General features: G+C 70.4%; 51 protein-coding genes, 2 tRNA genes, 1 rRNA gene and 1 other RNA gene (1 of these 55 only partly in view). 19 read left to right on the top strand and 36 right to left on the bottom strand.

Translation table 11 applies throughout. The features are described from left to right. Positions 1-653 carry the 5' portion of an inorganic phosphate transporter gene (locus ACZ63J_RS33805; protein ID WP_465398818.1) on the bottom strand. The gene continues 475 nt to the left of window position 1, outside the view, so 653 of the gene's 1,128 nt are visible here — the first part of the coding sequence; its start codon is at positions 651-653; the stop codon falls past the left edge of the window. A gap of 229 nt (positions 654-882) precedes the next feature. Between ACZ63J_RS33805 and ACZ63J_RS33800 the strand changes: the two genes are divergently transcribed. Then, the gene (locus ACZ63J_RS33800) at positions 883-2,292 is read left to right on the top strand and encodes an acyltransferase (RefSeq protein WP_465398817.1); all 1,410 of its coding nucleotides are present in this window, start codon (positions 883-885) and stop codon (positions 2,290-2,292) included. Positions 2,293-2,500: 208 nt separating this feature from the next. Here the strand turns inward: ACZ63J_RS33800 and ACZ63J_RS33795 are convergent, their stop codons facing one another. Then, positions 2,501-3,301 (bottom strand): poly(ethylene terephthalate) hydrolase family protein, encoded by an 801-nt coding sequence (locus ACZ63J_RS33795; protein ID WP_465398816.1) that lies wholly within the window; start codon positions 3,299-3,301, stop codon positions 2,501-2,503. A 183-nt stretch (positions 3,302-3,484) separates the two neighbouring features. On the opposite strand from ACZ63J_RS33795, the gene ACZ63J_RS33790 reads away from it, so the two are divergent. Next, positions 3,485-4,351 carry a lipase family alpha/beta hydrolase gene (locus tag ACZ63J_RS33790; protein WP_465398815.1) on the top strand — a complete coding sequence of 289 codons (867 nt, stop codon included), beginning with the start codon at positions 3,485-3,487 and terminating at the stop codon, positions 4,349-4,351. Here ACZ63J_RS33790 and ACZ63J_RS33785 read toward each other — a convergent pair. The 6 genes from ACZ63J_RS33785 to hutH all read right to left on the bottom strand — a co-directional run bounded on the left by ACZ63J_RS33785 (position 4,335) and on the right by hutH (position 12,413). Next, a complete protein-coding gene (locus tag ACZ63J_RS33785) occupies positions 4,335-5,492 on the bottom strand; it encodes an FAD-dependent oxidoreductase (RefSeq protein WP_465398814.1) in 1,158 nt (385 codons plus the stop codon). The genes ACZ63J_RS33790 and ACZ63J_RS33785 overlap by 17 nt on opposite strands. Before the next feature lie 121 nt (positions 5,493-5,613). Then, entirely contained in the window at positions 5,614-6,759 is a 1,146-nt protein-coding gene (gene hutI, locus ACZ63J_RS33780) for an imidazolonepropionase (RefSeq protein ID WP_465398813.1), read from the bottom strand. Then, entirely contained in the window at positions 6,747-8,036 is a 1,290-nt protein-coding gene (locus ACZ63J_RS33775) for a formimidoylglutamate deiminase (RefSeq protein WP_465398812.1), read from the bottom strand. The genes hutI and ACZ63J_RS33775 overlap by 13 nt, the downstream gene beginning before the upstream one ends. Continuing rightward, entirely contained in the window at positions 8,033-9,229 is a 1,197-nt protein-coding gene (locus ACZ63J_RS33770; protein ID WP_465398811.1) for an allantoate amidohydrolase, read from the bottom strand. Before ACZ63J_RS33770 ends, ACZ63J_RS33775 begins: the two co-directional genes overlap by 4 nt. Further along, entirely contained in the window at positions 9,226-10,887 is a 1,662-nt protein-coding gene (hutU, locus tag ACZ63J_RS33765) for a urocanate hydratase (RefSeq protein ID WP_465398810.1), read from the bottom strand. The genes ACZ63J_RS33770 and hutU overlap by 4 nt, the downstream gene beginning before the upstream one ends. Further along, on the bottom strand, positions 10,887-12,413 hold the full coding sequence (gene hutH, locus ACZ63J_RS33760) for a histidine ammonia-lyase (RefSeq protein WP_465398809.1): 1,527 nt from the start codon (positions 12,411-12,413) through the stop codon (positions 10,887-10,889). Before hutH ends, hutU begins: the two co-directional genes overlap by 1 nt. 84 nt (positions 12,414-12,497) lie before the next feature. On the opposite strand from hutH, the gene ACZ63J_RS33755 reads away from it, so the two are divergent. Next, the gene (locus tag ACZ63J_RS33755; RefSeq protein WP_465398808.1) at positions 12,498-13,280 is read left to right on the top strand and encodes an IclR family transcriptional regulator; all 783 of its coding nucleotides are present in this window, start codon (positions 12,498-12,500) and stop codon (positions 13,278-13,280) included. Positions 13,281-13,357: 77 nt separating this feature from the next. Then, positions 13,358-14,599 (top strand): GGDEF domain-containing protein, encoded by a 1,242-nt coding sequence (locus ACZ63J_RS33750; protein ID WP_465398807.1) that lies wholly within the window; start codon positions 13,358-13,360, stop codon positions 14,597-14,599. 10 nt (positions 14,600-14,609) lie between these two features. Here the strand turns inward: ACZ63J_RS33750 and ACZ63J_RS33745 are convergent, their stop codons facing one another. After that, positions 14,610-14,822, bottom strand: coding sequence for a hypothetical protein (locus tag ACZ63J_RS33745; protein ID WP_465311718.1), 213 nt, complete (start codon positions 14,820-14,822; stop codon positions 14,610-14,612). A gap of 517 nt (positions 14,823-15,339) precedes the next feature. Between ACZ63J_RS33745 and ACZ63J_RS33740 the strand changes: the two genes are divergently transcribed. Next, positions 15,340-16,305, top strand: coding sequence for a hypothetical protein (locus ACZ63J_RS33740; protein WP_465398806.1), 966 nt, complete (start codon positions 15,340-15,342; stop codon positions 16,303-16,305). Positions 16,306-16,510: 205 nt separating this feature from the next. On the opposite strand, the gene ssrA is transcribed toward ACZ63J_RS33740, so the two are convergent. Next, positions 16,511-16,879: a transfer-messenger RNA gene (ssrA, locus tag ACZ63J_RS33735) on the bottom strand. Between the two features lie 159 nt (positions 16,880-17,038). Between ssrA and ACZ63J_RS33730 the strand changes: the two genes are divergently transcribed. The 3 genes from ACZ63J_RS33730 to ACZ63J_RS33720 are packed head-to-tail and all read left to right on the top strand — an operon-like array spanning position 17,039 to position 19,521. Further along, positions 17,039-17,713, top strand: coding sequence for a sensor domain-containing protein (locus ACZ63J_RS33730; protein WP_465398805.1), 675 nt, complete (start codon positions 17,039-17,041; stop codon positions 17,711-17,713). Continuing rightward, positions 17,710-18,840: a sensor histidine kinase gene (locus ACZ63J_RS33725; RefSeq protein WP_465338559.1), complete on the top strand. Its 1,131-nt coding sequence runs from the start codon at positions 17,710-17,712 to the stop codon at positions 18,838-18,840. Before ACZ63J_RS33730 ends, ACZ63J_RS33725 begins: the two co-directional genes overlap by 4 nt. Before the next feature lie 39 nt (positions 18,841-18,879). After that, positions 18,880-19,521 (top strand): response regulator transcription factor, encoded by a 642-nt coding sequence (locus ACZ63J_RS33720; protein ID WP_465398804.1) that lies wholly within the window; start codon positions 18,880-18,882, stop codon positions 19,519-19,521. A 130-nt stretch (positions 19,522-19,651) separates the two neighbouring features. On the opposite strand, the gene ACZ63J_RS33715 is transcribed toward ACZ63J_RS33720, so the two are convergent. Next, positions 19,652-20,107, bottom strand: coding sequence for a hypothetical protein (locus ACZ63J_RS33715; protein WP_465398803.1), 456 nt, complete (start codon positions 20,105-20,107; stop codon positions 19,652-19,654). 332 nt (positions 20,108-20,439) lie between these two features. Here ACZ63J_RS33715 and ACZ63J_RS33710 point away from each other — a divergent pair, with 332 nt between their 5' ends. Together ACZ63J_RS33710 and ACZ63J_RS33705 are read left to right on the top strand one after the other, a co-directional pair. Further along, positions 20,440-20,664: a hypothetical protein gene (locus ACZ63J_RS33710; protein WP_465311722.1), complete on the top strand. Its 225-nt coding sequence runs from the start codon at positions 20,440-20,442 to the stop codon at positions 20,662-20,664. 94 nt (positions 20,665-20,758) lie between these two features. Continuing rightward, positions 20,759-22,060 (top strand): acyltransferase family protein, encoded by a 1,302-nt coding sequence (locus ACZ63J_RS33705; protein WP_465398802.1) that lies wholly within the window; start codon positions 20,759-20,761, stop codon positions 22,058-22,060. Here the strand turns inward: ACZ63J_RS33705 and ACZ63J_RS33700 are convergent. The 8 genes from ACZ63J_RS33700 to ACZ63J_RS33665 all read right to left on the bottom strand — a co-directional run bounded on the left by ACZ63J_RS33700 (position 22,050) and on the right by ACZ63J_RS33665 (position 28,000). Continuing rightward, entirely contained in the window at positions 22,050-22,946 is an 897-nt protein-coding gene (locus ACZ63J_RS33700) for an amidohydrolase family protein (RefSeq protein WP_465398801.1), read from the bottom strand. The two genes, ACZ63J_RS33705 and ACZ63J_RS33700, sit on opposite strands and share 11 nt — an antisense overlap. Continuing rightward, positions 22,943-23,425, bottom strand: a complete 483-nt coding sequence (gene smpB / locus ACZ63J_RS33695) for an SsrA-binding protein SmpB (RefSeq protein ID WP_043776590.1) — start codon at positions 23,423-23,425, stop codon at positions 22,943-22,945. The genes ACZ63J_RS33700 and smpB overlap by 4 nt, the downstream gene beginning before the upstream one ends. Before the next feature lie 46 nt (positions 23,426-23,471). Continuing rightward, entirely contained in the window at positions 23,472-24,365 is an 894-nt protein-coding gene (ftsX, locus tag ACZ63J_RS33690; RefSeq protein WP_465311725.1) for a permease-like cell division protein FtsX, read from the bottom strand. 46 nt (positions 24,366-24,411) lie between these two features. After that, positions 24,412-25,101, bottom strand: a complete 690-nt coding sequence (ftsE, locus tag ACZ63J_RS33685; protein WP_155544587.1) for a cell division ATP-binding protein FtsE — start codon at positions 25,099-25,101, stop codon at positions 24,412-24,414. A 111-nt stretch (positions 25,102-25,212) separates the two neighbouring features. Beyond that, entirely contained in the window at positions 25,213-26,316 is a 1,104-nt protein-coding gene (gene prfB, locus ACZ63J_RS33680) for a peptide chain release factor 2 (protein ID WP_465398800.1), read from the bottom strand. A gap of 63 nt (positions 26,317-26,379) precedes the next feature. Then, positions 26,380-26,880: a PadR family transcriptional regulator gene (locus ACZ63J_RS33675; RefSeq protein ID WP_465311727.1), complete on the bottom strand. Its 501-nt coding sequence runs from the start codon at positions 26,878-26,880 to the stop codon at positions 26,380-26,382. Positions 26,881-27,261: 381 nt separating this feature from the next. After that, positions 27,262-27,338 (bottom strand) — tRNA-Met (locus ACZ63J_RS33670). A gap of 77 nt (positions 27,339-27,415) precedes the next feature. Next, positions 27,416-28,000 (bottom strand): TetR/AcrR family transcriptional regulator C-terminal domain-containing protein, encoded by a 585-nt coding sequence (locus ACZ63J_RS33665; protein ID WP_465398799.1) that lies wholly within the window; start codon positions 27,998-28,000, stop codon positions 27,416-27,418. Positions 28,001-28,094: 94 nt separating this feature from the next. On the opposite strand from ACZ63J_RS33665, the gene ACZ63J_RS33660 reads away from it, so the two are divergent. After that, entirely contained in the window at positions 28,095-29,516 is a 1,422-nt protein-coding gene (locus ACZ63J_RS33660) for an FAD-dependent monooxygenase (protein WP_465398798.1), read from the top strand. Positions 29,517-29,646: 130 nt separating this feature from the next. On the opposite strand, the gene ACZ63J_RS33655 is transcribed toward ACZ63J_RS33660, so the two are convergent. Together ACZ63J_RS33655 and ACZ63J_RS33650 are read right to left on the bottom strand one after the other, a co-directional pair. Next, a tRNA-Met gene (locus ACZ63J_RS33655) sits at positions 29,647-29,720 on the bottom strand. Positions 29,721-29,787: 67 nt separating this feature from the next. Continuing rightward, a complete protein-coding gene (locus ACZ63J_RS33650) occupies positions 29,788-32,787 on the bottom strand; it encodes a UPF0182 family protein (protein WP_465398797.1) in 3,000 nt (999 codons plus the stop codon). A gap of 150 nt (positions 32,788-32,937) precedes the next feature. On the opposite strand from ACZ63J_RS33650, the gene ACZ63J_RS33645 reads away from it, so the two are divergent. Beyond that, entirely contained in the window at positions 32,938-33,480 is a 543-nt protein-coding gene (locus ACZ63J_RS33645) for a PPA1309 family protein (RefSeq protein WP_465311731.1), read from the top strand. Here the strand turns inward: ACZ63J_RS33645 and ACZ63J_RS33640 are convergent. After that, positions 33,477-34,583, bottom strand: a complete 1,107-nt coding sequence (locus tag ACZ63J_RS33640; protein ID WP_465398796.1) for a YlbL family protein — start codon at positions 34,581-34,583, stop codon at positions 33,477-33,479. The genes ACZ63J_RS33645 and ACZ63J_RS33640 overlap by 4 nt on opposite strands. A 91-nt stretch (positions 34,584-34,674) precedes the next feature. Here ACZ63J_RS33640 and ACZ63J_RS33635 point away from each other — a divergent pair, with 91 nt between their 5' ends. Further along, positions 34,675-36,039 carry a zinc-dependent metalloprotease gene (locus ACZ63J_RS33635; protein WP_465398795.1) on the top strand — a complete coding sequence of 455 codons (1,365 nt, stop codon included), beginning with the start codon at positions 34,675-34,677 and terminating at the stop codon, positions 36,037-36,039. A gap of 630 nt (positions 36,040-36,669) precedes the next feature. Here the strand turns inward: ACZ63J_RS33635 and ACZ63J_RS33630 are convergent. After that, a complete protein-coding gene (locus ACZ63J_RS33630; RefSeq protein WP_465398794.1) occupies positions 36,670-37,179 on the bottom strand; it encodes a M48 metallopeptidase family protein in 510 nt (169 codons plus the stop codon). Positions 37,180-37,409: 230 nt separating this feature from the next. On the opposite strand from ACZ63J_RS33630, the gene ACZ63J_RS33625 reads away from it, so the two are divergent. From ACZ63J_RS33625 to ACZ63J_RS33615, 3 genes are all read left to right on the top strand, one after another. Continuing rightward, positions 37,410-38,456: a ThiF family adenylyltransferase gene (locus ACZ63J_RS33625; protein WP_465398793.1), complete on the top strand. Its 1,047-nt coding sequence runs from the start codon at positions 37,410-37,412 to the stop codon at positions 38,454-38,456. A 60-nt stretch (positions 38,457-38,516) separates the two neighbouring features. Then, positions 38,517-39,857, top strand: a complete 1,341-nt coding sequence (locus ACZ63J_RS33620; RefSeq protein WP_465398792.1) for an ABC1 kinase family protein — start codon at positions 38,517-38,519, stop codon at positions 39,855-39,857. 162 nt (positions 39,858-40,019) lie between these two features. Continuing rightward, positions 40,020-40,907, top strand: coding sequence for a hypothetical protein (locus ACZ63J_RS33615; protein WP_465399180.1), 888 nt, complete (start codon positions 40,020-40,022; stop codon positions 40,905-40,907). An 852-nt stretch (positions 40,908-41,759) separates the two neighbouring features. On the opposite strand, the gene ACZ63J_RS33610 is transcribed toward ACZ63J_RS33615, so the two are convergent. From ACZ63J_RS33610 to ACZ63J_RS33585, 6 genes are all read right to left on the bottom strand, one after another. Next, a complete protein-coding gene (locus ACZ63J_RS33610) occupies positions 41,760-41,945 on the bottom strand; it encodes a hypothetical protein (RefSeq protein WP_465399179.1) in 186 nt (61 codons plus the stop codon). Continuing rightward, complete coding sequence (locus tag ACZ63J_RS33605) at positions 41,942-42,814, bottom strand: class I SAM-dependent methyltransferase (protein WP_465398791.1); 873 nt, start codon at positions 42,812-42,814, stop codon at positions 41,942-41,944. The genes ACZ63J_RS33610 and ACZ63J_RS33605 overlap by 4 nt, the downstream gene beginning before the upstream one ends. Positions 42,815-42,902: 88 nt before the next feature. Beyond that, a complete protein-coding gene (locus ACZ63J_RS33600) occupies positions 42,903-43,157 on the bottom strand; it encodes a hypothetical protein (RefSeq protein ID WP_465338569.1) in 255 nt (84 codons plus the stop codon). Then, positions 43,154-43,504, bottom strand: coding sequence for a WhiB family transcriptional regulator (locus tag ACZ63J_RS33595; protein WP_465311739.1), 351 nt, complete (start codon positions 43,502-43,504; stop codon positions 43,154-43,156). Before ACZ63J_RS33595 ends, ACZ63J_RS33600 begins: the two co-directional genes overlap by 4 nt. 149 nt (positions 43,505-43,653) lie before the next feature. Further along, positions 43,654-43,908, bottom strand: coding sequence for a hypothetical protein (locus tag ACZ63J_RS33590; RefSeq protein WP_465311740.1), 255 nt, complete (start codon positions 43,906-43,908; stop codon positions 43,654-43,656). A 236-nt stretch (positions 43,909-44,144) separates the two neighbouring features. Next, complete coding sequence (locus ACZ63J_RS33585; protein ID WP_465398790.1) at positions 44,145-46,235, bottom strand: ATP-dependent DNA helicase UvrD2; 2,091 nt, start codon at positions 46,233-46,235, stop codon at positions 44,145-44,147. Positions 46,236-46,291: 56 nt separating this feature from the next. Between ACZ63J_RS33585 and ACZ63J_RS33580 the strand changes: the two genes are divergently transcribed. Continuing rightward, on the top strand, positions 46,292-47,020 hold the full coding sequence (locus ACZ63J_RS33580; protein WP_465311742.1) for a DUF4191 domain-containing protein: 729 nt from the start codon (positions 46,292-46,294) through the stop codon (positions 47,018-47,020). 59 nt (positions 47,021-47,079) lie between these two features. Here ACZ63J_RS33580 and ACZ63J_RS33575 read toward each other — a convergent pair whose 3' ends face one another. After that, the gene (locus ACZ63J_RS33575) at positions 47,080-47,469 is read right to left on the bottom strand and encodes an RDD family protein (protein WP_465399178.1); all 390 of its coding nucleotides are present in this window, start codon (positions 47,467-47,469) and stop codon (positions 47,080-47,082) included. A 270-nt stretch (positions 47,470-47,739) separates the two neighbouring features. On the opposite strand from ACZ63J_RS33575, the gene glnA reads away from it, so the two are divergent. Beyond that, the gene (gene glnA, locus ACZ63J_RS33570; protein WP_465311743.1) at positions 47,740-49,164 is read left to right on the top strand and encodes a type I glutamate--ammonia ligase; all 1,425 of its coding nucleotides are present in this window, start codon (positions 47,740-47,742) and stop codon (positions 49,162-49,164) included. A gap of 78 nt (positions 49,165-49,242) precedes the next feature. Here the strand turns inward: glnA and ACZ63J_RS33565 are convergent, their stop codons facing one another. From ACZ63J_RS33565 to ACZ63J_RS33545, 5 genes are all read right to left on the bottom strand, one after another. Then, entirely contained in the window at positions 49,243-49,674 is a 432-nt protein-coding gene (locus ACZ63J_RS33565; RefSeq protein ID WP_465398789.1) for an acyl-CoA thioesterase, read from the bottom strand. Positions 49,675-49,687: 13 nt separating this feature from the next. Continuing rightward, positions 49,688-52,663 carry a bifunctional [glutamine synthetase] adenylyltransferase/[glutamine synthetase]-adenylyl-L-tyrosine phosphorylase gene (locus ACZ63J_RS33560; RefSeq protein WP_465398788.1) on the bottom strand — a complete coding sequence of 992 codons (2,976 nt, stop codon included), beginning with the start codon at positions 52,661-52,663 and terminating at the stop codon, positions 49,688-49,690. A 29-nt stretch (positions 52,664-52,692) separates the two neighbouring features. Then, positions 52,693-53,826, bottom strand: a complete 1,134-nt coding sequence (locus ACZ63J_RS33555) for an inorganic phosphate transporter (protein ID WP_465398787.1) — start codon at positions 53,824-53,826, stop codon at positions 52,693-52,695. Positions 53,827-53,924: 98 nt separating this feature from the next. After that, entirely contained in the window at positions 53,925-54,674 is a 750-nt protein-coding gene (locus tag ACZ63J_RS33550) for a type 1 glutamine amidotransferase (RefSeq protein ID WP_465398786.1), read from the bottom strand. Between the two features lie 19 nt (positions 54,675-54,693). Next, complete coding sequence (locus ACZ63J_RS33545) at positions 54,694-55,158, bottom strand: rhodanese-like domain-containing protein (RefSeq protein ID WP_465398785.1); 465 nt, start codon at positions 55,156-55,158, stop codon at positions 54,694-54,696. Positions 55,159-55,269: 111 nt separating this feature from the next. On the opposite strand from ACZ63J_RS33545, the gene ACZ63J_RS33540 reads away from it, so the two are divergent. Continuing rightward, positions 55,270-55,722 (top strand): Lrp/AsnC family transcriptional regulator, encoded by a 453-nt coding sequence (locus tag ACZ63J_RS33540; protein ID WP_465311749.1) that lies wholly within the window; start codon positions 55,270-55,272, stop codon positions 55,720-55,722. Positions 55,723-56,224: 502 nt separating this feature from the next. On the opposite strand, the gene rrf is transcribed toward ACZ63J_RS33540, so the two are convergent. Further along, positions 56,225-56,341 (bottom strand): 5S ribosomal RNA (gene rrf, locus ACZ63J_RS33535). Positions 56,342-56,472: the final 131 nt, after the last annotated feature.

Here is a 56,472-nt window from a genome sequence, read left to right as displayed (position 1 = left end):
CAGATCGGCGGGCCCGAGCCGGCCGGGAGCGAGCCGGACGCGATCAGCGTCAGCGTGATGACACCCATGGTCTTCTGCGCGTCGTTCGTGCCGTGCGCGAGCGAGACCAGCGACGCCGAGGCGATCTGGCCGGCCTTGAAGGTGCGGCCGACGGTGCCTTCCTTGGCCCGGGCGGTGATCCGGTAGACGAGGAAGGTGCCCAGCGTCGCGACGATGCCCGCGACGATCGGCGAGGCGAGCGCCGGGATGAGGACCTTCTCGACGACCTTCCCGAAGTGGACGGCGTCGGAGCCCGAGGCGATCCAGGTGGCGCCGATCAGCCCGCCGAAGAGGGCGTGCGACGAGCTCGAGGGCAGCCCGATCAGCCAGGTCACCAGGTTCCAGATGATGGCCCCGACCAGCCCGGCGAAGATGATCACCGGTGTCACCTTCGTGTCGTCCACGATCCCGCCGGAGATCGTCTTCGCCACCTCGATCGAAAGGAACGCGCCGACGAGGTTCAGGACCGCGGAGACCGCGACCGCGATTCTCGGCTTGAGCGCGCCCGTGGCGATCGAGGTGGCCATCGCGTTGGCTGTGTCGTGGAAACCGTTGGTGAAGTCGAAGGCCAGGGCGGCCACGATCACCACCAGCACGATCAGCGAGAAGTCCATACAGGTCTCCCGTCCCGAAGTCGGTTACGACGCTACTTCCGGGGTGCCCGCGGCCCGATCCCGAGCGTGTGACGGCTGACTGAACTCTCAATGAACCGGGAAGCGCTTCCCTGACAAGCCCGACATTCCGGACAGGGTAGGGCCAGCCCGACCTCGGAAACGGGGGTTCGTCCCAGTGTTCCGGCGCCCGCAGGCTGCGACCGTCGGACCCGGACGAGAGGGGGCCGCGATGGGCAAGCCGGTCTGGGCGGCAGTCGCGACGGCGGCGTCGGCGGTGTTGTTCTTCTTCGGAGCCGGGATGGATCCCGTGCCCGAACTTGCGTGGCTGGCGCCACTGCCGGTCCTCCTGCTCGCACCCCGCGTGCCCGGCGCGGCCGCGATGGCCTGCGCGTTCGTCGCCCACCTCGCGGGCGGCTCCCGGGACTGGAGCTACTTCTGGCACTCGCTGTCGATCCCGCGCCCGGCCGCGGTCGCGATCCTCGGCGGCAGCGCGCTGCTGTTCGCGCTGGCGGTCGGGCTGTTCCGGCTGCTCGTCCGGCGGGGCCACGGTTTTCTCGCGGCGCTGGCCGCGCCCGCGTTGTGGACGGCGGGGCTCTGCGTCGTCTCGCTGCTCAACCCGACCGGGCTGATGGACACCCTGATGACCACCCAGGCCGACCGGCCGTCCGTGCTGCGGATCGCGGCGGTCACCGGCGGCTGGGGCGTCGAGTTCCTCGTCCTGTTCGTCCCGGCCGCGGTCGCCGCCGCGCTGGCCCCGCGGGTGGGCGGCCTTACCCGGCTCGCCGGCCTGGTCTTCGTCGCCGCCGGGCTGGCCGCCCTCGCGGTCTGGACCACGCCGCCGCTCACGGGCAAGACCACCCGCGTCGCGCTCGTCGCGCCGGGGCAGAGCCACTGGGCGGTCGACGTCACAACCGCCGAGGGCCGCGCGCTCGTCCAGTCCTATGTGGACCAGATCCGCCTGCTGCCGGACGGCGTCCAGGCCGTCGTGCTGCCCGAAGCCGCCTTCGCCGTCGACACGGCGAGCCGGCCGGGCCTGGTCGAAGCCTTCGCCGAGGTGGCCCGCGCGAAGAACCTCGACGTCGTCACCGGCGTCTACGACACCGCGCCCCAGGGCCGGTTCAACGCCGCCCTCGCCGTCCCGCCGACCGGCGCGCCCGTCGAATACCACAAGTGGCACAACGGGGACTCCAAGAACATCTTGTCCGGCACCGAAACCGCACACCTCGCCGGGATCGGGCTGATGGTGTGCATGGACGTCAACTTCGCCGACCCCAGCGGCGACTACGGCGACGCCGGCACCGGCCTGGTGCTCATCCCGGCGTCCGACGAGGACACCGACGGCTGGGCCCACAGCCGCACGGCGCTGATCCGCGGGGTCGAGAACGGCTTCTCGGTCGCGTGGAGCGCGGCCCGCGGCACACCGATGCTGGCCGACGCCCAGGGCCACGTCCTCGCGGACACCCACACCGGCGACCGGCCGTTCTCGGTGGTCGTCGCCGACGTCCCGCTCGGACCGGGCCACACGCCGTACACCCGCTTCGGCGACTGGTTCGCGTGGCTCTGCGGCCTGGTCGCACTGACCGGGCTCGCCGTCGGCGCCCGCAAGGCGTCAGACGTCGAGCGCGTGGGCGTTGCGTAGCACCTTCGACCACACCGGATCCGCGCAAAGCGCGCAACCCGGTCCGCGCGCCGGCCTCTGCGACCTCGTCACGCCGACCAGACTCGCCGCCGGCGCCCGCAAAGCGTTCGACCACACCGGATCCGCGCAAAACGCGCAACCCACCCCGCACGCCGGCCTCCGCGACCTCGTCGCGCCAACCAGACTCACCGTCGGCGCGCGCAAGGCGTCAGACGTCGAGCGCGTGGGCGTTGCGTAGCACCTTCGACCACGCCGGATCGGCGCAGAGCGTGCAACCCGGTCCGAAGAAAACCCCACGCGCCTGCTGGTCACCCGCCAGCCAGTACCGGAACCACGCGGTGATCGCGCCGCGGAAGCCGCCGCCGTCGCCGGCCGGGGTGAAGTGGGTGGCCCCGGCGAGCTCGCCGTAGATCGCGGGGACGTGCGAAGCCGCGTAGTAGCGCGGAATCACCAGCAGTCCCGGCAGCACGACGACGTCGAGCTGGCCGCCGAGGAAGAGCACCGGGCCGTGCAGCGCGGGCACCGATCCGAGCGGTCCGGGCTCGATCGGGACGGTGGTGGTGACGAGCGGGTCGGCGCCCGCGGCGATGGCCCCGCCGCCGCCCTGGGAGTGCCCGGTCGCGCCGATGTGCGCGGTGTCGATCCGGCCGAAGTACCGGCTGCCGGGCCGGGCGTTCTCGGCGACGAGCGTGCGGGCGCCGTCGAGCATTTCCCGGCCGGTTCCGGAGTTCACCGTGTCGGCGGCCGCCACGACGAAGCCGTAGGACGCGAGGTGGCGCAGCAGTCCCGCGTAGACGGCGGGGACCGCGCCGGTGCCGTTGCCCCAGACGATCACCGGGTGCTGGCCGCCGCCGAGGTCGGCCGGGCGGAAGACGGTGTGGGTGGCGTCGAGGGCTTCGCTGACGACGGCGAACGGACCCGGCTGGTCCCAGCTCACCGGCGCCGCCTGCGCGGCTTGCGGAACCACCAAAGCGGCCATCATGAGCGCCACGAGCCACAGCCGTCGCATGTCTTCTCCCTGTCACGCCGTCGGAACAGTCAAGTCCATGATCGGTCGTGCGGCCGGACAGCCTGACTGTGACCCGACACAAAGAATCACCACCATCTCTGAGCGTTGTCCCAGGTCGCTTCCCGCGCTCTGTGACCGATCATGAGCTGCGTCACGTACTGACGGGTAACTGGAGGTTACGGAATGCGGGTCACCAACGGCGGTGTCAAGCGAACCCTGGCCGTGCTCGCCGCGGCGCTCACCTTCGGCGCGGTCGCGCCGGCGGTCGCCGAAGCGGCGCCGAGCAGCGGCTGGAACAACTGGTCGTGCCGGCCCACGACCCAGCACCCGGAGCCCGTCGTGCTGGTGCACGGCCTCGGCGCGAACGACACGGTCAACTGGTTCTTCCACGCGCCGAAGATCGCCGCGCAGGGGTACTGCGTCTTCTCGCTGACCTACGGCACCGGCATCCTCGGCCCCACCGTCGGCGGGCTCGCGTCCATGCGGGACAGCGCCGCGCAGCTGGGCCGGTTCGTCGACCGCGTCCGCACCACCACCGGCGCGGCGAAGGTCGACATCGTCGGGCACTCCGAAGGCAGCACGATGCCCGCGTACTACCTCAAGTACGGCGGCGGCGCGGCCAAGGTCGCGCACTTCGTCGGCTTCGGCGCGAACTACCGCGGCACCACCCTGCAGGGCCTCGACGCGCTCGCCAAGGCCCTGCTGACGACGGTCCCGGGCCTCCAGTGGGTCCTGAACACGGCGTGCGGCGCGTGCAGCGAATACCTGGCGCCGTCGGCGTTCCTGAACGACCTCTCCCGCGGCGGGGTGCACGTGGCCGGGCCGACGTACACGAGCATCGTGAGCCGGTACGACGAGGTCGTCACGCCCTACACGAGCGGCATCCTGAACGAACCGGGCGCGACGGACATCGTCCTGCAGGACTTCTGCGCCGCGGACGCGTCCGGCCACCTGAGCCAGGCGATCGACCCGAACGTCACCGGGCTGATCCTGCACGCGCTCGACCCGGGCTACTCGCCGAAGTGCACGCCGTTCACGCTCCCGCTGTGAGCGGGTTCTGCCCGAGGTAACGGCGCCCGTTCTCGGCGGACTCCCGCACCGCGGCGAACCCGTAGTCCCGCATCGCGGATTCGTAGCCCGCCACGGCTTCGAGCAGCGAGGTCCCGGCCAGCGCGGACGCCAGCACCGCACCATCGCGCAACGCGGTGTTGGCGCCCGCGCCCGCGGCCGGGCTCATCGCGTGGATCGCGTCGCCGACCAGCGTCACCCGCGACGGCTCCCACGGCCCGATCGGCACGCTCGTGCGGATCGGCTGCGGGAACGTCGACGGGACATCCCAGTGCCCGACCATCGCCCGCGCGAGCGGGTGCCAGCCGTCGACCAGCCGCAGCGCGACCTTCTGCAGGTCACCGGGGGTCAGCTCCGCGAGCCCCGCTTCGTCGTGACCGACGGTTTCCCAGCGGGCCCCGACCGAGCAGGTCATGTACGGCTCGTCGTCGCGCAGCCGCAGGCCGGGCACCAGCCGCCGGCACGCGTCGGCGACCGGCTCCGGGTAGTCGACCGGCGCGAACCCGGCCATCGTCCGGTCCGGCCCGACCATCATCGAGAACACCGCGAACATCTCGGGCTCGAACAACGCGCGGGTCCCGGCGGTGAGCGGGATCCGGCCGTAGAGGTGCACCAGTCCGGCGTCGACGACCTCGGCGTGCGGCAGGTACTGCCGCCGCACCGGGGAGTTGACGCCGTCCGCGCCCACCAGCAGGCTGCCCCGGGCGGAAGTCCCGTCGGCGAAATGCGCTGTCACGCCGTCTTCGTCGGTTTCGTAGCGCGTGAATCGCTTGCCGTAGGAGACTTTCTGGCCGTGCAGCAGGATCTGCCGCAGGGTGAAGCGGTTGATGTTCAGGTGGACGCCGTCGTCCACCAGCCGCCTGACCAGCCGCAGCCGGTCGTCGTAGATGTTCGTGTGCGGCCGGGCCCGGCCCGCGGTGGCGCGGAAGAGCGCGTGCAGGTCCGGGCTCAGCACGTCGTGCAGTGCCGTGTCGCCGACTTCGCCGATGTGCAGCCGGTAGCCCTGCTTCCGGGTCTCCGGCGAGTCGTCGCGTTCGTAGACCTGGCACGAAATTCCGGCCCGGCGCAGGCCGTGCGCGAGGCTCAGGCCACCGAGACCGGCACCGATGATGATCACAGACACAGCTGTCCCTTCGTCGCTTGCGAGGAAGGGACGCACAGGTAAGCCTGACTGCTTCGAAATCACAGCGCCGCCCGGACTAACCCATACCGGACTGTGTCTTCGCGCGTCCTCGCCTTCGACGTTAGCGCACGAGATCTCCCGCGCGCCACACCATTCTGGTGAGCGGCACGCCGGGGCGGTACGCCAGGTGCGTCACCGAAGGCGCGTCGAGCACGTGGACGTCCGCCCGCGCGCCCGGCCGCAGCACGCCGACGTCGCTGCGGCGCAACGCCTTCGCGCCGCCCGCCGTCGCCGCCCACACGGCCTCTTCGACCGTCATCCGCATCTGGAGCACCGCGGTCGTGACGCAGAAGGCCATCGACGTCGTGTACGAGCTGCCCGGGTTGGCGTTGCTGGCCAGCGCGACCGTCGCGCCCGCGTCGAGCAGCCGCCGCGCCGGGGCCAGGGACTGGCGGGTCGACAGGTCGCACGCGGGCAGCAGCGTCGCCACGGTGTCCGACCCGGCCAACGCCTCGACGTCGGCGTCCGAAAGGTACGTGCAGTGGTCGACGCTCGCCGCGCCCAGCTCCACCGCGAGCCGCACGCCGGGGCCTTCGCCGAGCTGGTTGCCGTGCACCCGCAGGCCGAGCCCGCGTTCCGCCGCGGCCTTGAGGACCCGCGCCGACTGGGCCTCGTCGAACGCGCCGGTCTCGCAGAACACGTCCGCCCAGCGCACGCTTCCCGCGACGGCGTCGAGCATCTCGCCGCACACCAGGTCCACATAGGACTCGGCGTCGGCGCCCGGCGGGACCAGGTGCGCACCGAGGAACGTGACCTCGTCCGCCACCTCGCCCGCGATCCGGGCGCTCCGGGCCTCGTCCGCGACGGTGAGCCCGTAGCCCGTCTTCGTCTCCAGGCAGGTGGTGCCCTGCCGGGCCGCTTCGTCGACGTGGCGCCGGAGGTTGGCCGCCAGCTGCTCGTCGGACGCCTCGCGCGTCGCGCCGACCGTCGTGGCGATTCCACCCGCAGTGTAAGGCTTTCCGGACATCCGGGCTTCGAACTCGGCGGTGCGGTCCCCGGCGAAGACGAGGTGCGTGTGGCTGTCGACCCAGCCGGGCAGCACCGCGCGGCCTTCGACGTCGATGTGCTCGTCGGCGTCCGGCGCGCTCGCCGTCGGCCCCACCCAGGCGACCCGGGTGCCGTCGAGCACCAGGGCCGCGTCGGTCAGCCGGCCCAGCTCCGGGTCGTTGGTCGTCAGCTCGCCGATTCCCGTGATCAGGACTGCCACAGTGCCTCGATCTCCTTAGCCAGCACGGTTCCCGGTCGTTCGATCAGCTGGTGCGCGCCGTCTCGCACGACCTCGCGGCCCGCGACGACGACGTGCCGGACGTCGGCCCCGGACGCGGCGTACACGATCCCGGACGGCTCGATCCCCGCGGTGCGCACCGAACCCAGCGACACCGTGACGAGGTCCGCGCCCGCGCCCGCCTCGAGCCGCCCCACTCCGGCCCAGCCGACGGCCGCGTGGTCCGTCCCCGCCTCGAGCAGCTCCTCCGCGCTGAACCGGCCGCGTTCCTCGCTGGCCAGGCGGTCGTCCAGCTCCAGTGCGCGGGTCTCTTCGAAAGCGTCGACAACGGCGTTGCTGTCGCTGCCGACACCCAGCCGCACACCCGCGTCGAGCAGGGCGCGGGCCGGGCCGATGCCGTCACCGAGGTCGCGTTCGGTGGTCGGACAGAAGCACGCACGAGCCCGGGCCCCGCCCAGGTGCGTGATGTCCGACGGCGTCAGGTGCGTGGCGTGCACGGCGACCAGCCGGTCGGTCAGCACGCCTCGGTCGTGGAGCAGCTCGGTCGGCGTGCGGCCGTAGGCGGCCACGCACTGCTCGTTCTCGGCCCGCTGCTCGGAAAGGTGGATGTGCACAACGCGCGCACTGTCCACAAGCGACAGCTGGTCGGCCGGAACGGCCCGGACCGAGTGGATCGCCGCGCCGGCCCGGAACAGGTCGTCTTCCTTCAGCGCCGAGACCCGGGCGGCCCAGTTTTCCGCGGAACCGTCGGAGAACCGCTGCTGGACCTCGTCGGGCTCAACCCCGATGCCGCCCGCGAGGTAACACGTGTCGAGCAGGGTGAGCCGGATCCCGGCGTCCGCCGCGGCCTGCCGCAGCGCCTCCCCCATCGCGTTCGGGTCGGCGTACGGCTTCCCGTCGGGACCGTGGTGCAGGTAGTGGAACTCCCCGACGCTCGTGTAGCCGCCCAGGACCATCTCGGCGTAGACGCCGCGCGCCAGCCGGTAGTAGCTGTCCGGATCAAGGCGCGACGCGAGCGAGTACATCCGCTCACGCCACGTCCAGAACGTGCCGCGCTCGTGGTGCGTCCGGCCGCGCAGCGCCCGGTGGAACGCGTGCGAATGGCCGTTCGCGAACCCGGGCAGGGTCAGTCCATTCAGGACAGTGCCGGTGTGCGGTGAGTCTGGCGTCACCGCCTTGATCTCTTGTCCCGACACGTCGATCCGCACTCCGGAAGCGATTCCGCCGGGCAGCCAGGCCTGTTCGCACCAGTAGGTCATCGCGCCAGCTCCTCCAGCGCCGTGGCCAGCGCCCGCGCCCCGGCCTCGACGTCCGCCGCCTCGGCGAACTCCTCCGGCGAGTGGCTGATGCCGGTCGGGTTGCGCACGTAGAGCATGCCTGCCGGGACGAACCCGGCGAGGATCGCCGCGTCGTGCCCGGCGCCGGTCGGCAGCTCCGGCACCCCGCCGAGCCAGCCGCCGAGGGCGTCGCGGAGGGTGTCGTCGAACACGACGTCGCCGGAGTACGACTCGCGCGTCACCTCGACCCGGCAGCCCTCCTCCCGCGCCGCGTCCGACGCGGCCCGGCTGATCTCCGCGACCAGCGCCGGCGTGCCCTCACCGGGCACCCGCGCGTCGAGCCACAGGTCCACTGTGGACGCGATGACGTTGGTGCCGCCGGGTGTCGGGACCAGCCGGCCGACGGTCGCCCGCGCGTCCGGCACCTTCGCGGCCAGCCGGCGGACGGCGGTGACCGTGGCCGCGGCGGGCAGCATCGGGTCCACGCGGTCGGCCAGGAGCGTCGCCCCGGCGTGGTTTCCCTGACCGGAGAAGGAGAACCGCCACCGGCCGTGGGCGATCACAGTGCTGCCGACGGCGACGGGCGCGCCGAGGTCGATCAGCCCGCGTCCCTGCTCGACGTGCAGTTCGAGGAACTGCCCGATCCGGTCGAGCCGCTCGGTGTCCGGCCCGATCCGCGCCGGGTCGATCCCTGCCTTCTTCGCCGCCTCGGCGAACGTGACGCCGTCGGCGTCCCGCAGACCGCGTGCCTTGTCGGGGTCGATCGTCCCGGTGAGCAGCCGCGAGCCGAGGCACGGGACGCCGAAGCGGCCACCTTCCTCTTCGGCGAAGACCACCACGGCGAGCGGCCGGCGCGGCCGGAAGCCCTTTCCCTGCAGGGCTTCCACGGCGGCCAGCGCGCTGACGACGCCGAGCGGGCCGTCGAACGCGCCGCCGCCGGGCACCGAGTCGAGGTGGCTGCCGGTGACCACGGCGTTGCGGCCCGGCGGCCCCCACCAGGCCCAGATGTTGCCGTTGCGGTCGGTCTCGACGTCCAGCCCGAGGCCGAGCGCGCGGTCGACGAACCACTCGCGCAGGTCGTGCTCGGGCGCGTCGAAGGCGTGGCGGGAATACCCGCCGCGCTTCGGATCGCGCCCGACGTCGTCGATCTCTCCCAGCAGCCCGGAGGCCGTCACGCGTCGTCCCGCATCGGGATGCGCACACCGCGTTCGTCGGCGACCTCGGCCGCGCGGTCGTACCCGGCGTCGACGTGCCGGATGACACCCATGCCCGGGTCGTTCGTGAGCACCCGCTCGAGCTTCTGCGCGGCCAGCGACGTCCCGTCGGCGACGCTGACCTGGCCGGCGTGGATCGACCGGCCCATGCCGACCCCGCCGCCGTGGTGGATCGACACCCAGCTGGCGCCCGAGGAGGTGTTGACCAGCGCGTTGAGCAGCGGCCAGTCGGCGATCGCGTCGGAGCCGTCGGCCATGCCCTCGGTCTCGCGGTACGGCGACGCGACACTGCCGGAGTCGAGGTGGTCCCGGCCGATGACGACCGGCGCCTTGAGCTCGCCGCTGGCGACCATCTCGTTGAACCGCAGGCCGGCCAGGTGCCGCTCGCCGTACCCGAGCCAGCAGATGCGGGCCGGAAGTCCTTGGAAGGCAACCCGTTCGCCGGCCAGCTTGATCCAGCGGGCGAGGGATTCGTTCTCCGGGAACAGTTCCAGCATCGCGCGGTCGGTCGCCGCGATGTCCTCCGGGTCACCGGAGAGCGCGGCCCAGCGGAACGGGCCGTTGCCCTCGCAGAACAGCGGGCGGATGTAGGCGGGCACGAATCCCGGGAAGTCGAACGCGCGCTCGCAGCCGCCGAGCTTCGCCTCGCCACGCAGGGAGTTTCCGTAGTCGAAGACCTCCGCGCCCTTGTCGAGGAAGCCGAGCATGGCCTCGACGTGGTCGGCCATCGACTCACGCGAGCGGTCGGTGAACTCGTCGGGCTTCTTGGCCGCGTAGTCGTGCCAGTCGGCGACGTCGACACCCTTGGGCAGGTAGGAAAGCGGGTCGTGCGCGGACGTCTGGTCGGTGACGATGTCGACCTCGACCCCGCGGCGCAGCAGCTCGGGCAGCACCTCGGCGGCGTTGCCGACGACGCCGACGGACAGCGGCCGCTTCTCCTGCTTGGCCTTGGTGACCCGGGCGATCGCGTCGTCGAGGTTGTCGGCGACCTCGTCGAGGTAGCGGTGCTCGACGCGGCGGTGCGCGCGCTGCGGGTCGCACTCGACGACCAGCGCGACCCCGTCGTTCATGGTCACCGCGAGGGGCTGGGCGCCGCCCATACCGCCGAGACCGGCGGTGACGGTGAGCGTGCCGCGCAGCGAGCCGCCGAACTTCTTCTTGGCGACGGCGGCGAACGTCTCGTAGGTGCCCTGGAGGATGCCCTGGGTGCCGATGTAGATCCACGAGCCGGCCGTCATCTGGCCGTACATCGTGAGGCCCTGCTGCTCGAGGCGGCGGAACTCGGGCCAGGTCGCCCAGTCGCCGACCAGGTTCGAGTTCGCGATGAGCACGCGCGGCGCCCACTCGTGCGTGCGGAACACGCCGACCGGCTTGCCGGACTGGACGAGCAGCGTCTCGTCGACCTCCAGCGCGGTCAGCTCGCGCGTGATCGCGTCGAAGCTGGGCCAGTTGCGGGCCGCCTTGCCGGTGCCGCCGTAGACGACCAGGTCCTCGGGACGCTCGGCGACCTCGGGGTCGAGGTTGTTGTGGAACATCCGCAGCGCGGCTTCGGTCTGCCACGACTTGGCGGTGAGCTGGGTGCCGCGGGCGGCACGGACTACGCGGGACTCGTGGTTCATCAAACCTCCAGACGGGCGGCGTCGAGGACGGCGCCGGAGCGGACGAGTTCTTCGGCGGCCGCGATCTCGGGCGCCAGGTGCCGGTCGGGGCCGGGGCCCGCGACCTGGGTGCGGAGCAGGTCCCGGACGCGTCCGGTGACCGGGGACGGTTCGAGCGGCTCGCGGAAGTCGAGCGCGCGGGCCGCCGTGAGCAGCTCGATGGCGAGGACCGTCGTCAGGCCGTCGACGGCCTTGCGCAGCTTGCGCGCGGCCGACCAGCCCATGGAGACGTGGTCCTCCTGCATCGCGCTGCTCGGGATGGAGTCGACGGACGCGGGCACGGCGAGCCGCTTGAGCTCGCTGACGATCGCGGCCTGCGTGTACTGCGCGATCATGTGGCCGGAGTCGACGCCGGGGTCGTGCGCGAGGAACGGCGGCAGGCCGTGCGAGCGCGCCTTGTCGAGCATCCGGTCGGTGCGGCGCTCGGCGATGCTGGCGACGTCGGCGACCGGAATGGCCAGGAAGTCCAGCACGTACGCGACGGGCGCGCCGTGGAAGTTGCCGTTGGACTCGACGCGGCCGTCGGCCAGCACGACGGGATTGTCCACAGCGGACATCAGCTCGCGCTCGCCGACGAGCTCGGCGTGCGCGAGGCTGTCCCGCGCGGCGCCGTGGACCTGCGGGGCGCAGCGCAGCGAGTAGGCGTCCTGGACGCGGTTGCAGTCCGGGCCGCGGTGGCTCTCGACGATCTTCGACCCCTGCAGCGCCGCCCACATCCGCGCGGCGGACGTCGCCTGGCCGGGGTGCGGGCGCAGCGCCTGCAGGTCGGCGGCGAACGCGCGGTCGGTGCCGAGCAGGGCTTCGACGCTCATTGCGGCGGTGAGGTCGGCGACGTCGAAGAGCCGGTGCAGATCGGCGGCGGCGAGCAGGAGCATGCCGAGCATGCCGTCGGTGCCGTTGGTGAGGGCGAGGCCCTCCTTCTCGGCGAGGACGACCGGCTCGATGCCGGCTTCCTTCAGCGCGTCACCCGCGGGCTTGGTCACGCCGTTGTGGACGACTTCGCCTTCCCCCATCAGCGCGAGCGCGACAGCGGCGAGCGGGGCGAGGTCACCGGAGCAGCCGAGCGAGCCGTACTCGTGGACGATCGGGGTGATACCGGCGTTGAGCAGGGCCGCAAGCGTTTGCGCGGTGCCCGGCCGGACGCCGGTGTACCCGCTGGCGAGGGTCCGCAGCCGCAGCAGCATGAGCCCGCGGACCACCTCGGTCTCGACGGCGGGCCCGGCCCCGGCGGCGTGCGAGCGGATCAGGCTGCGCTGCAGCGCGGTCCGGCTCTCGACCGGGATGTGACGGGTCGCGAGCGCGCCGAAGCCGGTCGAGACGCCATAGGTGGGCGTGACGGCGTGGGCGAGGTTCTCGATGTGCTGGCGGGTCGCGGCGAGGTTCTTCTCGGCCGCGTCACCGAGCCCGACGGGCGCGTGGCCCCGGACGACGTCGACCACCTGGGCGGCGGTCAGGGGTTCCGAACCCAGGAGCACTTTTTCCGGCATGGGGTCATTGGACTACGTCCTTCCCGCTGGTGGGATGCCTCAACGGGTGGTTGTGTCTGGGATTCCAGACGTTAGGCTCGGGTGATGGGCGACAGCAGTGAGGTGCCGGCGCTGCGCCGCGGCCTGGCGGTGCTCCGCCTGCTGGCGACGCGTCCCGGCCCGGTCACGGCGGCGGCGATCGCGCGCGAGGCGGGTCTCCCCCGCTCGACGACGTACCACCTGCTCAGCGAGCTGGAGGCGGCCGGCTTTGTTGTCCACCTGCCCGCGGAACGCCGCTACGGCCTGGGCATCGCGGCTTTCGAGCTGGGCTCGGCCTACCTGCGCCACGACCCGCTCGAACGCCTGGCGGGCCCGCTGCTGCGCAAGCTGGTCGACCGTGCCGGCCACACCGCACACCTGGGCGTCCTGCACGGCAACGAGTCGCTGTACCTGATCAAGGAACGCCCGGCCCGCCCGGAAACGCTGGTCACCGAGGTGGGCGTCCGCCTGCCCGGCCAGCTCACGGCGTCCGGCCGCGCGATCCTGCGCCACCTGCCGGCCCCGCACGTCCGGGCCCTGTTCCCCTCGGCGTCGGCCTTCGTCCTCCGGACCGACCGCGGCCCCCGGACACTGGCCGAGCTGCGCCGCACCCTGACGGCCGAGCGGAACCTGGGGTGGTCGGTGGAAGACGGCCACGTGACCGAGGGGTTCGCCTCGGTGGCGTGCGCGGTCTTCGACCACGGCGCTCGCCCGATGGCGGCGATCAGCGTGACGCTGCGCCACCACTGCACCACAGAACCCTGCGAAGAAACCTGGCCGGACCTGGCGGCGGAAGTGTCGGCGACAGCCGCCGACCTGACGACGAGAATCGGCGGCCACCCGGGCTGACGTGCTGCGGCGAACGGCCCAACTGGCGCCGGACGCCTCGATTCCGCTCCGCACGGTATCTACCGTTTCCAGGGGCGATGGACACCACGAGCACGCTCCGGCGCTGGGCACTGTGGGAGCAGGGCGCCCGCGTGGCCGGCTACTGCCTGGTGAGCGAGGCCGCGGCGGTGGTGCTGACGCTGCGGCCGTCCCCGGTGCCGGTCGACCGGCGGACGCTGGCCGCGCTCGGGACGCTGCTGGTCCTCGGGGTGGTCCAGGCCGAGATCGGGCGGCGGGTCGAGCGGAACCAGCGCAGGCTGTCGAAGGCGCCGCACATCAACATGACGTCGGTGTGGACGTTCGCCGGGGTGCTGCTGCTCCCGCCGGTGCTGCTCGCGGCCCTGGCCGCCGGGCTGTACCTGCACCTGGCGCTGCGCAGCTGGTACCGGCTGCTGCCGGTGTGGCGCACGATCAGCAACGCGGCGATCATCCTGCTCTCGTGCCACGCCGCCCAGGAGGTCCTGTACCTGACCGGCACCGCGGACATCCGCGCGGCGGTGACCCGCGGCTGGCCCGGAACGTTCGCGGTGGCGGCGTCCCTGGCGACGTTCTTCGTGGTCAACGCGCTGCTGGTGCTCCCCGCCCGCCGCGAGCCGGGCGGGACGCCGGTGGCGTTGTTCGGCACGTGGTCGGACAACGGCCTGGAGATGGCCACGCTGTGCCTGGGCGCCCTGACCGCGCTCGCGCTGGCGACGTTGCCGGGCCTGGTGGTCCTGGCGCTGCCCCAGGTGCTGCTCCTCCACCGGACGGTGCTGGTGAAGCAGTGGGAGACCGCCGCGCACCGCGACGACAAGACGGGTCTCCACAACGCGGGCGGCTGGCGCCGGCTGGCCGAACGAACCCTGCGCGACGCGAAACGCCACAACAGCACGTTCGGCCTGCTGATGCTGGACCTGGATCACTTCAAGAGGGTGAACGACACCCACGGGCACCTGGCGGGCGACGCGGTGTTACGGGCGGTAGCCCGCACGATCACCTCGGCGGTCCGCAGCCGCGAAGACGCCGTCGGACGCTTCGGCGGCGAAGAATTCGTGGTCCTGCTCCCGGCGATCGACAACCCGGGCGTGAGCTCGATCGCCGAGCGAATCCGTGAAGCGATCAGCACCCTGACCGTCCCACTGGGACAGTCCTCGATCACAGGCCTGTCGGTGTCGATAGGCGTCGCCACCTACCCACGAACCGCACCAAGCCTGCAGCGCCTCCTGGACGCGGCGGACACCGCGCTCTACGAAGCGAAGTCAGCCGGCCGAAACAGAGTGGTCCAGGCCCCGGACGTCTGACCGCAAAGAATCAGGCCGAGGTCCGCTGCCGCCGCCCGACATCAAGCCCGAGCATCGCCAGCAACTCAGCGCACTCCCTCGAATCCGAGGAGTGGCCGGCCACGGTGATCAGCGCCCGATCATTCTGCTCGGCGAGCCGTTCCGCCTCCTCAGCGCGTATGACACCCATACGGCTGTCTTCGTCATTGGCGGTAGAGCTGCCATTTTGCCGGGCCCAGGTCATCTGGCCACCTACTTCCGGCCCCAGCGGGTGCGGAGCCATGGTCGGGTCCCCAGCATGACACTCACACAATCTTCACCCACAAGTGGCCCCCACCACACAGTCGACGGACGGCCCCCTTCCATCGGTAACCGGCACACCACCCCGGAAGATCCCCACCCACGGATCCCCTGAGCTCTCAGCACAGTCCGCCGACAGGCATGGCCACCCGTAACAAAGCAACAGACCTCGAACGACTCTGGAGAAGCCCGAAACACGCCTGCCCAGGAGCCGGCTTGAACGCGAAGAGGGAACGATGAGTCACCGTCAGTGCTCCACGGCAGAGGGTCGCCAACCTGCGGCAAGCGTGTCGGTGTCGCTTACGAGGCAGGCTCGTGGTAAGAATGCCGCAGCGGCAGGGCGTGACAAATGTCACCCCGCAGTGTTAATATTGAAAGTTTGGCACCCTCAATAGCCGCGGGCGAATTGATCACACAGAGGAGACAGCATGGGCGACAACTGACAAGGATTCGAGGCGACCGTGCCCTGGCGTTCCTGGACAACCGCAGCCACCCGCAAGACGTCACGCACGCTGACCAACCCACGAGTCTGGTATCGGGTCGGCGTAACTCTACTGATCGTTATTGGCTTACTCGGCGAACTGCTCGGTCACAACAGGCTACACGAGGGCACGTTTGCCCAGTCCACCATTCTCGGCCTGAGTGAGGCCCTTCTTATCAGCGGCATCCTCGCCGTCGTGGTGGACCCCTTCCTCAAGCAGCGGATCCAAGAGGAATCGGCTTGGGCGGGAATTTTCGGGTTCTTGAACGACAAGGCCCCGTCAGGTCTCCGCAAGTCACTGCAGGAGCTGGCAGCTTGTGAGGTCTTCTTCCCCAAGACGAAGTGGACACTGGACTTCGCGTGGAAGGACCAGGCGCTGGGGGTCCTGTCTCTGACCATATCGGTTCAAAGCACTGGTCAGAACATCAGTCGCAAGCCGCACAAGCTCGACGGCAAGCTCTGGATACTCGCCTCCACCGCCGGGTTCCGGAGTCAGTACCTGAAGTACTCTGCAAGCTGCCCCGAAGCGTTCACGTCGGTTGACCTCAGTGACGATCGCCTGGTCCCGCACGTCACCACCCAGAGCGACGGCTCACTGGTACTGGACGAGGTATCCGCCTGCGGCCATCGCGAGATACCGGCGGGAAAGACCTTCGAGATAGCGCGACAGGCGCGAATGTTCCGGCACAAGACCGGCTACGTTCCCCTGCAGCACTCCCGCTTCGGCGAAGAGCTCGAGATCGAGCTGAGAGGCTCCGCCCTGAGCGACATCGAACTCCGGGTCATCCACCCCCGCGAAACAGGCCGGAAGAAGCCATCCGAAAAGAAGCGCCTCCCCGGCCAACCGGCCAAACCGGACATATACCACTTCAGTCGGATCACGCCAGGCCAGGTGACGATAGTTTCCTGGAAGCCATCAGGCCCGACCGAAGACCAGGCAGCCTGACAGCCCCTCCCCCACACACCGCAAGATCCCCACCCACCCGCACCACGACGGGGGCAAGGGGCGGAGCCCCAAAAGAGGGCCCGGGGCGAAGCCCCGAGGGGTCCAGGGGGCGGAGCCCCTTGGCGGGGGCTTGGGGGTCCGACCCCCAAAAAAGCACCCGAGAACGAAGGAAAGGCCCAGCCCCGAAGGGGCGTGGGCCTTCCCGAAGTGGAGGTGCCGGGAATTGAACCCGGGTCCTCTGGCGTATCAACAGGACTTCTCCGTGCGCAGTCCGCTACGTCTCTGCTTGGCCCCCTCGGTCACGCGAACAAGCCGAGGTGACGAGCCCAGCCACTGTTTGCTTCACGACAGTTCCCCGTGGCCGGGACTGCCGCTGAGCCTCCTAGCTGATGCCGGTACCCGGGCCGGAGGCGAACCCGGGCCGACAGAGACGCACTCGCTCAGGCGGCGAGGGCGTACTCGCGCTGACTGGAGTCGGCGCTTATTTGGTTGCGATGACGCTTAACGGTGGTCTCTCGCCTGCACCGGCACGCTTCTCCTGAATCAACGTCCAAAGTCGAAACCGTTCACCCCCTTGGTGGGAACACAACCTGTCCATCATAACGCGTGCCGCCACTGCTTTGCTTCCCGCGGGTAGGGCTAGCCCTACCGGGAGGATGCCCGCGCGCACCATGTCGGGCGCGCCCTCGAACCGCGAGGCTGGGAGCCATCGTGGGATGAAGGGAGCCTGGTCATGGGTGACGAGAGGCGGGATCCGCCGTTCGGCGGTTCGGTGGTGTTCCTGCTGATGAACCTGCCGCTGGGGGTGGCGGCGTTCGCGTTGCTGACGTCGTTGACGGCGGCCGGGCTGGGGACCGCGGTGGTGTGGGTGGGCGTGGGCCTGCTCGCGCTGCTCGTGCTGGCGGTGCGGGGGGCCGCCCGCCTGGAGCGTGCGCGGGTCTACGCGCTGCTGGACCGGTACATCGACCTGCCGTACCTGCCCTTGCCGGCGCAGGGGCAGAAGCTGCGGTGGAAGGGGCGGCTGAAGGACCTGTCGACGTGGCGGGACCTGGCCTACTTCTTCGTCCTGTTCCCGCTGGGCATCGTCGAGTTCGTGCTGGTCACGGCGTTCTGGTCGACGAGCCTGGCGCTGGCGGGGCTGCCGATCTACTTCCGGTGGCTGCCGGACGGCGCGTACTACTTCCCGTCGTACGACCTGCGGTGGCTGAGCGTGGATTCGACGGTGGAAGCGCTACCGTGGGCAGCGCTGGGGGTGCTGTTCATCGCGTTGTCCGTGGCGCTGACGAAGGCGCTGGCGGGGTTGCACGCCCGGCTGGCGAACTCGCTGCTGGGGCCGACCGTGGCGCAGCGCCGTCGGATGGAGCGCTGGTGGGAAGAAGCGGAAGAGAAGAACCTGGTGGCGGGATGACCGAGGCGCAACCGGTGGAGCACCCGCGGCCGAACCCGGCCCGCACGATCGTCTACATGATCGTGAGCTTCGTCTTCCGGATCCTGCAGTTCGTGCTGATCGTGACGGGGATCGCGGTCGGGGTGGGCACGGTCGTGGTGTGGGTCGGGTTCCCGATCCTGCTCGCGACGACGAGCTTCGTCCGCTGGTCGGGGGACCGCGAGCGGGGCTGGCTGGGGTCGATGCTGCAGGTGCCGCTGCCGCCGGTGGAGCGGCGCGCGGTCGAGGGGATGCCGCTGGTCCGCCGGTGGATGACGCGGCTGAGCGACCCGACGACGTGGCGTGACCTGGCGTACCTGATGGCGGCGTTCCCGCTGGCCTGTGTGGAGCTCGGGATCGCGCTGGCGTCGATCGTGCTGCTGCCGATGGCGATCTGGGTGACGCCGTGGCTGGGCTGGCTGCACGGCGAGATGGGTGTCGCGCTGCTGGGCCCGAACCGCACGAAGCGGCTGGAGCAGAAGGCCGAACGGCTGCAGGCTTCACGGGCGCGGGGCGTCGACGCGGCGGAGGCCGAACGCCGCCGCATCGAGCGTGACCTGCACGACGGCGCGCAGCAGCGGCTGGTCGCGGTCGCGATGAGCCTGGGCCGCGCGAAGTCGAAGTTCGACCACGACCCGCAGGGTGTGCGCGACCTGATCGACGAGGCGCACGCGGACGCGAAGCTCGCGGTGTCGGAGCTGCGCGACCTGGCGCGCGGCATCTACCCGGCGGTCCTCGGCGACCGCGGGCTCGACGCGGCGCTGTCGGCCCAGGCGGCGAAGTCGCCGATCCCGGTGGACGTGACGGTGACCGTGGACCCGCGCCCGCCGGCCGCGGTGGAGACGACGGCGTACTTCATCGTCGGCGAGACCCTGACGAACATCGCGAAGCACTCCGGAGCGTCCGAAGCGGCGGTGAAGGTGTGGCGGACGGACGACCACGTCGTCGTCGAGATCACCGACAATGGCCACGGCGGCGCCGAGGTGCGTCCCGGCGGCGGGCTGGCCGGCCTGGCCGACCGCGCCGCGACGATCGACGGTGTGATCACCGTGGTCAGCCCCGTCGGCGGGCCGACCGTGATCCGGGCTGACCTGCCCTGCCAATGGTGAATAAGCTGGCTCCCGTTCATCCACGAGCTTGGGGGCCGGATGCGGGTAGTCATCGCCGAAGACGCCGTCCTGCTGCGGGCGGGGATCACGCGCCTGCTCGCCGACGAGGGCATCGAGACGGCCGCGGCCGTCGACAACGGGGACGACCTGCTCGGCGCGGTCAAGGAACATCGCCCTGACCTGGCGATCGTGGACGTCCGGATGCCCCCGACGTTCACCGACGAGGGCCTGCGCGCCGCACTGGCGGCCCGCAAGGAGATCCCGGGGCTCCCGGTGCTGGTGCTCTCCCAGTACGTCGAGGAGTCGTACGCGGTGGAGCTGCTGTCGGGCGGCGCCGGCGGAGTCGGCTACCTGCTGAAGGAGCGCGTGGCGGACGTCGCGGACTTCCTCGACGCGGTCCGCCGAGTCGCGGCCGGCGGCACGGCGATCGACCCGGACGTCATCGCCCAGCTGATGGCCCGCGGCCGCCGCAACCCCCTCGACGCGCTGACCGCCCGCGAGTCGGAGGTCCTCGGCCTGATGGCCCAGGGCCTGTCCAACACGGCGATCGCGAACTCCCTCGTGGTTTCACACGGCGCGGTGGAGAAGCACATCGGCAACATCTTCTCGAAGCTCGGCCTGGAGGCGAGCGCGGAGGAGCACCGTCGCGTTCGTGCGGTCTTGACCTACCTGGGCCGCTGAGCGCCGCGAACCACCGCGCCGGGTTCGCGCCGACCGTGGGGCCCTAGGGCGTGTCTGATAAAGCGTGGATTCGCGCGGTTGCGGCGTGGATGAGGACTGCAGCTGGATGCATGCGGCCAATCGCCTCGGGTCAGGTCCGCTTGCGGCTCGCGATCTCGTCAGAGATCTGCTGCACACGGGCGGGGTCCGCATCCCTGGCAAGGGAGACGTAGTGGTCCATGACGGTCGGCCGGTAGCGCACAGGAAACGTCTGTCCTGGAGCGAGTCGAGTGAGCTCGGTGATCGTGAGGTCTTCGTCTGCGATACCGCGGAACGAGAGGCCGCCGACGGTCTCCACGTCGAACATCAGGACCACGCGTGGATTGCTGTTGACCTCCCGCCAGTCGACGAGAACACCGAGCGCAAGCGTCCCCGTACGCAGTTCCGCATTGCGCTTCCTCGCATCACCGCTCAGGAGCGGGTTCGGGGCGACGCCCGGGAAGTCGGGCCCGACGCCGAGCGATTCCCGACTCAGGTCCGGCCTGAGCTGCGCCATCAGATCGTTCAGGTCGTTCACACCGTTGAGCTTTTTCTTCCAACCGAACACCCTGCCCCCTCCCACACGTCTGAGCTGGAACCTCGGCCTGGGGCTACGACTTCACCGTGATCATAGGTCGCGGTCATGCCTGACCTACGCCGCTTCGCCTCGTACCGATGGGGTCGCCGTCCGCGGTCACTGACGGGCTCGGTCGGCGGACCTGTCCAAGGCTCCCGCCGGCACCGTCGCGTTCGTGCGGTCCTCACCCATCTCGGCCGCTGAGCGCACATACGGTGACCAAAAGTCCCGTAGGGTGGACGTAGGGTCACCCGTTCCGCGGGCGGCACCCCTCGCACCGCTCACCTACCATGGGCGGACCTGACGTCGAGAGGAGCGCGCAGATGTCCGACGAGATCCGCTGCGTCCGCTTCTTCGGCGGCCCGCTCGACGGCCGGGTCCAGGAGCTCGGGGACGCCGAGCCGGTGCCCGGCACCGTGATCAAGCACATCCACCTGCACACCGGCCCGAAGATCGAGACGCGGTACGAGCTCGGCCTCACCGAGCACGGCTGGGAGTACCGCGTCGCCGCGAGCCGGCACGAACCCGAGCCGGACAACCGACGGTAGGGAGAACCCCCGGGTCCACCGGGGGCTGACAGGACCTCGAAGACGCCGGTCAGCACCGCTGTTTCCCCAGGTCGAAGCGACCAAGCTCAACGGCATGCAAACAAGCCGGGACCGCTTCCTCGACGTCGTCCGGGCGGGGGCCATCCTCGCCGTCATCGCCCAGCACTGGGTCATGCCGGTGCTGTCCTACTCCGACGGCCACCTCGCCACCGGGAACGCCCTCGCGACGCCGGGGTGGTGGGTCGTCACCTGGCTGAGCCAAGTGATGCCCCTGGTCTTCTTCGCCGGCGGCGCCGCCAACCTGATCTCGCTGAGCCGCGCCGGCTCGCCCCGGAAGTGGCTCGCCGCGCGCATCCGGCGGCTGATGGTCCCGGTGCTGCCGCTGATGGCGGTCTGGCTGGTCATGCCGGACTTCCTGCGCGGCCTGGGCGTCCCGCCCCAGCCGTTGCAGGTCGCCAGCGCGATCGCCGCCCAGCTGCTGTGGTTCCTCGCGGTGTACGTCCTGGTCGTGCTCCTGACGCCGCTGATGGTCGCCGCGCACCGGCACTGGGGACTGAAGGTGCCGCTGGTCATGGGCGCGGCAGGGATCCTCGTCGACGTCGCGCGCTTCAACGACCTCGGTTACATCGGGTACGCCAACGCGATCTTCGTCTGGGTCGCCGTCCACCAGCTCGGTTTCCACTACGTCGAAGGCCGCCTCGGCTCGCTCACCCGCCGGGCCGCGCTCGGCCTGTCCGCCGCCGGGTTCGGCGTCACCGCGCTGATGGTCGCGTTCGGCCCGTACCCGGCCAGCATGATCGGCATGCCGGGCGCACCGGTGTCGAACATGAGCCCGCCCACCGTGCTGCTCGCCTTCCTCGCCGTCGGCCAGATCGGCCTGCTGCTCGCCTTCCGCCCGCAGCTCAACGCGCTCGCCGAACGCCCCGGCGTCGGTTCCGCGCTCAGCTGGCTCGGCGCGCGGTTCATGAGCGTCTACCTCTGGCACATGCCGGCGCTGATCGTCGTCTCGGGGATCACGGTGTACGGCCTCGGTTACCAGACCCCGGCGCCGGGCACGGTGTTCTGGCTGGTCATGGCGCCCGCGTGGTTCGCGGTCTGCGGGCTGGTGCTGCTCGGCCTGCTGCGGCTGTTCGCGCACTTCGAGACGCAGCGCGACACCGCGGTCGTGACGGCGAGGCTGCCGCAGCTGGTCGTCGCCGGGCTGATGATCTCGGGCGGCCTGCTCGGGCTGGCCGCGCACGGCTTCGCCCCGCTCTCCGACGGCATCGTGCACGGACCGGTGCCGTGGGTGGTTCTCGCGACGGCCGGGTTCCTCCTGGCCGGCAAGCAGATCCCGGTGACCGACCTGCTCGGCCGCGCGGTGACCGTCACCGAACGGGCCACCGTCAGGCGCTGAGCAACCGCAGCGGGGTGTCGTGCAGGACGGCCCGCAGGAACGGCTCCCCCAGGCGATCGTCGGCGGCCCAGCCGGCGATCGCCTGCAGCTGCGTGGCGTAGGAGTACGGGATGTTCGGGAAGTCCGTGCCGAGCACCACGCGGTCGGCGTACGCGGCCAGCCGCGTGGTCCAGTCCGGTGGCAGCGGCGACATCTTCAGCGCGAACGGCACCCCGACCATCGTCGTGTCCAGGTGCACCCGCGGGTACTTCTCGAGCAGCTCGAAAGCGGCGCCGAACTCCGGCATCGCCGCGTGCGCGAGCACCGCCGTCAGGTCCGGGTACCGCGCGAGGACCTCTTCGAAGACCGCCAACCCGGTGAAGTCGCCCCGCAACGGACCGTGTCCACAGTGGACGACGACGGGCACGCCCGCGTCGGCCAGCGCGCCCCACACCGGTTTCAGCAGCTCGTCACGCGGGTCGTACGCGCCCACCTGCACGTGCGCCTTGAACACCCGGGCGCCGGCGCGCAGCGCACCGTCCACAGCGGACCCGGCGCCTTCCTCCGGGTAGAACGTGCCGGTCGGCATGGCGTCCGGGACCCGCGCGGCGAACTCCAGCGCCCAGTCCGTCAGCCACTCGGCCATTCCCGGCTTGTGCGGGTAGACCAGCGGCGCGAACCGCGTCACCCCGAGCGAGCGCAGGGTCGCCAGACGCTCCTCTTCGGACGTCCGGTAGTGCACCGGCCAGTCGGTGCCGTAGTGCGTCGAGGCCTGGTCGAAGTACGCCCAGACCTTGTCCATCACCGGCTTCGGCAGGAAGTGGACGTGCAGGTCGACCAGGCCCGGCAGGCCCAGCGACGCCGTCCAGCGCGCGACGTCGGCGTCGGAAGCCGGGCCCGCCGTCACTCCGTGAACCGGCCCTTCAGGGCGCGGCCCATGGCCTTCCTGATGTCCCGCTCCGCGTCGCGCTTGGCGAGCGTCTGCCGCTTGTCGTAGGCCTTCTTGCCCTGCGCCAGCGCGATCTCGACCTTGACCTTGCCGTCCTTGAAGTACATCGACAGCGGGACCAAGGAGAGCCCGCTCTCCTTGGTCTTGCCGATGAGCTTCTCGATCTCGCGCCGGTGCAGCAGCAGCTTCCGGGTGCGCCGCGGCATGTGGTTGGTCCACGTGCCCTGCGTGTACTCCGGGATGTGCACGTTGCGCAGCCACACTTCGCCGTCGTCGACGGTCGCGAACGCGTCCGCCAGGGACGCCTTGCCCTCGCGCAGGCTCTTCACCTCGGTGCCGACGAGCACGAGACCGCACTCGTAGGTGTCGAGAATGGAGTAATCGTGCCGCGCCTTGCGGTTCGACACGATCACCTTCTGGCCACGTTCCTTGGGCATACGACCACTCTACGTGATTCTCGAAGCGACGAGCAGCTGGTTAAACCTAGTGCCGGACGTACAGCCGCAGCGTGACGTAACCGGTGATGGCGGAGATCACCACGGAAACGCCCAGCAGGATCGGCGCGACCGGGAACAGCAGCTCCAGCATGGTGATCTTCGGGAAGACGTCGCCGGTGAACACCGAGTCGAGGAAGCTCGCCTTGGTCAGCACCAGCATGATGATCCCGAGGACCGCGCCGACCACGCCGGCGACCACCGCCTCCAGGAGGAACGGCAGCTGCGTGTACCACCGCGTCGCGCCGACGAGCCGCATGATGCCGACCTCGGTGCGCCGCGTGAACGCGGACACCTGGATCGTGTTGGCGATCAGCAGCAGCGCCGCGATGGCCATGATGAGCGCGGCGCCGAACGCCATGTTGCGGACACCGTTGAAGGCGTTGAAGACGCGGTCGAGGAACTTCTTCTGGTCGTCGACCTTCCGCACACCCGGCTTGGTCGAGTACTCCTGCACGATCGACTCGCTGCGGTCCGGGTCCTTCAGCTTCACGTGCAGTGACGCGGGCAGCGACTCCGGTCCGGTCAGCTGGACCAGTTCGGGCTGGCTTTCGAAGATCTTCTTGAAGCGCTCGAAAGCCTGGTCGCGGTTCTCGAACACGACGGACTCGACACCGTCGTTGCCCTGCAGGTCCGAGCGCAGCGACTGGCAGAGCGCCTGGGTGCAGTTCTTGTCCGTCGAGCTGATGTCGTCGGTGAGGTAGACCGAAACCTCGACGTCGGCGAGGAAGTTGGACTTCATCTTGTCGATCGTTCGCACGGCCAGGAGGCCGCCGCCGAGCATGGCGAGCGACACGGCCGTGGTCAGCATCATCGCGATGGTCATCGTGATGTTGCGGCGCAGGCCGGTGATGACCTCGCTGAAGACGAAACTGGCGCGCATGTCGGGGACTGGTCCTTGGGGTCGGGGGCTGGGCGGAGGTGGGCGGTCAGCGACCGATGCCGTAGACGCCGCGGGCGTCGTCGCGGATCACCCGGCCGAGCTGCAGCTCGACCACGCGGCGCCGCATGGAGTCCACGATGCCGTGGTCGTGGGTCGCCATCAGGACGGTGGTGCCGGTGCGGTTGATCCGCTCCAGCAGCAACATGATGTCCTGGCTGGTGTCGGGGTCCAGGTTCCCGGTCGGCTCGTCGGCGAGCAGCACCAGCGGCCGGTTCACGAACGCGCGCGCGATCGCGACACGCTGCTGCTCACCACCGGAGAGCTCGTTGGGGAGCCGGTCGGCCTTGCCGTCGAGGCCGACGAGCTCCAGCACCTCGGGCACGACCTTCTTGATGGTCGGGCCGGGCTTGCCGATGACCTCGAGGGCGAACGCCACGTTCTCCGCGACGGTCTTGTTGGCCAGCAGGCGGAAGTCCTGGAAGACGCAGCCGATGGTCTGCCGCAGGCGGGGGACCCGGCGGCGGGCCAGCTTGGCGACGTCGAAGTTGGACACCATCACGCGGCCCTTGCTCGGCGTCTCTTCGCGCAGCAGCAGCCGGAGGAAGGTCGACTTCCCCGATCCCGAGGGACCGATGAGGAAGACGAACTCACCCTTTTCGATGTCGACGGACACCCGCTCGAGCGCGGGCCGCGTCGAGGTCTTGTAGACCTTGGAAACCTCTTCGAGCCGGATCACGATTCGGCATACTACCCACCGGTCTCGTGAAGCCCCGGTTGCCCGGGCCACCCGGGTGGAGCAAGGGGCGTTTGCGCACGGTGAGCGGTCGCGCGAACACCCCTTGCGCCGTTAAACGGCCGCCGACTGCTTGCGCCAGCGGATGCCGGCGTCGAGGAAGCCGTCGATCTCGCCGTCGAGGACCGCGCTCGGGTTGCCGACCTCGAAGTCGGTCCGGAGGTCCTTGACCATCTGGTACGGGTGCAGGACGTAGGAGCGCATCTGGTTGCCCCAGCTGGAGCCGCCGTCCTTGAGCGCGTCCATCTCGGCGCGCTCCTCTTCCTTCTTACGCAGCATCAGCCGGGCCTGGAGGACCTTCAGCGCGGCGGCCTTGTTCTGCAGCTGCGACTTCTCGTTCTGGCAGGAGACGACGATGCCGGTCGGCAGGTGCGTGATGCGCACCGCGGAGTCGGTCGTGTTGACGCTCTGTCCACCCGGGCCGGACGAGCGGTAGACGTCGACGCGGATGTCCTTCTCCGCGATGTCGACGTGGTCGACCTCTTCGACCTCCGGCAGCACCTCGACGTGCGCGAACGACGTCTGGCGGCGGCTCTGGTTGTCGAACGGCGAGATCCGGACGAGCCGGTGGGTGCCCTGCTCGACCGAGAGGGTGCCGTAGACGTAGGGGGCGGTGACCTTGAACGTCGCCGACTTGATGCCCGCCTCTTCGGCGTAGGAGATGTCGTAGACGTCGGTCGGGTAGCCGTGGCGCTCGGCCCAGCGCAGGTACATGCGCAGGAGCATCTCGGCGAAGTCGGCCGCGTCGACGCCACCGGCCTCGGACCGGATCGTGACGACGGCGTTGCGGTCGTCGTACTCCCCGGAGAGCAGGGTGCGGACCTCGAGGCCGTCGACGGCCTTGCCGAGGTCGCCGAGCTCGGTTTCGGCCTCGCCCATGCTGCCGGCGTCGCCCTCGGCCTCGGCGAGTTCGTACAGCACGCCGAGGTCGTCGAGCCGCTGGCGCAGGTCGCTGACCCGCCGCAGCTCGCCCTGCCGGTGGGACAGCTGGCTGGTGACCTTCTGGGCCGCCTCCGGGTCGTCCCACAGGGTCGGGCTCGAAGCCTGCTGCTCCAAGTCGGCCACCTGGGCACGCAGCGCATCCAGGTCCATCACCGACTCGATCTGCGTCAGCTTGCCGGTCAGGTCCTTCAGTGCCGCGTCGAACTCATCACTCACGTTTGTCAAGGTTACGGCAAAACCCACGACCGGTTGCGAGGACCGGTCGTGGGAGTGCGAACCTCAGGCCGCGGGGATGGCGTCGAGCAGCTTCAGCGCGGCCTTCGCCTGCGCCTGGGCGAACTCGGCGACAGCCTTCTCGTACGGCCCGTCGGCGGCCTTGGTGGCCGTCTTCGCGTCGTCGAGCTGCTGGCTGTAGCTCGTCCGCGCCGACTCGAGCAGCGTCTGGCGCTGCTTCGCCGTCAGCGACCCCGCGTGCACGAGCCGCAGGATGAGCGGGCTGCGGAGGTGGTCAGGGCCGGCCTCGGAGGTCAGCCAGGCCTTGAAGGCCTTCTTCCCGGCCGCGGTGATCAGGTACTGCTGGCTGGAGCGCGGGCCCTGCTTGCCGAGCCGGACGAGGCCTTCCTTGGACAGCGCCGGGAGCTCCCGGTACACCTGGCTGCGGGTGACGCTGAAGAAGGCACCGAACCGCTCACCGGCCCCCGCGACGAGCTGCCCGCCGGTGGCGGGACCGTCGTGGAGCAGACCGAGCAGGGCGGCGGCTGTTGCATTCAATTCGGACACGTCCCCTAGATTCCCACTTATCGGCCGCTGTGTCCACAGTGGTCAGCGGATCTGTCCATTGTGGCTAGTGAGATCCCCTCGTTCGGCCCAATGCGAGCAGGTCCACAGTGGACCGCGGACACGCTGTGCAACCACCGGGGCCACGCATTGGTCCGACCAGCCGCATGCGAACGGCTCCGGCAACCACCAGGCAGGTGAGTTCGCCGGGCGGCCCCTCCCCGGCTTGGCCGACTCCGGACACGCACCGCAACCGCACCGGCCCGGGGTCCACATCGTGGAATCCGCGGTCATTCGACAGTTTCGCGGGAAAGTCGGCAGCAAAACTCGTGCGAACATGACAAAAGAGGCACGTTCCCGGATTTCCGAGAACGTGCCTCTTCGTGGTAGCGGGGACAGGATTTGAACCTGCGACCTCTGGGTTATGAGCCCAGCGAGCTACCGAGCTGCTCCACCCCGCGCCGTTGTGGTACTTGAATAGATTACACGGGGTGGCAACGCGGTTTACACCGGGGTCGCATAACGCTCTGACCAGGCATTACCCCACTCCGAGCCACTGGCGGGCTCCACTGAGGACCATCACCAGACCGTCTTCGAACCGCGAACCGACGTCGGCGAGGAGATCACCGGCCGCCTCGGTGCGGTAGCGCTCGTCCAGCTGCCCGGGCATCGGGTAGACGGCCTGCTCTTCGATCGTGAAGCCGACGACGTAGCTGTACACGGTGAACAGCGCCTGGGCCGCCCGGCGCGCGTCGAGGCCGGCGTCGATGCTCCGCCGCAGCGGGCTCCCCTCGACCAGGCCCGTGTCGCCGAGGAAGGTCCCGGCGAAGACCTTCCCGCCGTCCCGGTAGGCCAGCATCATGGCGCGCAGCGCCCGCGCGCGGTACGCGACGGCCTCCCACTCCCCCAGGTCGTCCGGCGGCCGCCGGTCCTCGAAGGAGTCGGCGTACATCTGCGTCGCCATTTCGTCGAGCAGCTCCTCCTTGTTCTTCAGGTGCCAGTAGAGCGCCGGCGCCTTGACCCCGAGGTCGGCGGCGATCAGCCGCAGCGTGAGCCCGTTGAGGCCGGCCTCGTTGAGCAGCTTCAGCCCCGAACGCGCGATGTCCCGCCTGGTCAGGGCCATGTTCCCGGATCTCCTCGTCGTACTCGCTTGACAGTTTAACGATGTTAAGGGCATCCTCGGGACAGGTCAATTTAACGTTGTTAAGGAGCTGGGGATGGACAACCTGAACGCCGGGGTGGTCGTCGCGGGGGCGGGGCCGACCGGGCTGATGCTGGCGAACGAGCTGGCGCTGGCCGGAGTGGACGTCGTGGTCCTGGAGCGGCTGCCCGGCCGCACCGGGCTGTCGAAGGCGCTGAACCTGCAGCCGCGGACGGCGGAGATGCTGGATCTGCGCGGTCTGCTCGGCCGGGCGGAGGAGCGCTCGTTCGCGACTGTCGCGGACGGACACTTCTCGGTGATCCCGGTGAGCTACGCCGGCTGGGACACGCGGCACCCGTACCAGGTGGGCATCCCGCAGGCGCAGGTCGAAGCGGCACTGGAGGAGCGTCTGGCCGAGCAGGGGGTGAAGGTGCTGCGCGGCCACGAACTGACCGGCTTCGAGCAGGACGCCACCGGCGTGACGGTCACGGCGGGCGACCTCCGGATCCGAGCGGCCTACCTGGTGGGCTGCGACGGCGGCCGCAGCACGGTCCGCAAGGCCCTGAACCTGCCGTTCGAAGGAATCGACGGCCGAGGCCACGGCGTCTCGGCCGACGTCCTCTTCCACCAAACACCACCAGGAGCGCCCACGGAGTGGCGCTCGATGGGCAACATGGTGACGTCCCTGAGCCCCGGCAAGTTCATCGGCCTGATCCCCCTGGCCGAACCAAACCTCTACCGCCTGAGCTACGGCGACCGCCTGAACCGCCCAGCAAACCTCCGAGCCCCAGTCCCCGAAGAAGAAGTCCACGCAGCAATCGAAGAACGCTTCGGCCCAGAAGCAAAGATCAAGGAGATCCGCTGGATCTCCCGCTTCTCAGACGACAGCCGCCTGGCGGCAAAGTACCGAGTGGGCCGAGTCCTCCTGGCAGGCGACGCGGCCCACACGCACTTCCCAGCCGGCGGCCAGGGCCTGAACCTGGGCATCCAGGACGCAATGAACCTGGGCTGGAAACTGTCAGCAGAACTGAACGGCCACGCACCACCAAAACTGCTGGACTCGTACGAAGAGGAGCGCCGCACAGTCGCATCAGACGTGCTCCAGAACGTAGCGGCCCAGAACGCCCTGATCCCCCTGACCCCAGACCAACTGGCCCTACGAGCCCTGTTCCGAGACCTGACAACGCTCCCGGAGGTCCAGCACAAGCTGTCAGGCCTGGTCTCCGGCCTCAACATCCGCTACAAGAGCAGCGAAAACCACCCAGCAGCAGGCGCCCGCCTCCCCGACTTCCCCGTAGGCAAAGGCTTCGCAAGCACCTTGTTCCACAGTGGAAAGTTCGTCCTACTGACAAAAACGCAAGAACAATCCCCACACCCAGAGGTAGTAGTAGCCGAGGTACCAACCCTCCCCTGGCCCGATCTAACGAGAATCCTGGTCCGCCCAGACGGCTACGTGGCAAACACAACGGGATCCACAAAAAGCTGGCTCACCACCTGACGCAACCAGGCACCGGGGGGTCCAGGGGCGGCGAAGCCCCCCTGGCGGGGGTCCGGGGGTTCGACCCCCGGGACAAATGCGAAGGAGGGGTGGCGGACGCATTCCGTCCGCACACCCCTCCCAACCTCTGTAGCGGGGACAGGATTTGAACCTGCGACCTCTGGGTTATGAGCCCAGCGAGCTACCGAGCTGCTCCACCCCGCGTCGTGACACCTACCTTACGCCCTGGTTTCGCGGGGGTGCAAAGCAGGTGCCATGAGCGTTGCCGAGGTCACCTTCCCGGCTGGCTGCTGGGTGGTGGGTTGCTGGTCGTGGCCGATTGGGACTTGGCCGTCTGGTACTCCTGGACGGCTGCTTGCAGCGCGGTGAGCGCCGCGCCCTGGTCGGTGAAGTTGCCCGACTGCTGCGCCGCCTTGAGCTTGGCGAGGGCCGCGTCGAGGTCCGTGACCGCCTTGTCGAGCGCCGTGTTGCCGCCGCCGGTGTTGGGTGGCGGGGTGGTGGTCGGCGTGGTCGTGGGTGTGGTGGGTGGTGTGGTCGTCGGCTGCCCGGCTTGGGGCGGTGTGGTCGTGGCTTCGCCGGTGCCGGCGCCGAAGACCTGGTCGAGGGCTTCCTGGAGGGTGGCGCCGTAGCCGACCTTGGGTCCGTAGGAGACGAGGACGCGGGCCAGCTGCGGGTAGCTGTTCTGGTTGCGCTGCCGGATGTAGACGGGTTCGACGTAGAGGAACCCTTCGGCGACCGGCAGCGTGATCAGGTTGCCGTAGATGGGGATGACGTTGGGGTTGTTGAACAACGTCCGGTCCTGCGCGACGCGTGGATCACTCTGGAACCGGTTCTGGACTTGGACCGGACCGTCGACCTGGGTGGCCCCGGTCGCCGCGCTGGGTAGCTGGAGGACGCGGATCTTCCCGTAGTCGGCCGCGTCCGAGGACACCGACATCCAGGACGCGAGGTACTGGCGCTGGAGACCGGTGAGGGAGCTCGTCAGCTGGAACGTCGGTTTGCTCTGGCCCGGGGTGTCCGCGAGGACGTAGTAACCGGGCTGGTTGGCGGCGCCGGCCGCGGCCGGGTTGGCGCCGCCCTCGGCGGTCGGGTCCTGCGGGACGCTCCAGAACGCCTGCTGGGAATAGAACTCCTGCGGGTTGCTGACGTGGTAGCGCGACAGCAGCTCACGCTGGATCTTGAAGAGGTCCTCGGGGTAGCGGAAGTGCGCCCGCAGGTCCGGGGAGATCTCGGAGCTGGGCTTCACGAGCCCGGGGAAGACCTTCTCCCAGGCGTTGAGGACCGGTTCCTTGTCGTCGATCGAGTACAGGTTCACCGTGCCGTCGAAGGCGTCGACGGTCGCCTTGACCGAGTTCCGGATGTAGTTGATGGAGCTGTTGGCCTGCCGGGCGACACCGTTGAGGGAGTCGTTCGTGGCCGCGTTGAGCTGCGTCTGCTGCGAGTACGGGAAGTTGTTGATCGTCGTGTAGCCGTCGATGATCCACTGGATCTTGCCGTCGACGACCGCGGGGTACGGGTCGCCGTCGAGGGTCAGCCACGGCGCGATCTTGCTGACGCGGTCGCGCGGGTCGCGGTTGTACATGATCTTCGAGTTGTCGCCGATGGCGTCGGAGAACAGGATGTTGCGTTCGCCGTACTCCGCGGCGAAGGCCAGGCGGTTGAACCAGTTGTCGACCGAGACGCCGCCGCTGCCGTTGTAGTTGTAGCGGTCGGTGGCGGTGTCGTACTCGCCGGGCGCGCCCTGGCCGCCGACGATGGCGTAGTCGGAGTCCGCGGCGGACAGCTCGCCGTAGTAGATGCGGGGCTGCTTGACCTCGATGCCGGGGGCGCCGCCGGTGGAGCCGGCGCCGGTCGGGTTCTGCGTGTCGCTGGTCGTCGCGATCGGGTAGCCGCCGTCGGAGTTGGCGTCCTTGACCGCGCGGTCGATCGTGTTCGCGGGCGCGGCCACGAAGCCGTTGCCGTGTGTGTAGACGAGGTGCTTGTTGATCCAGCTGGTCTGGTTGCCGGTGAGGCCCTCGGTCTTGATCTCCTTGGCCGCGACGATGTAGTCCTGCGTCACGCCGTTGACCGTGTAGCGGTCGATGTCCAGCTTGGCCGGGAAGCCGTAGAAGTTCTCGCGGCCGACGCGCTGGGTGAAGGTGTCGGAGAGGATGTTCGGGTCGAGCAGCCGGATGTTCGACATCGTCCCGGTGTCGGCCTTGATCTGGGCCGGCGTCGCGTCGGTCTTGCCCGTGTACGGCTGGTACTGGACGTCGGTGAGGCCGAACGCCTTGCGCGTGGCGTCCATGTTGCGCTGGATGGACGTCGCTTCCTTCTCGTTCGCGTTGGGCTTGACCGAGAACTGGTCGAGGATGGCCGGCCACGCGACGCCGACCAGGATGCTCGACAGGATCAGCAGCACCAGCGCGATCGCCGGCAGCTGCAGGTTGCGCAGGAAGGCGCCGGCGAAGAACGCGATCGCGCAGATCACCGAGATGCACAACAGGATCAGCTTCGCGGGCAGGACCGCGTTCAGGTCGGTGTAGGTAGCACCGACGAACAGCGGCATGTTCCGGTCGGACAACAGCAGGTTGTACCGGTCGAAGAAGTACTCCGCGGCCTTCAGCAGCACGAAGATGCCGACGGTGATCGCGAGTTGCGCGCGGGTCGGGCCGGCGAGCTGGCCGCCCTTGCCGGCCAGCCGGATGCCGCCGAACACGTAGTGCGAGATCAGCGCGCCGAAGAAAGAGATGACGACCGTGATGAACAGCCAGCCCAGCAGCCAGTTGTAGAACGGCAGGCTGAAGGCGTAGAAGCCGACGTCGTTGCCGAACTCGGGATCCGTCTGGCCGAACGTGGTGCCGTTGAGGAACAGCTGCACGACCTGCCAGTCACCCTGCGCGGACAGCCCGGCGATCAGGCCGGTCAGCACCGGGATGCCGATGCCGAAGAGGCGGATCCGGGCGACGATCGCGGACCGGTAGCGGGCCAGCGGGTCGTCGGCGCCGGAGATCGGCACGAACACCGGGCGGGTCCGGTAGGCGATCATCAGGCTGACCGCGAGCGCGCCGCCGACGAGCAGCCCGACGGCGAAGAAGAGGATGATCCGCGTCACCACCTGGGTGGTGAACACCGAACGCGCCCCGACCTCCCCGAACCACAACCAGTCGACGTACGTGTCGAGCAAGCGGGCTCCGAGCAGGAGCGCCAGCACGATCACCGCGGCGATGATGAGGAGGATCCGGCTCCGCCGGGACAGCTTCGGCAGGCTCACCGGGGGCCGAGTCGCCACGGCACACGCTCCTGTCTTAGTTCAACACTCGAGCAGGGGCGCGTGCGCCCCCTGATTCCCTAACTCTACGGATGCCGGGTGAAGTTCCCGGGACCCGCCCAAACCGGACTCGCGGCGGTGTCGCGGAGACCGGCCTGACACGATGTGCGCATGGAACCGCAGCAGGCCGGCGTGGCCGCTCTCGCCCGCGAAATCGAGGAGTTCATGGCCGCGGGCGGCTGGAACCAGCCCCCGCAGCTGTTCGCGCTGGTGCCGACGGCGGCGCTGCTGGACGAGCAGCCGGAGCTGGCCGGGCAGCTGGACCGCGCGAACCCGCTGACGCCGGTGGCGCAGGAAGCGCTGCCCGAAGGCGACCTCGCCGAGGCGCTGGGCCGGATCGCGTGGCCCGATCTGGTGATCGGGTGCGCGCTGGCCCAGGAGATCATCGTGCTCCCGCCGGGCGCGGAGTCGGAGCTGCCGGACGTCGCCGAGGCGGACGCGGACAGCCTGCGCCGCGCGGCCGCGGACCACCCGCGGCGGACCGAGGCCCGGCTGGTGGCCGCGGTGCTGCGCGACGGCGAAGGCGGCTGCGTGATGCGGCTGCGCGGGATCGGCACCGCCGAGGGCACCGACGAAACCGTGGACGAGCTCGTGGAAAGCCCCGACCTGGCCCCGAACCTGCTCGAGGCGTTGAAGGCCACGCTGCTGCCCTAGCAGGACGCCGTCGGCCGGCCCGCCTTCAGGTTGCCCAGCTGGGCGAGCGCGTCGTCCAGTGTGGACACCTTGATCAGGTTCAGCCCGTCGGGCGCGGTCGTCTTGGCCTCGGCGCAGTTGTGCTCGGGCACCAGGAAGTCGGTGGCGCCGGCCTCGCGTGCGCCGACCACCTTGAACGAGATCCCGCCGATCGGGCCGACCTCGCCCGTTTCGCTGATCTCGCCGGTGCCGGCGATGTGACGGCCGCCCGCGATGTCCTCACCCTTGAGCCGGTCGATGATCGCCAGGGTGAACATCAGCCCGGCCGACGGGCCGCCGACGTCCTGCAGCGAGATGTTCACGGTGAAGGGCGCCTCGGCGCGGTCGGCCGCGGTGAGGCCGATGAAGCCTTCCTTGCGGTCCGGCCGCGAGGCGAGCGTGAGCGGGACGGTCCGCTCGGGCTGGCCCTCGGACTGGAAGGTGATCTGCACGGTCTGGCCGGGCAGGGTGCCGGCCAGCGCGGCGCGGACGTCCGCGGCTTCGACGATCTTCTTGCCGTTCACCGTGATCAGCTTGTCGCCGGGGGCGAGCACGTGGTCGGCCGGGCTGCCGGAGACGATCTGCTTCGCCAGCACCTTGATCGGGTAGCCGAGCTTGCGCAGGGCGGCGACCTGGGCGTTGGACTGCGAGTCCTGCAACTGTTGGATGTTCTCCTGCTTGACCTGTTCGTTCGTCTCGCCCGGCTTGAAGTACTCCTCGCGCGGCGCGAGCGCGAAGCGGCCGCTGGCCCAGAAGCCGAGGCCCTGGAAGAGCGTGACGCCGTCGTGCAGGGAGACGGTCGTCATCCGCAGCTCGCCGGTGGTCGGGAAGGTCTGGTGACCGGTCACCTGGATGACCGGGCTGCCCGCGGCGTCGCGACCCAGCGTGTCGTAGGTCGGACCCGGGCTGATCGCCACGAACGGCACCGGCACGACCGAGCCGAGCACCACGAAGATCAGGAACAGCGAGCCGCTGACCACGAGCGTCCAGCCGCGGCGGGTCATCCGCCGGGCCTCCCCGGCGGGCTCGGCGCCGGGTTCCGGGCTGCTCTTCGCGGGCGCGGTCTGCTCGGAGGACTTGGTCACGCCCGACAGCGTACGGTGACCGTGTTCGCTTCTCGGTGAAGGCCACGCACATGACGCGCTGGAGGCTTCCCGACCCGCGTACGGTGGACACATGAGCAAACCCCCGTTCGGCTTCGGACCTTCCGATCCCGACAAACGAGGTGAGAACGACCCCTCGGAGCCGTCGGGCGCCGAGGCCTTCAACCAGCTCGGGCAGATGCTGAGCCAGCTGGGCCAGATGCTCAGCCAGGCCGGTACTTCCAGCGGGCCGGTGAACTACGACCTCGCCAAGCAGATCGCCCTCCAGACGCTGGGCAGCGCCGGCAACACCGGCGAGAGCCGCCTCGGCTTCTCCGGCGGCGACGACTCGAACGCCGCCGTCCGCGACGCCGCCCACCTGGCCGAGCTGTGGCTCGACGCGGCCACCCAGTTCCCGGCCGGCGCGACGTCGGCGGTGGCCTGGTCGCCGCGCACCTGGGTGGAGAAGACCCTGCCGACCTGGCAGCGGCTGTGCGACCCGGTCGCCCGCCAGATCTCGGGCGCCTGGATGGAGGCGCTGCCGGCGGAGGCCAAGGAGGCGGCCGGTCCGCTGCTCCAGATGATGGGGCAGATGGGCGGGATGGCCTTCGGCTCCCAGCTCGGCAACGCGCTGGCCCAGCTCGCGTCGGAGATGCTGACGGCGTCCGAGATCGGCCTGCCGCTGGCCCCGGCCGGGACGTCGGCGCTGCTGCCGGCGAACATCGAGAAGTTCGCCGAGGGCCTGGAGCTGCCGAGCAGCGAGATCCTGGTCTTCCTGGCCGCGCGCGAGGCCGCGCACCAGCGCCTCTTCACGCACGTGCCGTGGCTGCGACAGCGTCTGCTGGCAACGGTCGAGGAGTTCGCGCACGGCATCTCGGTGGACACGTCGGCGCTCGAGTCCCTGGCCGGCCGCATCGACCCGGCCAACCCGGCGAGCATCGAAGAGGCGATGTCGTCAGGGCTCCTGGAGCCCCAGACGACAGAGGAGCAGAAGGGCGCGCTGAACCGCCTGGAGACACTGCTCGCCCTGGTCGAGGGCTGGGTGGACGTGGTGGTGGCCGAGGCGGTCGGCGACCGTCTGCCCGGAGCGGACGCCCTGCGCGAAACGCTGCGCCGCCGCCGCGCGACGGGCGGCCCGGCCGAGCAGACGTTCGCAACGTTGGTGGGCCTGGAGTTGCGCCCCCGCCGCATGCGAGCGGCGTCATCGCTGTGGAAACTGCTGGGCGACCGCCACGGAGTCGAGAAGCGCGACGGCCTCTGGTCCCACCCGGACCTGATGCCGACGGCCGAGGACCTCGACGAGCCGATCGACTTCGTCCAGCGAGTGGGCGAGACGGACTCGCTCGAAGGTCTGGACCCGATCGCCGAGCTGGAGCGCACCGAGCGTTCGGAGCGCGAAGAGCGGGAGAAGTCTTCGTCCTCGGAGGAGACACCTGAGGACGGCGACAGCAAGAGTTGAGTTTGTGGCTGAGCCGGGCGTCTCGCAATCCGCGAGGCGCCCGGTTCTGTTTGACCGGCTGCCGAGGTCCAGCCCACCGCGGCCGACGATCATCAGCCGAGCTGACCACGCCTTGCCGAGTTGCCGCCGCAGCCGACCGGCGAACTCACCGATCAGCATGACCCGGCCCCTGGCCCACCCGCCACAGCCGAGCGGCGAACTCACAAGCCAGCCCGACCCGGACCCACCCACCTCGCCCGACCGGTGACCTCTCCAACCAGCCCGACCAGACTCCGCCGGCCCATCCACCGCGACCGTGACCAGCACACAGGGCATCCATCGCCGCCGAACCGGCAAGCCTCGCCGACCGGTCCAGCCGCACACGCCGACCCACCGCTGTCCGGCGCCCCGACCGGCGAACTCACCAGCTAGCACGACCCGGACTCCCCTGGCCCACCCACCGCGGCCGACCGGCGTCCTCGCCAACCAGCCCGACCACTCCGCCGGCCCACCCGCCGCGAGCATGACCAGCACGCAGGGCATCCACCACCGCCGACCAGCAACCCTCACCGGCCCGCGCACCAACCCGCCCCGAACGCAGCCGGAGTGATCCGCACCCGGCGAATCACCCCGGCCCCATCCGGAACCCGATCAGTCGTCCTCGGAGATCCCCCACCCGGCAGCGGCCGACAGGCCCTCCAGGTAGCCGATCGCCCGTTCCGCCTTCGGGTACTTCCGCACCAGCGCCCAGAACGCCGCGTCGTGGCCGGGCTCGCGCAGGTGCGCCAGCTCGTGCACCAGGACGTAGTCCAGCACCCACGGCGGGACCTTCCGCAGCCGGTCGCTGACGCGGATGGTCGCGTCGACCGGCGTGCAGGACGCCCACCGCGTGCGCATCGGCGGCACCCAGCGGACGCTCGCCGGCACCGCGGTGCCGCCCAGGTACTTGCCCGACAGCAGCGCACAGCGCGCCAGCAGGGCTTCGTCCGACGTCTTCGGGGACGCCGGGCGTCGTGGTTCCGAGCGCTGGAGCTTGCGCTCCATCTCAGCGACCCAGTGTTTCTCCTCCGCCCTGGTCATCCGCGCGGGGATGAGCACGACGAGCGTGTCGTCGTTCCAATACGCGGTGACCGTCCGGTGCCGGCGCTGGCTGCGCCGCACTTCGACCTTGTGTCCGGGTGTGTCCGACAGGGGGCTCGTGTCCCCCCGGCCTCTCAGTGAGGGCATCCGTGCTTCGACCACTCGACAACGGTAAGGCCAACCACCGACAACTCCGAGTCCGCCGAGGTCACGGACCCGAGTTGTCCACAGGCGGTTCCACTTGTGGACAACTCGGCCGATCCGGCGTCTTCCGGGGCCGTCCGGCGTCCACCGGGTGCCATCCTGCGGACATGATCCTCTCCACCGCGGACATGCCACCGGTGCTCCTGCCGGCTCACCCCGCCCTGCTCCCGGGCCTCACCGTGCTCGAACGCGGCTCGCGCGAGATCCAGATCGGGCTCGACCCGCGCCACGGCGTGATCGTCGAAGGCCTCCCACCCGACCTCGTCGCGCACCTGCGCACGCTCGACGGCAGCAGGCCCGTCGAGCGGATCCTGCTCGCGGAGAGCGAACACCGCGAGCAGCTCCGGGCGCTCCTGCGGCAGCTGACCGCGCTCGGCCTGGTCACCGACGCCGGCCGCCCCGACGGGCCGGGTTTCCGCGGCGAAACCGGCCTCTGGTCACTGCGCGCGCATCACCATCACGCAGCGCTGTCGGACCGGCGGCGGGCCGCCGCCGTCACGGTGCACGGTGACGGCCGGATCGCGGTCGCGGCCGCCGTGCTGCTGGCGAACGCCGGGATCGGGCACGTCGAGCTGCAGCTGTCCGGCACGGTCACCGAACACGACCTCGGCTCCGGCTTCACCGACGCGGACCTGGGCCGGCCCCGGCGCCAAGCCCTGGGTGACCTGCTCCGCCGCGTCGATCCGGACGTCCGCGTCACCCGCCTGCACGACCGGTACCCGGACCTGGCGCTGCTCACCGACGCCGTCGTGCCGGCGCCCGAAACCGTCGCCGAGCTGATGGAGGACGGCGTCCCGCACCTGATGGCGCGCGTCCGCGACGGCACCGGCATCGTCGGGCCGCTGGTGCTGCCGGGCCGCAGCTCGTGCCTGCGCTGCGCCGACCTGCACCGGACCGACCTCGACCCGTGCTGGCCCCGCGTCGCCGGCCAGCTCGCCGGGCGGCACCAGCGGCCCGACCTCGGCGCCGTCCACGCCTGCGCGTCGCTGGCCGTGGCCCAGGCCATGCGGCTGCTGTCGCCGGCCGAACCGGCGCCACCGACGTGGAACACCACCCTCGAAATCGACGCCTTCGACGGCCGCATCCGCCACCGCGGCTGGCCACCTCATCCGCGTTGCGGGTGCGGTCCCCGGGCCGTACTCCAGGAGACGTAGGCCACTAAGACGTCGCGAGCAGGCTGCGCGGCTCCGGCGATGCAAGGCAGAATCGCCGGTGTGACCGACTTCCGCGACCCAGCCGATCGTGACACCGCGATGCCGCGCAAGGGTGCCGCCCGTACCGCCAAGCTCGCCAGTCTCCCGCTCGGGATCGCCGGGCGGGCGGTCGGCGGGTGGGGCAAGCGGCTGGCGGGCCAGAGCGCGGAGCAGGTGAGCGCGACGCTCTCGGCGAAGGCCGCCGAGCAGCTGTTCGAGGTGCTCGGCACGCTCAAGGGCGGGGCGATGAAGTTCGGCCAGGCGCTGAGCGTCTTCGAGGCGGCGGTGCCCGACGACATGGCGAAGCCGTACCGGGAGGCGTTGACGAAGCTGCAGGCTGCCGCGCCGCCGATGTCCACCCGGCAGACCCACCGGGTGCTCGCCGAGCAGCTGGGCCGCACCTGGGCCGGCCGGTTCACCTCGTTCGACGACGAGCCGGCGGCGGCCGCGAGCATCGGTCAGGTGCACCACGCGGTCTGGCATGACGGCCGCGAGGTCGCGGTCAAGGTGCAGTACCCGGGCGCCGACGAGGCGTTGCGCAGCGACCTGCGGCAGCTGCAGCGGTTCAGCCGGCTGTTCCAGGCGTTCGTGCCCGGCACCGAGGTCAAGCCGCTGCTGGCGGAGCTCGCCGAGCGGATGAACGAGGAGCTCTACTACCAGGCCGAGGCCCAGCACCAGCGGGCGTTCGCGAAGGCGTTCGACGGTGATCCCGGCATCCTGGTGCCGCGGGTGGTGGCCAGCGCGCCGAAGGTCGTCGTGACGGAGTGGGTGACCGGCACCCCGTTGTCGAAGGTGATCGCGGACGGCGACCGCCAGACCCGGAACCTGGCGGGCCGGCTGCTGACGGAGTTCCACTACTCCTCCCCCGAGCGTGTCCACCTGCTGCATTCGGACCCGCACCCGGGCAACTTCATGATCACGGCCGACGACAGGCTGTGCGTCATCGACTTCGGCGGCGTCGCGCGGCTGCCCGAAGGCATCCCCCGCCACCTGGGCGAGATGACCCGGCTGGCCCTCGACGGCGAGTCCGCCGACCTGATGCGCCTGCTGCGGGAGAACCGGTTCATCCGGCCGGACAGCGACCTGACCGCGGACGAGGTGCTCGCGTATCTGGCGCCGTTCACCGAGCCACTGGCCGAGCCGACGTTCCACTTCACGCGCAAGTGGATGCAGCGGCAGGCGGGGCGCGTCGGCGACAGCCGCGGCAACGACTTCCGCGTCGGCCGCTCGCTGAACCTGCCGCCGGAGTACCTGATGATCCACCGGGTGACGGCGGGGTCGACGGGCATCCTCTGCCAGCTCGACGCGGAGATCCCGGCCCGCGGCATCGTGGAGCGCTGGCAGCCCGGTTTCGCCGCCTGAGTTGTCCACAGGACGACTCGCGAACGGCGTGATCCGGGCGAGTTGTCCACAGCTGCGGGGAACGGGGTTCCACCCGGTTGGCCGAGCCGTCATGCTCGAGGCATGACTGCTACTCAGTGCACCGATCCGCTGTCCCTCAGTAATCCCGGCAGCTGCGAAGTGATGAACCTCGAACAGTTACGCAGGGCCGGGGTGTCCGACCGAAGAACCCGGCGGCTCTGCGGCCCCGGCGGGCCGTGGCGCCGCCTGCACCCCGGTGTTGTCCTGCTGCGCAACGCGGCCCCGACGCGATCGCAGCTGATGCACGCCGCGCTGGTGCAGTACGGGCCCCGGGTGGTGATCACGGGCGCCGACGCGCTGCGGGCCCACGGCGTCAAGTGCCCGGCGACCGACGAGATCCAGCTGCTGGTGCCGGACTACTGCCGAGTGACGGCGTGCGAGGGCGTCCGCGCGGCGCGCACGGCCCGGATGCCGGCGCCGGCGATGATCGACGGACTGCCGTTCGCCCCGCCGGCCCGCGCAACGCTCGACCTGGCCCGCACCGAACCCAACCCGGCGCGCATCCGGCACCTGCTGACGTTGCCGCTCTACTGGGGCCTGTGCGATCGGCAGGAACTCCTGACGGAGCTGGACGCCGGCCCCCAGCGCGGCACGTCGGCGGTCCGGAAGGTGCTCCGCGAACTGGACGAAGGCCCGATCCAGGCCCACGGCCTGGCGACCCGAATCCTCGACACGGCGCACCTCCCACCCCCCAACTGGGACGTGACGATCTGCGACCGCCGAGGCCGCAGAATCGGCGAGGCCGACGCATGGTGGGACGAGCTGGGCTTGGCATGGCAGTACCGCTGCGGCCCAAGCCAACCAGGCGGCTTCACCCACCTAGCCCTGGCGGCGACGGGCATAGTCCTGGTCCGCTGCACGGTCCGCCAGCTACGCCAGGTGCCCGACGAAGTGGCCCAAGAGCTGGCCCTGGCGTTCGGCGACGCATCCCGCACACCCCGCCCCCGGGTCCGAGCGGTCCCGATGACCCCGATCGGAGACGCGGCATGACAGCCACCAACCCCAAGGGCCCACCAGGCCGGAACAGAGACGCATGACCGAGCACCGACGGCCAGACCGACGCGGTCTGCTCAGGCCAGGCTGAGCCGGGCTGGCTAGGTCCGGCCTGGGCCGACCGAACAGAACAGCACAACCGGGTCGAGTCGGGTCGGGTGCGGCTCGACGAGTCCGGCCGAGCAGAACAGCCCGGGCCGGGTCCGGCCCCGATAGGCCCGGGCCGAGGCTGGACCGGGCCGAGCCGTGGCCGAGCTGGGCAGATTGAGCCGGAACCGGATCAGGCCCGATCGGCAGATCCGCCGCGCCTGGCCAGTCGGGCAGGCGCGGTCAGGCCGAGCCGGGCCGATCTGAACCAAGCCAGGCAGGTCGCGACGGGACCAGACCCGACCAGACAGGGCCTGCCGCGCCATCGCGAGCCGGGCTGAGCGAGACCAGCCCGGTCGGCCGACGCCAGGCAGTCGGGCTGGTCTCGCTCAGCCGTCTACTCAGGCCGCGCAGGTCGGGCCAGTCCGGGATCGCTTGGTCCAGGCGAGCCGAGCAACCCGACCGATCCGGGCAGGAGCCGAGCTGGGCGTAGCCGAGGCGGGCCTGCGTGGGCTGGATGAGGTGGAGCCAGGTCAGGCGTCGGCAGGCCAGGCCGGGCTCGCCGGTCCGAGCGGCAACCCACACCCGACCCCGGGCCAGGCCAGGTCGCACCAAGCCGAGCCGGACAAGCCGGGTCGGGCCGAATCCGGGACCGGGCCGATGTCGAGCGACCTCAGTCGGTCGAGCCGCGCCCGCACCAAAGCAGCAGGTCAAGCCGGTCCAACCCCAACCGCCACCCCTTCCCCCAGGAGCGCCGATTGATCACCAGTACTCGTCCGGCAGCTTGCCTTCGATGTCCCGCACATGCTGCCGCGCGCAGGACGGGCACAGCCACCGCACCCCACCCCGCTCGCGGCTCGACACCCACGCGAGCGTCGCAACAGGGTCGTCGTCAGCACTCCGGGTGCGCCCGCAGCGGGTGCACACCACTGGCTCCGGCGCGCTCACCGTGACCATCCACAGTGGATCGCCTTGGCGCCGAACAGGTACAGGTCGTCACGTTTGCCGAGGTAGTCCGGGCCGTCCGGATCGATCAACGCCGCGACGGTCTCGCGGTCGGAGGCGGCAAGCCACTCCCCGACCGACTCCGCGAGCCAACCGACCCGGTGCACCGCGTACTCACGGAGGAGGTCCGAACCCGGCATCGGGTGGTCGATGAGCGCGCCGAACGACTCGACCTCCGAGAGCCCGGCCGTGCGGAGTGCGTTCGGCCAGCCGTACGGCATGGCGACGCTGCCCGGGATGCCGGCCCGCATCCGGGCGAACCACTCACCTCGCGCGGCGAGCAGCCGTTGCTCCAACCCGGGCCGTCCTACCCCAAGATCCCAAGGGAGGCACCGCATCTCGAGCCCACCTTCACCGATGGCCAGCACCCCGCCCGGCCGCAGCAACCCGGCCAACGTGCGCAGCGCGGCCTGCTGATCACCGACGTGGTGAACGACGCCCGACGCCCACACCAGGTCGGCGGCAGGCACCGCGCCGCCCAGGGACGGGTCGGCGAGGTCGCCGACCTGGCTCGCCACCTCGACCGTCTCGGTGGCGGCCTCGGAAACCGCCCGCCGCGCTTCGGTGAGCAGAGCAGGCGTGGCGTCGACGAGCACGACCGTGCCCCCGCCGCGGCGGGCGAGCTCGCGCGCGAAAAGCACGCTCATCCCGCCGGCGCCGCACCCGACGTCGACCACCACCGGTCGCTCCGGCAGCCGGGCGACCAGGCGCGCCGCGACGGGCGTCAGCGCTTCGGCGTCGAGGGTGTCGGCCATGCGGAGCTGGGCCAGGCGGTCCGCCCAGTCGATGTCGTCGTGGGTGTGTCCGGGCATCACCCCATTCAACACCAGCCGGCGCCGCACAACAGGCCAAGCACAAGGGCCCCCGCCGCCCCGAAACGGGGTGGCAGGGGCCCTGCGCTCAGCTCTGGTCCTGGTACCGCGCCGCCCGGCGGGTGGCCCATCGGGCTACTCGCGTCCAGCGGCGCTCGGCACGAGCGCTACCTCGGGCCCGCTGGGCGCGGACCCCTTCCTCCAGGTCCCGTATTCGGGCCCGGGACAGTTCTTCGTAAAGCAACATCTCGCTGATCTCCTCGATCTCGGTCTTCGTCAACTGCAGTTGCGGACGGCACATCCGCGCTTCGTAGTCCTGTGCGGTAACCGGTTCGACGCTCATGCGGCGGCGCTCCGGTGATCGCCGGCGGCCTTGGCCGGCTCGACGGCGGCGTTCTTGCGCGGACGGCCACGGGGCCGCTTGCGCGCGATGACCACACCGCGCTCGAAGATCTCGCCACCCCAGACGCCCCACGGCTCGCGCCGGGCCAGTGCGCCGGCCAGGCAGGCCTCACGCACCGGGCAGTCGGCGCACTGCGCCTTGGCGCGCTCGAGCTCGGCCGGGGACTCCGCGAACCAGAGGTCCGCGTCGCCCGAACGGCAGGGCAGAGCCACGTCCGGTACCGCGACGGGGTCGAGCAGGTCGGCGAATATTGCCTCACCCGAGGTGTAGGCGACGGCCGAAGACATGGTGGTTCCTCCTTGTGTCGTACGGGTTTTCGGTTGGGAGATAGAGCTGGGCAACGCTGTTCCTCTTGGGTTGTGCAGCCAAAAACACGAAGGCCGCGGATCCGGGTTACCGGTTCCGCGGCCTTCGTGAGCCTCGTGTCCTGACTAGGTCAGGAACTTCGCTCCCGTATCGACAACGGAACACGGAACTGCTTGATGGTCGGCAGATCGGCCTGCGGGACGGCGTTGAGAACACCCTCGGTCCCGAAGACGACAGCACCAGTGGCACGACGCTCGACGCGCCGCATGCCACGGATCCCGTGCGCGCTCACGGACACACCGGTGCCCGGGCGCTGAGCAGCCGCAACTTCCGCGGCGCAGGACAGACGGGTGCCCGGGTTCGTGAGCGTCAGGTAGATGGTCATTTCACCGGCACCTCCTCGTCTGTACTCTGCACACGTGGCCGCGTTGCGCGGCGCATCTCGTGGATCCCCAGCCGAGCCGTTCCGGCTCGGTACTGGCAGGTTATTGCCCCCCACCACACCGGGGCAACTTAATTACGGGAAAATCCTCGAAGTTACGAAGATCGCCCCTGAGCAGCGGGTTCGCCGCGTGGATCATGGTCCCGACGCGGTCAAGGCCACATCAAGATCGTCCGGCGTCAGGACTCCGCCGACGCGCGGACGACGCCGAGGATCTCCGTGCCGAACCGCTCGAGCTTGGTCGCGCCGATCCCGGAGATCGACACCAGCGCCGCTTCGTCGACCGGACGCTGCTCCGCGATGGCCATCAGCGTCGCGTCGGTGAACACGACGAACGCCGGCACCTTCAGCTCCCGCGCCCGGTCGCCGCGCCAGGTCTTCAGCCGCTCGAGCAGGCCCTCATCCACTGTGGACGGGCATCGCCCGCACCGGCCCAGCTTGACCTCGATGGTCTCCAGCAGCGGCCCGCCGCAGACGCGGCAGCGCGTCTTGACCGGCGCCGACGGCTTCTGCGTCCGCGCCGCCCGGGCGGCCGGGTGGTCCTCCGGGACCAGGCCGTAGAGGAACCGGCTGCGACGGCGGTTGCGCCGCGCGCCCGGCGTGCGGGCCAGCGCCCACGACAGCCACAGGTGCTCGCGGGCCCGGGTGACGCCCACGTAGAACAGCCGGCGCTCCTCTTCGATCGCCGCTTCGTCGTCGCCGGCGTGCAGGATCGGCATCGTCCCCTCGGCCAGGCCGACGAGGAACACCGCGTCCCACTCCAGGCCCTTCGCCGCGTGCAGCGACGCGAGCGTCACGCCCTCGACGGTCGGCGGGTGCTGGGCCGACGCGCGCTGGTCCAGCTCGGTGTTGAAGCGCGGCAGGTCCGCGTCCGCGACCGTCGACGCGAGCTCTTCGGCCAGCTCGACGATCGCCAGGAGCGCGTCCCACCGCTCCTTGGCCGCGCCGCCGGCGGGCGGCGACTCGGTGAGACCGACCCGGGCGAGCACCGAACGCACCGTCGTGACCAGGTCGGAGCTGACGTCGTCGCTCGCGGCCCGCAGCGCGGACATCGCCTGCCGGACCTCCGTCCGGTTGAAGAACCGCTCGCCGCCGCGGACCAGGTACGGGATGCCGGCCTCGGCCAGCGCCGACTCGTAGGCCTCGGACTGGGCGTTGACGCGGTAGAGCACCGCGATCTCGCTCGCCGCGACCCCGCCGTCGAGCAGCTCACGCACGCGCCGCGCGACAGCGCCGGCCTCGACCGCTTCGTCGTCGAACTCGGCGAAGCGTGGCTCCGGGCCGGGCGGCCGCTGGCCGATCAGCTTCAGCCGTGACCCCGCCGGCCGGCCCCGCGCGGCGCCGATGACCCGGTTCGCCAGCGAGACGACCTCGGGGGTCGACCGGTAGTCGCGCTCGAGCCGGACGACGGTGGCCTCCGGGTAGCGCCGGGTGAACTCCAGCAGCGGCCGCGGCGACGCGCCGCCGAAGGAGTAAATGGTCTGGTTCGCGTCGCCGACGACGGTCAGGTCGTCACGGCCGCCGAGCCACGCGCCGAGCAGGCGCTGCTGCAGCGGCGTGACGTCCTGGTACTCGTCGACGACGAAGCAGCGGTAGCGGTCGCGGAACTCCTCGGCGACCACGCCGTGTTCCTCGAGCACCGCCGTCGTGTGCAGGAGGAGGTCGTCGAAGTCGAGCACCTGCGCGGCGTTCTTCAGCTCCTCGTAGGTGCGGTAGACGTCGGCGATCTGCGCGGCCGGCGCCGGGATGTCCCGCTGGGCGCGCGCGGTGACGGCCGGGTAGTCGTCCGGGCTGATCAGCGACGCCTTCGCCCACTCGATCTCGCTCGCCAGGTCGCGCAGCACCTCGACCTCGGTGCCCAGCTTGTTCCGGTTCGCGGCCTGGCCGACGTAGCGCAGCTTGTTCTCCAGCAGGTCCCACGGCCGGTCGCCGACCACGCGGGGCCAGAAGTAGCGCAGCTGACGGCGGGCCGCGGCGTGGAACGTCAGGGCCTGCGCGGCCTCGACGCCGAGGCCGCGCAGCCGCGTCCGCATCTCGCCCGCGGCGCGCGTCGTGAACGTGACGGCAAGCACCTGACCAGCGGAAACGTGCCCGGACATGACCAGGTGGGCGATGCGGTGGGTGATCGTGCGGGTCTTGCCCGTGCCGGCGCCGGCGAGGACGCAGACCGGCCCCCGCGGGGCACTGGCGGCGGCGCGCTGCTCGGGGTCGAGACCATCGAGCAGACGGGTGCGGCTCTTCGGGGAAAGTACGCCAGTCACGTCCCGCATCCTCGCAGAGGGGGACGGGGAATCGGGGCAGGGGCACGCGGCCGTATCCTGGTCATATGGCGGGACAGCAGGACAAGGAAGCGGCCAAGCAGGCCAAGAAGGAGAAGCGCGCGGCGAGCAAGGCCCGCCGTGGCCAGCTCTTCGAAGCCTTCAAGATGCAGCGCAAGGAAGACCCCTGGCTCATCCCGTGGATGGCCGGCTCGGTCATCGTCGTCGCCGGCGTGGCGTTCGGGATCGGGTTCTTCTTCGACGCGCAGTGGGCACTGCTGCCGCTCGGGATCGTCCTCGGCGCGCTCCTCGCCATGATCATCTTCGGCCGGCGCGTCCAGAAGACCGTCTACTCGAAGGCCGACGGCCAGCCCGGCGCCGCGGCGTGGGCGCTGGAGAACCTGCGCGGCAAGTGGAAGGTGACCCCGACCGTCGCCGCGACGACGCAGCTCGACGCGGTGCACCGGGTGCTCGGCGGCCCGGGCGTGGTGCTGGTCGCCGAAGGCGCGCCGCATCGCGTCAAGACGCTGCTCGCCCAGGAGAAGAAGCGTGTCTCCCGGCTGATCGGCGACACCCCGATCTACGACGTGACGATCGGCCACGAAGAGGGCCAGATCCCGCTGAAGAAGCTCCAGGGCTTCCTGATGAAGCTGCCGCGCAACCTCAAGCCGGCCCAGGTCGACGCGCTCGAGGCGAAGCTGGCCGCGCTCGGCAACCGCGGCGCGGCGATGCCGAAGGGCCCGATGCCCGCCGGCGCGAAGATGCGCAACGTCCAGCGCACGATCCGCCGCCGCTGACGCTCGCACGAAAAAGGCCCCGTCCGGGTGGACGGGGCCTTTCTCGTACGCGGGGACGCTCAGCGCAGCCGGACGACGACGGTGCCGGTCAGCCGGTCGAGCCAGCTGCGGCCGTCGGCGTTGCGGACCGCGGCCGGGATGATGACGAACGTCAGCACCGCCCGGACCAGCGCGCGCAGCGGGCCGACGAGCGCGGCGCCGTCCAGCCGGGCGACGCGGATGCCCACGGCACCCATGCCCGGGGTGAAGCCGAAGAAGCCGGCCGAGACGACGGAGATGACCGCCCACACCCCGCCGGACCACAGGTTGAAGTTCTGCATCGCGACCGGGTCCTGCAGGCTCGGGTGCAGGAAGACGGCCGTGACCAGGGCCGCGACCACGAGGTCGACGACCAGTCCGAGCAGCCGCGAGCCCCCGCTCGCCGCCGAGCCGACACCCGATTCGGGCAACCCGAACCTTTCCCCCGGCCAGCGCGGGGCCTCCTGGTCGGTACCCTGGCCACCGTCACCGGTGCCGGGCAGCCATTCGCCGGTCCATCTCGCCACCCGTCCAGGGTATGCCGGTGGCGCGGACCACATCCCACCTGGTCGGATACCGGTCATCCGCCCACCCGTTAACACCGGCGAAACATACGGGTGACGGTCGGGCAACACCGCGCTTTTAGCGTGAGCCGAAGAGAGCACTGCCGCACGAGCCCGAACGAGAAGGAGTCACCGAGGGTGCCCACTACTCCAGACGACATCCAGCGCCTCATCGCCGACGAAAACGTCGAGGTCGTCGACGTCAGGTTCTGCGACCTTCCGGGCGTCATGCAGCACTTCACGGTCCCCGCGAAGGCCTTCACCGAAGAGGCCTACGAAGAGGGACTCGCGTTCGACGGCTCCTCGGTGCGCGGCTTCCAGTCGATCCACGAATCGGACATGCTGCTGCTCCCGGACCCCGAGACGGCGCGCATCGACCCGTTCCGCAAGGCGAAGACGCTCTCGCTGAACTTCTTCGTGCACGACCCGTTCACCCGTGAGGCGTACAGCCGCGACCCGCGCAACATCGCGCGCAAGGCCGAGCAGTACATCGCGGAGTACGGCGTCGCCGACAACGTGTTCTTCGGCCCCGAAGCCGAGTTCTATATCTTCGACTCGGTCCGCTTCGACTCCGCCGAGCACGCCTCGTTCCACGAGATCGACTCCGTCGAGGGCTGGTGGAACACCGGCGCCGACGAGGTCGGCGGCAACCAGGGTTACAAGACGAAGTTCAAGGGCGGCTACTTCCCCGTCCCGCCGGTCGACCACTTCGCCGACCTGCGCGACGAGATCGTCCGCAACCTGACGGGCTCCGGTTTCGAGATCGAGCGCGCGCACCACGAGGTGGGCACCGCCGGTCAGACCGAGATCAACTACAAGTTCAACACGCTGCTGCACGCGGCCGACGACCTGCAGCTGTTCAAGTACATCGTGAAGAACACGGTGTTCGCGGCGGGCAAGACGGCGACGTTCATGCCGAAGCCGCTCGCGGGCGACAACGGCTCGGGCATGCACTGCCACCAGTCGCTGTGGAAGGACGGCACGCCGCTGTTCCACGACGAGTCCGGCTACGCGGGCCTGTCCGACACGGCGCGCCACTACATCGGCGGTCTGCTCAAGCACGCCCCGAGCCTGCTGGCCTTCACGAACCCGACGGTGAACTCCTACCACCGCCTGGTCCCGGGCTTCGAGGCCCCGGTTTCGCTGGTGTACTCGCAGCGCAACCGCTCGGCGTGCGTCCGCATCCCGATCACGGGCAACAACCCGAAGGCCAAGCGCGCCGAGTTCCGCTGCCCGGACTCCTCGGGCAACCCGTACCTGGCGTTCTCGGCGATGATGATGGCCGGGCTCGACGGCATCAAGAACAAGATCGAGCCGGCCGACCCGATCGACAAGGACCTGTACGAGCTTCCCCCGGAAGAGGCGAAGAACGTCAAGCTGGTCCCGGGCGACCTGGGCACGGTGCTGGACACGCTGGAAGCCGACCACGACTACCTGCTCGAGGGTGGCGTGTTCACGCCGGACGTGATCGACACGTGGATCTCGTACAAGCGCGAGAACGAGATCGACCCGCTGCGGCTGCGCCCGCACCCGTACGAGTTCGCCCTGTACTACGACGTGTGATCGGCTGACGCGTCCCTTGGGCACGCCGGCGGTGAGGAGCGGAAACGCCCTCGCCGCCGGCGTTTCTTTTAGTGCGGGTCAGTCGCCTTCGGCCGTCGACAGCACCTTGAGATCCGCGCCCGCGGCTTCGAAAGCCCCCCTCGGGTCCGCCACCAGCTTCCGGAGCGAAAGGTCCATCAACCCCAGCGTGCAGGTGATCTCCGCGGCCAGCGTGCCGTCCGCCTTGTAGATGTTCGAGTCCATCGAGAACGTCTTGCCGCTGCCGAACTTGACGTCGCACGTCACGTCGACCTCGTCGCCCGCGCGCAGCTCTCGGCGGAACACCACGTGCGTCTCCAGCAGCACCGACGCCACGCCCGGGAGGCCTTCGAGCGCGCCCGCCTTCTCCAGGAGCTCCAGGCGGGACACCTCGCCGTACGAGTGGTACACGGCGTGGTTGAGGTGGCCCAGGGTGTCCAGCTCGTAGTGGCGGACCTTGATCCGGGTCCGGAACGGCTCTCGTGCAGTCACCCGCCCACTGTAATCAGGCCTCGTAGAACAGGTGCTCCACCACCGTGTGCGCCCGCCTGGTGATGCGGCGGTAGGTGTCGAGGAACTCGCCCGGGTCGTCCGCCGCCGACTGGCCGAGCACCCGGGCCACCGCGACCAGATCGCGGCCCGAGCCGGGCACCTCGTCGACGGCCTTGCCGCGCACCAGCATCCCCGCGTTGCGCACCCGCGTCGCCAGCAGCCACGCCTCCCGCAGCGACTCCGCTTCGGACTCCGTGGCCAGGCCCGCCTCCGGCAGGCACGCCAAAGCGTCGAGCGTGGAGGTCGTCCGCAGGCCCGGCACCGAACACGCGTGCTGGAGCTGCAGCAGCTGCACCGTCCACTCGACGTCGGCGAGGCCGCCGCGGCCGAGCTTCGTGTGGCGGGTCGGGTCCGCGCCGCGGGGCATCCGCTCGGTTTCGACACGCGCCTTGATGCGGCGGATCTCCCGGGCCTTCGTCGGCTCCAGGCCGCCCTCGGGGTAGCGGACCGGGTTGATCATCGTGATGAACCGCTCGCCGAGCTCGTCGTCGCCCGCGATGAACCGGGCCCGCAGCAGCGCCTGGGCCTCCCACACCTCGCCCCAGCGCGCGTAGTACGCGCGGTACGACTCGAGCGTCCGCACGAGCGGCCCGCTCCGGCCCTCCGGCCGCAGGTCGGCGTCGACCACCAGGGCCGGGTCCGAGCTCGGCGCGCCCAGCATCTTCCGGACGGTCTCCGCGACCGACGAAGCGAACTTCACCGCGTCGGCGTCCGAAACGCCTTCGGCGGGCTCGCACACGAAGAGCACGTCGGCGTCCGAGCCGTAACCCAGTTCGGCGCCGCCGAGCCGGCCCATCCCGATGACGGCGATGCGCGCCGGCGTGCGGCCCAGCTCCGCCTGCCGCTGGCGGAAGGCGGAGGCCAGCGCGCCCTGGAGCACGGCCACCCACACACTCGACAGCGCCGCGCACACCGCGGGGACGTCGAGCAGGCCGAGCAGATCCGCGCACGCGATCCGCAGCATTTCGTGCCGCCGCAGCGAACGCGCCGCCGTGACCGCGGCGTTCAACCCGGGCTGACGCCGGACGGCGGCCCGCAGCGACGTCGCCACGTCGGCGGGCGTGCGGCCCAGCAGCCGGGCCGGATCACCGAGCAGCTGCAACACTTCCGGCGCGCGGACCAGCAGGTCGGGGACCAGCCGGGACGTCCCGAGCAGGACCGCCAGGTTCTCGACGACCGTGCCTTCGTCGCGCAGCACCCGCAGGTACCACGGGGTGTCTTCGAGCGCCTCGGACACCTTCCGGTACGACAGCAGCCCGCCGTCGGGATCGGGGGTGTCGGCGAGCAGGTCGAGCAGCACCGGCAGCAGCGCCTGCTGGATCGCCGCGCGCCGCGAGACACCCGCGGTGAGGGCCTTGATGTGCTGCAGCGCGCCGTCGGGGGCGGTGTACCCGAGCGCGGCCAGCCGGCTGGCGGCCTGCTTGGTCGTCAGGCGCAGCGCTTCGGTCGGCACGTTCGCGACGGACTGCAGCAGCGGCCGGTAGAAGATCTTCTCGTGCAGCCGCCGGATGCCCTTGGCGTGCTTGCGGAACTCGGCCAGCAGCGCGTCACCCTGGCTCTTGCCGCCGGCCGCCTTGATGCCGCTCGCCCGGGCGAGGATGCGCAGCTCGGCGGTCTCCGACGTCGCCGGGAACAGGTGGGTGCGGCGCAGCCGGCGCAGCTGCAGCCGGTGCTCGATCATCCGCAGGAACTCGTACGACGCCCCGAGCTCGGCGGCGTCCTGACGGCCGACGTAACCACCTTCGCCGAGCGCCGCGAGCGCGTCCATCGTGGACGGTGACCGCAGCTTGTCGTCGACCCGGCCGTGGACGAGCTGCAGCAGCTGCACCGCGAACTCGACGTCACGCAGGCCGCCGCGGCCGAGCTTGAGCTCGCGCTCGGCGTGTTCGGACGGCACGTGCCCCTCGACCCGGCGGCGCATCTGCTGCACCTCGTCGACGAAGTTGTCCCGGTCGGCCGCCGACCACACCAGCGGCGCGACCATCTCGGCGTACTGCCGGCCGAGCTCGGCGTCACCGGCGACCGGACGCGCCTTGAGCAGCGCCTGGAACTCCCAGGTCTTGGCCCACTTCCGGTAGTAACCCTGGTGGCTTTCCAGCGTGCGGACCAGCGCGCCGGCCTTGCCCTCCGGGCGCAGCGCCGCGTCGACGTCGAAACACGCCTTGCCGGTCACCCGCATCATCGTGCTCGCGAGCCGCGTGGCGACGCCGAGGTCTTCGGCGCCGACGAAGATGACGTCGACGTCGCTGACGTAGTTGAGCTCCCGGCCGCCGCACTTGCCCATGGCGACGATCGAGAGGGTGCCCTCGGCGGACGCGCCGACCTCGGCTTCGGCGACGACGAGCCCGGCGGCGAGCGCGGCCTCGGCCAGCTCGGTCAGCTGCGCCGCGACCTCGGCGTAGTGCGGGTGCTCCAGGCCGGCCTCGACGAGGTGCCCGAGGTCCGCAGCGGCGATGCCGAGCAGCTGGCCGCGGTAGGCGACCTTGAGCGCCTGCTCGGCTTCGAGCCCGGTGAGCACCGAACCGTCGTCCCCCACGAGGGAACTGCTCAGGTTTTCCCGGTAGCAGGCGGCGTCGGTGCACTTGTCACCGGTGAGCGACCGCCACTGCGCGGGGTTCGCGGCGACGAAGTCGGCGAGCGCGCTCGACGTCCCCAGCACGCCGAGGAAGCGCCCGCGGAAGGTCCGGTTTTCGCGCAGTTGTGCTTCGAGCGCCGTCCATTCCGAGTCGTCGGCTTCGCGGATCCGGTCGAGGCCGCGCAGTGCGAGATCCGGGTCGGCGGCGCGGGACAATGCCGTCAGGACATCGGTGGCGACGGAGACCGGGCCCGCGTCGTCCCACCAGCCGGCCGCGCGCAGCTGACCCTCGGCACGGGAATCGGTGAAGCCGTACCTCGCCGCCGAAGCGGTCGTTCGCGCGCGGTCTGCCATCACGAACAACTTAACCCGGCGGGCTCCGGTCAGGCGGCGAGCCGGCCCGGTTCGCTGTCGGCGGGCGTCGGCTCGGGCACCTGGAAGCTGTGCGCGGTGACGGGGTGACGCCGCGAGAGGAGGTAGATGCCGAGACCGACGCCGATCCCGACCACCCCGACGGTGACGGTGCCCGCGGTGCCGAGCGAGGCGATCTTGCCGGAGACGGCGCCGACGATCGCGGCCGCGGGCAGCGTGAACAGCCACGCGACGACCATCCGGCCCGCCATCCGCCAGCGGACCGGCGCCTCCCGCCGTCCGACACCGGAGCCGATGATCCCGCCGGAGCAGACGTGCGTCGTCGACAGCGGGAAGCCCAGCCGCGACGAGACCAGGATGACCAGCGCCGAGCTCGTCTGGGCGGCGAAGCCCTGCGGGCCTTCGATGTCGGTCAGGCCCTTGCCGAGGGTGTGCGTGATGCGCCAGCCGCCGAGGTAGGTGCCCGCGGCGAGGGCGCAGGCGGCGCTGATGATCACCCAGACGGGCGGGGCGGCGCCGGGCGGAAGGCTACCCGCGGTGACCAGGGTGAGCGTGATCACGCCCATCGTCTTCTGCGCGTCGTTCGTGCCGTGGGCCAGCGAGACCAGGGACGCCGAGACGATCTGGCCGGCCTTGAACCCGCGCGTGGCCGGCCGGTCGCGGACGAGGAAGCGGTAGACCAGGTACGTCGCGACCATCGCGACGAGGCCGGCGATGACCGGGGACGCGGCCGCCGGCACCAGCACCTTCTCGACGATCTTTCCGAAGTGGACCGAGTCGGCGCCGGCCGACACCCAGGTGGCGCCGATCAGGCCGCCGAACAGCGCGTGCGACGAGCTCGACGGCAGGCCGACGAACCACGTCACGAGGTTCCAGACGATCGCGCCGATCAGCCCGCCGAAGACGATCGACGGGCCGATCTTCGTGTCGTCCACGAGGCCGCTGGAGATCGTCTTGGCGACCTCCACCGACAGGAACGCGCCGACCAGGTTCAGCACCGCGGAGATCGCGACGGCCACCCGGGGCTTGAGGGCCCCGGTGGCGATCGACGTCGCCATCGAGTTCGCGGTGTCGTGGAACCCGTTCGTGAAATCGAACACCAGGGCGGTGACAACAACGAGTACGACCAGCAACGAGGGTTCCACCCCGACCTCCGAACACCCTTGTGGGGGACTTCTCCCGCAAGGTACCTGAAGATCGATCCTTCCCGTTAAGAGGCCGTTGCTGTTCGTGACATCGGGCGTTAAGCCAGCGGTAACGTCCGTTGACTGTCGGCGGCGGGTGTGAGCTCACCGGCGGCCAACCGGACGAACCGCTGCGCGAACGGACGCCAGATTTCCTCGATGTCGGCGTGCACGGTGACCAGCGCGTCGTGCTCGAGTGAGCCCGGACGGGCGAATTCCGCCATCTCGGGCTCGTCGGCGGCCCAGCTCGCGACGACGGCGGGCGTCGTCTCGATGTGGAACTGGACACCGTAGACACAACGGCTGATCCGGAAGGCCTGGTTCGTGTAGCGCGGCGCGGACGCGAGCAGCTCGGCGCCGGGCGGGAGCCGGGTGATCACGTCCTTGTGGAACTGGAGGACGTCCTGCATGAGCGGCAGGTCGGCGAAGAGCGGATCGGTCCAGGCTGCGTCCTTCTTCGAGACGAGCTGAGGGCCGGCCTCGGGCCCGTCCTGGCCCACCTCGACGCGGCCGCCGGTCGCGACGGCCAGCAGCTGCGCGCCGAGGCAGACCCCGAGGGTGGGGAGCCGCTTCGCCGCGGCCTTCGACAGCAGCCGCCGGACGTCGGCGAGCCACGGGTGCTTCGTGTCGTCCTCCGCCGACATGCCGCCGCCGAGGCAGACGACGCCGTGGTAGCCGTCGAGGTCCGCGGGCAGGCCGGCGTCGGGGAGCAGCCGGACGTCGAGCTCCGCGCCGGCGTCGGTCAGCCAGTCGCCGAGGGTGCCGAGCGGGTCCGAGGCGTCCGGCTGGATGATGAGCAGTCGTGTCACGTCTTCCAGGGTAGGTGCGTCAGCAGGCGCAGCGGATTCCGGCTGGTCCGCCTGGTCCGCTTGCTGTTTCGCTTCCGGTGTCGCCTTCGGTCCCGCCTTCGACCGGGTAGCCGGCCGCGGCCCAGCCGGTGATGCCGCCGGAAAGCCGTTTCACGCGGAAGCCGAGCCCGGCGAGCTTGAGCGCGCCCTTGGTGGCGGCGTTGCAGTTGGTGCTCTCGCAGTAGCAGACGTAGACGAGGTTCCGGTCGAGGTGAGCAGTGCTCTCGGCCGTCATGTCGCGGTACGGGAGGTTGATCGCACCGGGGATGCGGGCCAGCTGGAAGGCTTCGGGCGCGCGGGTCTCGACTACGACGTAACCATCGGTGAGGCCGGCTTCGATGTCCCGGACGAGATCGTCGGGATCGACCTCGAAGGCGAGTTCGGCGCCGAAGTACTCCAGGGCGGCGTCCGGCATCGGGGCGGGGACGGTGAGGATGCGGGTCATGAGGTAAATCCTGCTGGCGGCGGGCCCGGGGACACAGGGCAGAATCGGGGTGGAAGCCCGGCCCGGCCGGGGATTTCCCGGTGTTGACCCTGCTCACCTTGGAGAACCGCGGTGGACGCTCTCGACGACGTCGACTGGCACCTGCTGGAGCTCCTCCAGGCCGACGGCCGCCTGAGCTTCACCGAGCTCGGCCGCCGAGTGTCCCTGTCCGGCTCGGCGGTGACGGAGCGCGTCCGCCGCCTCGAGGAGCGCGGCGTGATCACCGGCTACGCGGCGAGCGTCGACACGACAAAGCTGGGGCTGCCGATCGAGGCGCTGGTGCGAGCCCGGGTGCGGAGCTTGGACACCCCGAGGTTCAGAACGGCGGTGCTGCCGCTCCCCCAGGTCGTCGCGGCGGACCACGTCACGGGGGACGAGTGCTGGATCCTGCGGGTGCTGTGCCGGGATACGGCGGAGCTGGAGGGGTTGGTCGAGAAGGTGCAGCGGTACGGGGAGACGACGACGTCGTTGGTGTTGTCATCGCCGTTGCGCCGGCGGCCGCCGGCTCGGCCGGGCTCGGTTTGAGGCTTCGCGCGTGATCCGAGGGGCATCGGGTGTGTTTGGAGGGGCATCACGCGTGACTGGGCGGGTATCGGGCTGGGCCGCATGTCGGTGCTGGCTCGGCCGCGGGTCTGTGCGGGCGTGATCCGGGCCGTCACTCGCGTGATCAGGGACGGAACTCGCGTGACTGGAGCCGGAACTCGCGTGATTGAACGCGGAACTCGCGTGACTGCAGCGCCGGCACGCGTGATTGGGGAGTCGACACGCGTGATTGCAGGGTCGACACGCGTGATCAGAAGGTCAACTCGCGGCCCTAGAGAGCCGACACGCGTACCCGGACGGACGACACGCGTACCTGAGTGGACGACACGCGACCTGCGCGGCCGGCTCGCGCACCTGCACGGCCAGCTCCCGTGCCCGAGTGGACGACACGCGTACGTGGGGGGACGACACGGGTTTTGGGCATGCAGAAAGGGCCCCGGGAGAACCATCACTGGTCCTCGACCGGGGCCTATCCGTTCGTTAAGTTCGGCGGTGTCCTACTCTCCCACAACCCTTCGGTTGCAGTACCATCGGCGCTGTCAAGCTTAGCTTCCGGGTTCGGAATGGGACCGGGCGTTTCCCTGACGCTAAAACCACCGAAACACTCTGAAACAACACACGTCACCCGACGTGGTGTTTCAGAACCGTAGAGTGGATGCGCAACATCTTCGTAGACAAGTCCTCGGCCTATTAGTACCAGTCAACTCAACAACACATTACTGTGCTTCCATC

The sequence above is a fragment of the Amycolatopsis sp. NPDC104863 genome (genome assembly GCF_055582965.1).
The sequence above is the reverse complement of the archived record's forward strand: the minus strand, read 5'-3'. Positions and strand labels throughout refer to the sequence as shown.

Coding starts and splice junctions, on each gene's coding strand:
- hutH (WP_465398809.1), bottom strand. CDS start 12,413: ATGCCGGAAAAAGTGCTCCTGGGTTCGGAACCCCTGACCGCCGCCCAG.
- smpB (WP_043776590.1), bottom strand. CDS start 23,425: ATGCCCAAGGAACGTGGCCAGAAGGTGATCGTGTCGAACCGCAAGGCG.
- ACZ63J_RS33710 (WP_465311722.1), top strand. CDS start 20,440: ATGTCCGACGAGATCCGCTGCGTCCGCTTCTTCGGCGGCCCGCTCGAC.
- ACZ63J_RS33745 (WP_465311718.1), bottom strand. CDS start 14,822: ATGACCTGGGCCCGGCAAAATGGCAGCTCTACCGCCAATGACGAAGAC.
- ACZ63J_RS33580 (WP_465311742.1), top strand. CDS start 46,292: ATGGCGGGACAGCAGGACAAGGAAGCGGCCAAGCAGGCCAAGAAGGAG.
- ACZ63J_RS33730 (WP_465398805.1), top strand. CDS start 17,039: ATGGGTGACGAGAGGCGGGATCCGCCGTTCGGCGGTTCGGTGGTGTTC.
- hutU (WP_465398810.1), bottom strand. CDS start 10,887: ATGAACCACGAGTCCCGCGTAGTCCGTGCCGCCCGCGGCACCCAGCTC.
- ACZ63J_RS33615 (WP_465399180.1), top strand. CDS start 40,020: ATGAACCTCGAACAGTTACGCAGGGCCGGGGTGTCCGACCGAAGAACC.
- ACZ63J_RS33560 (WP_465398788.1), bottom strand. CDS start 52,663: ATGGCAGACCGCGCGCGAACGACCGCTTCGGCGGCGAGGTACGGCTTC.
- ACZ63J_RS33725 (WP_465338559.1), top strand. CDS start 17,710: ATGACCGAGGCGCAACCGGTGGAGCACCCGCGGCCGAACCCGGCCCGC.
- ACZ63J_RS33585 (WP_465398790.1), bottom strand. CDS start 46,235: ATGCGGGACGTGACTGGCGTACTTTCCCCGAAGAGCCGCACCCGTCTG.
- ACZ63J_RS33625 (WP_465398793.1), top strand. CDS start 37,410: ATGATCCTCTCCACCGCGGACATGCCACCGGTGCTCCTGCCGGCTCAC.
- ACZ63J_RS33545 (WP_465398785.1), bottom strand. CDS start 55,158: ATGACCCGCATCCTCACCGTCCCCGCCCCGATGCCGGACGCCGCCCTG.
- ftsX (WP_465311725.1), bottom strand. CDS start 24,365: ATGCGCGCCAGTTTCGTCTTCAGCGAGGTCATCACCGGCCTGCGCCGC.
- ACZ63J_RS33600 (WP_465338569.1), bottom strand. CDS start 43,157: ATGAGCGTCGAACCGGTTACCGCACAGGACTACGAAGCGCGGATGTGC.
- ACZ63J_RS33705 (WP_465398802.1), top strand. CDS start 20,759: ATGCAAACAAGCCGGGACCGCTTCCTCGACGTCGTCCGGGCGGGGGCC.
- ACZ63J_RS33605 (WP_465398791.1), bottom strand. CDS start 42,814: ATGCCCGGACACACCCACGACGACATCGACTGGGCGGACCGCCTGGCC.
- ACZ63J_RS33775 (WP_465398812.1), bottom strand. CDS start 8,036: ATGACCTACTGGTGCGAACAGGCCTGGCTGCCCGGCGGAATCGCTTCC.
- ACZ63J_RS33635 (WP_465398795.1), top strand. CDS start 34,675: ATGAGCAAACCCCCGTTCGGCTTCGGACCTTCCGATCCCGACAAACGA.
- ACZ63J_RS33800 (WP_465398817.1), top strand. CDS start 883: ATGGGCAAGCCGGTCTGGGCGGCAGTCGCGACGGCGGCGTCGGCGGTG.
- ACZ63J_RS33665 (WP_465398799.1), bottom strand. CDS start 28,000: ATGGCCCTGACCAGGCGGGACATCGCGCGTTCGGGGCTGAAGCTGCTC.
- ACZ63J_RS33660 (WP_465398798.1), top strand. CDS start 28,095: ATGGACAACCTGAACGCCGGGGTGGTCGTCGCGGGGGCGGGGCCGACC.
- ACZ63J_RS33755 (WP_465398808.1), top strand. CDS start 12,498: ATGGGCGACAGCAGTGAGGTGCCGGCGCTGCGCCGCGGCCTGGCGGTG.
- ACZ63J_RS33595 (WP_465311739.1), bottom strand. CDS start 43,504: ATGTCTTCGGCCGTCGCCTACACCTCGGGTGAGGCAATATTCGCCGAC.
- ACZ63J_RS33795 (WP_465398816.1), bottom strand. CDS start 3,301: ATGCGACGGCTGTGGCTCGTGGCGCTCATGATGGCCGCTTTGGTGGTT.
- ACZ63J_RS33790 (WP_465398815.1), top strand. CDS start 3,485: ATGCGGGTCACCAACGGCGGTGTCAAGCGAACCCTGGCCGTGCTCGCC.
- ACZ63J_RS33590 (WP_465311740.1), bottom strand. CDS start 43,908: ATGACCATCTACCTGACGCTCACGAACCCGGGCACCCGTCTGTCCTGC.
- ACZ63J_RS33645 (WP_465311731.1), top strand. CDS start 32,938: ATGGAACCGCAGCAGGCCGGCGTGGCCGCTCTCGCCCGCGAAATCGAG.
- ACZ63J_RS33750 (WP_465398807.1), top strand. CDS start 13,358: ATGGACACCACGAGCACGCTCCGGCGCTGGGCACTGTGGGAGCAGGGC.
- ACZ63J_RS33720 (WP_465398804.1), top strand. CDS start 18,880: ATGCGGGTAGTCATCGCCGAAGACGCCGTCCTGCTGCGGGCGGGGATC.